We start from the raw sequence: 53,720 nt of genomic DNA on the forward strand, positions 1-53,720 counted from the left end.
ACTGCCGCAGACGAGCGTCGCCGTCGTCTCCGGCCGGGCGCTGCGCGACCTGGCCACACTCTCCCGGCTGCCCAGCGAGGTGCACCTCGTCGGCAGCCACGGCTCGGAGTTCGACATCGGCTTCGTCGAGCGGCTCACCCCCGAGCTGATCGCGGTCCGGCACCGGCTCCGTGAGGCGCTGCGCGAGATCGCCGCCGAGCATCCGGGCATCCGCCTGGAACGCAAGCCGGCCAGCGTGGCCGTGCATACCCGGGGCGTCGACCCGCACGTCGCCGCCCGGGCCGTCGAGGCGGTCCGCAACGGCCCCGCGACCTGGGAGGGCGTGACAGTCACCCAGGGCAAGGAGGTCATCGAGCTGTCGGTGGTCGTGACCAACAAGGGCACCGCTGTCGACCAGCTCCGCACCCAACTCGCCGCGAGCGCGGTGCTGTTCATCGGCGACGACGTCACCGACGAGAACGCCTTCGGCAACCTGACCGGGCCGGACGTCGGCATCAAGATCGGTCCCGGGGAGACCCGGGCCGACTACCGGGTGGCCGAGCCGATCGAGGCGGCCCGCGCGCTGGGGCTGCTGCTGGAGACGCGGCGGCACTGGCTGTTCGGCGAGCGGGCGGTGCCGATCGAGCGGCACTCGATGCTGGCGAACGGCCGTACCGTCGCGCTCGTCACGCCGGAAGCCAAGATCACCTGGCTGTGCCACCCGAAGCCGGACTCGGCGGCGATCTTCGCCGACCTGGTCGGCGGCAGCCCGGCCGGGCACTTCACGGTCGGCCCGGAGCGGGGCGGCATCCCGCTGGGCCAGCGCTACCGCAGCAACACGATGACCGTCGAGACCCGCTGGTCCGGCCTGACCGTGACCGACTGGCTCGACCTGCCGGTCCGCGAGACCACGCCGGACGACCCGGCCGTGGTCAGCGGCGACTCGACACTGGTCCGGGTGCTCAGCGGCACCGGTCGGGCCCGCGTCGAGTTCGCGCCGCGCCCCGAGTTCGGCCAGGTGGCGGTGCAGCTCCAGCCGCTCGACGACGGCCTGCTGGTGCTCGGCTCCAACGAGCCGGTCGCGCTGCACTCCCCCGGCGTCGAGTGGGAGGTCACCAACGACGCCGGGTACGAGACCGCGAAGGCGGTGGTCGACCTGTCCGCGGCCGGCGGCCAGGTGGTGCTGGAGCTGCGCTTCGGCACGCAGAGCCTGGAACCGCACCGGCTGCCGCTGCACGAGCGGCAGGCCGCCGCGGAACAGCCCTGGAAGGACTGGGTGGCCTCGCTGCGGCTGCCCGCGACCGCCCGGGACCTGGTCGCCCGCAGTGCGCTGACGCTGCGCGGCCTCTGCCACGAGCCGACCGGCTCGATCCTCGCCGCGGCCACCACGTCGCTGCCGGAGGAGCTGGGCGGTGTCCGCAACTGGGACTACCGCTACTGCTGGCTGCGGGACGCCGCGATGACCGCCCGCGCGCTGGTCGACCTCGGCTCGACCGAGGAGGCCGAAGGGCTGCTGCGCTGGATCGACGGCGTGGTCGAGCGCACCGGCGGGCACCCGGAGCGGCTGCACCCGCTCTACACGGTGGACGGCTTCGAGCTGGGCGCCGAGGCGGTCATCGACACGCTGCCCGGCTATGCCGGCTCCCGGCCGGTACGCGTCGGCAACCTCGCCAACCACCAGCTCCAGCTCGACGTCTTCGGCCCGGTCGCGGACCTGATCGCGGCGGTGGCCGACGCCCGGGGCTCGATCCGCGACGACGAGTGGCGGGTGCTGGAGAACATGGTCGAGGCGGTACGCCGCCGCTGGCACGAGCCCGACCACGGCATCTGGGAGGCCCGCCTTCCCCCGCGGCACCACGTCTTCTCCAAGGTCATGCTCTGGATGACAGTGGACCGGGCGCTGCACGTCGTACGCCGGCACGGCGGCGAGGACCGGCCCGAGTGGGTCGAGCTGCGCGACCGGATCGCTTCGAACGTGCTGGAGCACGGCTGGCACCCGGAGGCCGAGGCGTACAGCGTCGCCTACGGCTACGAGGAGATGGACGCCTCGTCGCTGTGGATCGGCATCTCCGGGCTGCTCGCCGGCGACGACCCGCGCTTCCTCTCCACCGTCCTCAAGATCGAGGCGGAGCTGCGCAGCGGGCCGGTCGTCTACCGGTACCACTGGGACGACGGCCTGCCCGGGCGGGAGGGCGGCTTCCACATCTGCACGTCGTGGCTGATCGAGGCGTACCTGCGCACCGGCCGCCGCAGCGATGCCGAGGAGCTGTTCACCCAGATGCTCGACACGGCCGGGCCGACCGGGTTGCTGCCGGAGCAGTACGACCCGCTGGCCGAGCGCGGGCTGGGCAACCACCCGCAGGCGTACAGCCACCTCGGTCTGATCCGCTGCGCCCTGCTGCTGGACAACATGCTCAAGCAGTGACCTGACCGAGCGCCCGGACGGCGGCGGGGACCCAACGGTCCCCGCCGCCGTCCCCGTCCCACCCAGCCCCGCCCCGTCCCACCCCGCCCTGGCCCGGCGATCTTGCACTTACTGCCCCGACAGAGGGGACATAACGGACCCCTGGCAGGCACCAAGTGCAAGATCGGCGCCGTCAGGCGCGCGCGTCAGGGCGTCAGGGCGTGGACCACGTCGCCTACGACCACGATCGCGGGTGGGCGCAGGGCGGCGGTCTCGACGTCTTGCGCGACCGTGCCCAGCGTGGAGCGCAGCGTGCGCTGGGCCGCCGTCGTGCCCTCCTGGATCACCGCGGCGGGGGTGCCCGCCGGCTTGCCGTGCGCGATCAGGGTCGCGGCGATGGCGGCGAGGTTCTTCAGGCCCATCAGGATCACGAGTGTGCCGCGCAGCCCCGCCAGGGCGTCCCAGCGTACGAGCGACGCGGGCGCGTCGGGCGCGAGGTGCCCGGACACCACTGTGAACTCGTGCGCCACGCCCCGGTGGGTCACCGGCACCCCGGCCACCTCCGGCACCGCGATCGCGCTGGTCACACCGGGCACCACAGTCACCGGCACGCCCGCCTCGGCGCAGGCCAGCAGCTCCTCGCCGCCGCGGCCGAAGACGTACGGGTCGCCGCCCTTGAGCCGCACCACCACCTTGCCGGCCCGGGCCCGGTCCACCAGGATCCGGTTGATCTCCTCCTGGGCACGCGACGGCCCGTACGGGATCTTGGAGGCGTCGACCAGTTCGACGTCCGGGCGCAGCTCGTCCAGGAGCAGGCCGGGCACGAGCCGGTCGGCGACGACCACCTCGGCCTCGGTGAGCAGCCGCCACCCCTTCACGGTGATCAGCTCCGGGTCGCCCGGTCCGGCGCCGACGAGCGCGACCCGTCCCCCGGCGGCGCCTTCCGCCTCGGGCGACGGCGCGAACCCGGGGCCGGTCCGCGCGCCCAGCAGGTCCCGCACGGCGTCGCGGACGCCCATCGCGCGGCGCGGGTCGCCGCCGCCGAGGACCGCCACGGTGACCGGGCCGTGCCGGGTCACCGCCGGCGTCCACGCGCTGGCCGCCGTGCGGTCGTCGGCGCGGACGCAGAAGATCCGCCGTTCGGCCGCGGCGGCGCTGACCGCGGCGGCGGCGGCCCGGTCGTCCACGGCCACCTGGACCAGCCAGGCGCCGTCCAGGTCGCCAGGGGCGAACCGGCGCGGCTCCCAGTGCAGCCGCCCGGCGTCGACGTGCGCGCGCAGCGCCGGGGTCAGTTCGGGCGACACCAGCAGCACGTCCGCGCCGGCGTCGAGCAGCGCGGGCACCCGCCGGGTGGCGACCGCTCCCCCGCCGACGACGACCACGCGCCGCCCGCCCAGCCGCAACCCCAGGGGGTACGGGCTCGGCGGCGTCGGCCCGGTCACTTCTCCGCCACCCCGGCGGAGTCGAACGTGGCCACCTCGTGCAGCACCCGGACCGCGCCGGTGACCACGGGCAGGGCGAGCAGCGCCCCGGTGCCCTCGCCGAGCCGCAGTCCCAGGTCGATCAGCGGCTCCAGGCCGAGGTGCCGCAGCGCCGCCGTGGCACCCGGCTCGGCGCTGCGGTGCCCGGCGACCATGGCGCCCACCGCGTCGGGCGCGAACGCGGCGGCGGCGAGCGCGGCGCTCACCGCGATCACGCCGTCGAGCAGCACCGGCACCCGTCGCGCGGCGGCGCCGAGGATCAGGCCGGTCAGCGCGGCGTGCTCCAGCCCGCCGACTGTGGCCAGCACGCCCAGCGGGTCGGCCGGGTCGGGCTCGTGCCGGGCCAGCGCGGCCCGCACGACCGCCACCTTGCGGGCGTACGTCTCGTCGTCGACCCCGGTGCCCCGCCCGGTGGCCGCCTCCGCGTCGACGCCGGAGAACGCGGCGATGAGCGTGGCGGACGGGGTGGTGTTGCCGATGCCCATGTCGCCGGTGAGCAGGATGCCCGCCCCGGCGTCGATCAGCTCACCGGCGACCCGGATGCCGGTCTCGACGGCCGCACGGGCCTCGTCCCGGGTCAGCGCGGCGGTGACCGTCATGTCCCGGGTGCCGGGGCGGACGTTCGCGGCCACCAGACGCGGCCCGGCCGGGTCGGCGGACTCGGCGCCGGGGATCGGGGTGGCGACGCCGACGTCCACCACCGTGACCGAGGCGCCGGCCTGGCGGGCGAACGCGTTGACCACCGCACCGCCGGCCAGGAAGTTGGCGATCATCTGGGCGGTGACCTCCTGCGGCCACGGGGTCACGCCCTGGGCGTGCACGCCGTGGTCACCGGCGAAGATCGCCACCGCGGCCGGCTCGGGCAGCGGCGGCGGGCAGGCGCCGGCCAGCCCGGCGAGGCGTACCGAGAGCGGCTCCAGGGCGCCGAGCGAGCCGGCGGGCTTGGTCAGCCGTCCCTGCAACTCGCGGGCCGCCGCCATGGCGGCCTCGTCGAGCGGCCGGATCGCCGCGACTGTGGACTCCAGCATCATGCCTCCAGGATCCGTGCCAGCGTCTCGATGAACGCGTCGGTGGTGCCCCGGTCGCGTACGGCGATCCGGAGCCAGTCCGGGCCGAGCCCGGGGAACGTGTCGCCCCGGCGTACCGCCCAGCCGTGCGCGCGCAGCCGCTCGCGTACGTCGGCGGCACCGGCCACGTGGATCAGGACGAAGGCGGCGGCCGGGCGCCCCGCCACGCGTACCCTCGGCAGGCCGGACAGGCGGGCCACCAGGTGGTCGCGGTCGGCGGCGAGTTCGGCGGCGATGGCGCGTTCGGCCGCGACGGCGGCCGGCGCGGCGCAGGCGGTGGCGGCGGCGAGCGCCGGGGTGGAGACCGCCCAGAGCGGCTGCGCGGCGGCGAACCGGGCCAGCAGCGCGGCGTCGCCGAGCAGGTAGCCGATCCGCAGCCCGGCCAGGCCCCAGGTCTTGGTGAGGCTGCGCACCACCACGAGGCCGGGCAGGTCGCGGCGGGCGGCGAGGGACTCGGGCTCGCCGTCGACGCCGGGCGCGGCGGTGGTGTCGGCGAACGCCTCGTCGACCACGAGCACCCGGCCGGGACGGGCCAGCGCGGCGATCGTGTCCGCCGGGTGCAGCACCGAGGTCGGGTTCGTGGGGTTGCCGATCATGACCAGGTCGGCGTCGTCCGGGACGCGGGCCGGGTCCAGGCGGAAGCCGTCGGCCGGGTCGAGCAGCACCCGGTCGACCCGGTGCCCGGCGGCGCGCAGCGCGGCCTCCGGCTCGGTGAACTGCGGGTGCACCACCACGGGGTGGCGGACGCCGGACAGCGCGCGGGCGATCAGGACGAATCCCTCGGCGGCGCCGGCGGTGAGGAGTACCTCCTCCGGGGGTCGCCCGTGCCGGTGAGCGACGGCGGCGCGGGCCGGCGCCGGGTCCGGGTACGCGGCCAGGTCGCCCAGCGCGGCGACGACCGGGTCGGCCAGCCAGTCCGGCATCGGGGCGCGGCGCACGTTCACCGCCAGGTCCACCAGGCCGGGCGTGGCCTCGGCGTCCCCGTGGTGGCCCAGGTCGGGCTCGTCGAGCGCGGCGGCGCTCCCGGTCGGTGCTGCGGGCATGTCCGCGATCCTGCCGGGTAGCCGCCGCCCGGGACAGCGCATCCCGGCGTGGGTCGCGTCACGGTCCGCCAGTTTATGAGTTCTTCTCATTTCCGAATCGGAAATGTCATAGCTTGACCCCGTGAGCAGTCGTCCCCTTGCTTCCGCTGGCCGTCTCGTTCCCCTTCTCCGCGCCGGGCTGATCGCCGGCATCGTGGTCGCCGCCGCCCTGTACCCGCTGGTCGCCGTCACCGGCATCGGGGCCAAGGCCACCGCGCACGCGATCGAACAGAAGACGAGCATCCTCAAGACCGCGCTGCCGGCCGAGACCTCGTACGTCTACGCGCCGGACGGCAAGACGGTGCTGACGATGTTCTACGAGGAGTACCGGCAGTACACCAAGATCGAGAGCATGTCGCCGAACATCCAGCAGGCGATCGTCGCCGCCGAGGACAACCGCTTCTACCAGCACCACGGCGTCGACCCGAAGGGCGTGGCGCGTGCCTTCGTCTCCAACGCCCGGTCCGGCGGCGTCTCCCAGGGCGCCTCGACGATCACCATGCAGTACGTGCGGATGGCGCTGCGGGACAGCGCGACCACGCCCGAGGAGGTCCAGGAGGCCACCCAGCAGACCAGCCTGCGCAAGGTCAAGGAGATGCGCATGGCGCTGGACATCGAGAAGCACCTGAGCAAGGAGCAGATCCTGGAGCGCTACCTCAACTCGGCCTACTTCGGCCACCGCGCGTACGGGATCTACGCCGCCTCGCAGATCTTCTTCTCCAAGACGCCGGCCACGCTCACCCCGGTCGAGGCGGCCACGCTGGCCGGGCTGGTGAAGTCACCGTCGGAGTACGACCCGATCACCTCGGACCAGAAGGACGCCACCGGCCGGCGCAACTACGTGCTGGACAACATGGCCCGCCTCGGCTACCTGTCACCCGATGCCGCCGCCGCGGCGAAGGGCCAGCCGATCAAGCTGAAGCTGACCGACCCGCCGAACGACTGCGCCGCGATCGACGGCGGGCACCGCAGCTGGGGCTTCTACTGCGACTACCTGAAGAACTGGTGGAGCTCCCAGCCCGCGTTCGGCGAGAACCGGCTGGAACGGATGGACAAGCTGCGCCGCGGCGGCTACCGGATCGTGCTCGCGCTCGACCCGAAGACCCAGGCGGCGGCGGAGAAGAACGTCGGGGCCAAGGACAACACCGGCAGCCCGTTCGCCAACGGAATCGTGGTCGCCGAGCCCGGCACCGGGCGGATCAAGGCGATGGCGGTGAACCGGAACTACTCGCTCGACCTGGCCGAGAACCCGAACAGCTCGAACCCGGAGGCCGGCCCGAAGGTCAAGGCGAACTACCCGAACACGGTGGCGCCGCTGCTCGGCGGCGGGACGCTACCGGGCTACCAGGCCGGGTCGACGTTCAAGATGTTCCCGATGCTCGCCGCGCTCAACGCCGGGATGCCGCTGTCGACCGCGTACGACTCGCCGTACACGTACAAGTCGGCCGTCTACGACGGGTGGGCACCGTCCAACGCCAGCGGCGCGATGACCGGCCGGCAGACCATGTGGTCCGGGTTCGGCAAGTCGGTGAACACCTACTTCGTCCAGCTGGAGGAGAAGATCGGCGCGGACGCCGGGGTGCGCCTGGCCGAGCAGCTGGGGCTGCGCTGGCGTACCGACGTGGACAAGGAGCAGGCGTCGCCGGGGAAGGCGAAGAAGTGGGGCGCGTTCACGCTCGGCGTCTCCGACGCCACCCCGCTGGAGATGGCGAACGCGTACGCCGCCATCGCCGCCGACGGACGCTACTGCGAGGCCATCCCGGTCAACGCGATCATGAACCGGGACGGCACGCCCGCCACGTACACGACGGCGGGCGGGGTGCAGCGGGAGGTCGCCAAGCCGCGGTGCCGGCAGGTGGTGAACGCCGACGCGGCCCGCGCCGCCACCGACGCGGCGCGCTGCCCGACCGGCGACACCCCGGCCAAGGGGAGCTGCGGCGGCTGGTCGACGGCCGACAGCGTGCGGGGTACGGTCGGCCGCCCGGTCGCCGGCAAGACGGGTACGACAGACAGCACCCGGTCGGCGTGGTTCGTCGGCTACACGCCGGAGCTGGCGGCGGCGAGCTTCATCGCCGACCCGGACAATCCGTTCAACGCGGTGGGCGACGGGCAGTCGCAGATCCCGGTGAACGCGGTGGCGCAGACCTTGCGGGACTCCCTGAAGGGCCAGCCCACCCGCCAGTTCACCCCACCCTCGGACCAGATAGTCGGCTGATCCCCTCTGTTCCGCCCGGGGGTGCGCCCGGGTAGTTGATCAAGGAGTTTGCGTCAGGGATCGAACGATCTCCAGACGCGAACTCCTTGATCGACGTTGAGAGAGGGGCGGTCAGCGGAGGTCGGCGGCCACGAAGGACCACAGCTCCAGGTCGACCCGGGCGCCCCTGACGAAACCGGCGTTGCGCAGCAGTCCCTCGTAGCTGAAGCCGGCCTTCTCGGCGACCCGCCGCGACGCCACGTTGCCGGCCGCCACCCGCAGCTCCACCCGCTGGAACCCGTGCTCCAGGATCAGCGCGATGGCCACCGCGTCCACCGCCTCGACCGCCAGGCCGTAGCCCCGGGCGTGCGGCGCGATCGCGTACGACAGCTCGGTGAGCCGGGCGCCCCAGTCGGTGCGGCGGGCCCAGAGCGAGCCGACCACCCGCTGGTCCTCCCGGCGGACCACCGCCCAGTGGTCGCCGTCGCCGCTGTCCCGCCGCTGCCGGGCCAGCTCGGTGCACCACGCCCGCCCGTCGATCTGCCCGGACGCCTCGGCCAGCGGCAGCCAGCGCTGCGTCTGCCGGTCGGCGAACACCTCGTCCACCGCCTCCGCGTCGGCGGCGACGAGGTGCCGCACCTCGATGCGCGGGGTGGAGACGGTGAGCGCCGGGAACCGGCGTACCGCCACCTGCCCGATCACGCCGACGCCCCCACCGGCGCCAGCGCGGCGGCCACCAGCCGGGCCGCGATGTCCGGGTGGGCGGCCCAGTGCGGCACGAGCTGCGAGGCGTGCACGGCCTGCCGGACGAAGCCCTCCGGGTTGCCGCCCTCCCAGCGCCAGGCCGGCCGCTCCCCGGCGCGCGGAGTGAGCACGGCGGCGTGCTGCTTGTGGCCGGTCACCGTGGCGCCGGCCGCAGCCACCACGCTGTCGGTGACCGCCGTGGCCGTGCGGTAGCCGACCACCAGGCCGTCCCGGACCGTGCCGACCGCGTCGAGCACCCCGCACATGGGCAGGCCGTCCAGCTCCCGGGCCAGCCAGAGCAGGCCGGCCCCCTCGGCGATCACCGGACGGCCGGAGCGGGCCAGCTCGGCCACCGCGATGCAGAGGCGGCGGTTGGCGGAGAGCTGCTCCGCGTACGTCTCGGGCAGCCCGCCGCCGACGACCAGCGCGCGGGCCCCGGCGGGCAGCGCCTCGTCGCGCAGCGGATCGAGCGTCACCACCTCGGCGCCCGCCGCACGCAGCAGCTCGGCGGTCTCGGGGTGGCTGTAGGTGCCGGCCGGCCCGCCGGCGAGCGCCACCACCGGCCGCTCCCCCGACGGCTGCGGGGCGTCGGCCGGCTCCGGCGACCACGGCTCGACGGTGAGCGCGGGGGCGGAGCGGGCCAGCGCCAGCAGCCGGTCGAGGTCGACGGTGGCGGCCACCGCCTCACCGAGCCGGCGTACGCCCCGTTCGGCGTCCGCGTCGGCGCGCACCACGGGCCCGGTGCCGAACCTGCGGGCGGGCAGCACCGGGGGCAGCTCGTGCCGGCGCAGCGCCCCGTAGACCGGCACGCCCACGTCGTCGAGCGCCTCGCGCAGCAGCGCCTCGTGCCGGGGCGAGGCCACCCGGTTGAGGATCACGCCGCCCAGCCACAACTCGTCGTCGTACGCCCGGAAGCCGTGCACCAGCGCGGCCACCGACTGGCCCATCGCGGCCACGTCCACCACGAGCACCACCGGACTGCGCAGCGCCGTGGCGACGGCCGCCGTGGACTCGCTCTCCGGTCGCCCGGCGACCGAGTCGTAGAGGCCCATCGTGCCCTGCACCAGCGCGAACCCGGCGCCGGCCGCGCCGTACGCGAAGAGGGGGGCGATGCGCTCCGGGCCGACCAGTCGCGGGTCCAGCGTGCGCCCGGCGCGCCCGGCGGCGAGCCCCAGATACGCCGCGTCCACCTGGTCCGGCCCGACCTTGAACCCGGCCACCGGGATCCCCCGGTCGGTGAGCGCCGCGAGCAGGCCGAGGGAGACGGCGCCGGTGCCGTGTCCCGAGGAGGGCGCACTCAGCACGACGCGCGGCACGTCGGTCATCATCGACTCCTGGTGTGGGTGGTTTCCGCCCGCGTGACCATACCCGTCCGGCCCGGCGCGCGAGGGCCACGCACTCCGCCGTTTTCTCCCTGGCCGCGGCGAGTGGCATCGCTCATACGGGTAGCCTTGGCCAACGTGTACCGGTTCCTGCTGACCCCGCGCTGGCTCGGCTACCTCGCGCTCACGCTCGTCGCCGCCACGGTGATGGTGTTCCTGGGCAACTGGCAGCTGGACCGCTACCGGGGCCGGACGGCGGTCAACGAACGGATCGACGCCGGGGCCACAATGACGCCCGCGCCGCTGCGCGACGCGCTCCCCGCGCCCAGCGGCGGCGACGTCGGTCCCGCGCCGTCCGAGGAACTCACCTGGAGCCGGGTCACCGCCACCGGCCGGTACGACAGCGCGAACACCGTCCTGATCCGCGGCCGGACCGTCGACCGGACGGTCGGCTTCGAGGTGCTCACCCCGCTGGTGCTGGCCGACGGCACCGCGGTGCTCGTCGACCGGGGCTGGATCCCGCCCGTGCCCGGCGCCGGCGCGACAGTCCAGCCGCAGGTGCCGGCGGCGCCGACCGGCGAGGTGACGGTCACCGGCCGGGTGGTCGGCAGCGAGAGCGGCGGCGGCGCGGTCAGCCGGCGCGACGGCAAGCTGGAGGCGCGGCGCATCGACATCCCGCGCCTGGCCCAGCAGCTCCCCTACCCGGTGACCGGCGGCTACGTGCTGCTCGACGGGCAGACGCCGGCCGCCGACCCGGCCTTCCAGGAGGTCCAGATCGGGCACACCAACAACTGGCAGAACTTCGGCTACGTCTGGCAGTGGTGGATCTTCGCGGTGATGAGCCTCTTCGGCTACGGCTGGGTGGCACGCCGGGAGGCCCGCCGCCGGGCCGGGCTGGACACCCCGGGTGAGCCGGTGGACCGCGCCGCCGAGCCGGCCGCCCCCACCTCCGCCTGAATCCGGCGCCGTCCCGGTGGGCACACCGGGCGGCGGGGACGTTGTAGGGTCCGCGGATGATCGTCAATCGTGGGGGTCGCGGTGACCTCTGACGCCACGACGCCCCCGGCCGCCGAGCCACCCGCGTACGACCCGTGGTCGGCCATGCCGCCGGCCGTCGCGCCGCCCACCGAGCAGTTCCCGGTGATCGCCGCGCCGGACGCACCCGTCGCCCCGGCGCCCACCGCGCAGTTCCCCGCCACGCCGGCGGCCCCGCCGCACTCCGCGCCGCCGTTCTCCGCCCCGCCGTTCTCCGCCCCACCGGCCACCGCGCAGTTCCCGGCCGCGTCGCAGTTCTCGGCACCGCCCGCACAGTTCTCCGCGCCACCCGCGCAGTTCTCCGCGCCGCCTGCCCAGTTCTCCGCGCCGCCGATGGCGCCCGCCGGGGCGGTCGCGCCGTTCCACGGGCCGGCGGGCGCGCCCGGGCCGTACCCGCCGGCCGGGCCGGTGCCGCCCGCGCAGTCCGCGGTGGCGGTGCAGATCGCCGAGATCATGGTGACGCCGCCGGTCATCCGTACCCCGGCCGGTGTCCTGCCGCTCGCCGGCGCCTCCTGGTACGTCACCGACCACTGGCAGAAGGAGGAGAAGATCGCCCCGTGGGCCGTCGTCGCCGCGATCCTCGGCTTCTTCTGCCTGACCGTGTTCAGCCTCCTGTTCCTGCTGATCAAGGAGACGCGGCACTACGGCACCGTGCAGGTGACGGTGAGCAGCGGCGGGCACCAGTACGTCGCGCGGATCCCGGTGACCGACCAGTTCCAGGTGCAGCAGCTCAACAACCAGGTCAACTACGCCCGGTCATTGTCGGCCGGCTGAGCCGTCAGCCGGTGACCCGGCCGGCGTGGATGGCGCGGACCGCGTCGATGGTGTCCGCCTCGGCGGCGGTCTTGTCGTCGCGGTAGCGCAGCACGCGAGCGAAGCGCAACGCCATGCCGCCCGGGTACCGGCTGCTGGTCTGCACCCCGTCGAACGCGATCTCGACCACCTGCTCCGGCCGTACCCGCACCACCCAGTCGCCCTTCTCCACGGCGAGCGACAGGAACCGCTCGGTCTGCCAGCGCAGCAGCTCGTCGGTGAGCCCCTTGAAGGTCTTGCCGAGCATGACGAACTCGCCGGTGCGCGGGTCGCGGGCGCCGAGGTGCAGGTTGGACAGCCAGCCCTCCCGCCGGCCGCTGCCCCACTCGACCGCGAGGACGACGAGGTCGAGCGTGTGCCGCGGCTTGACCTTGACCCAGGCCGAGCCGCGCCGGCCGGCATCGTAGGGCGCGGCCGGATCCTTGACCACCACGCCTTCCTGGCCGGCGTCGACAGCCGCGGCGAACGCCGTGGCCGCCTGGTCCACGTCGTCCACCTCGACCCGGTCGACGAGGAGCGAGGCGTCGACCGCGCCGGCCAGGGCCGCCCACCGCTCCCGCCCGGGCGCGTCGATCAGGTCGGTGCCGTCGAGGTGCAGCAGGTCGAAGAAGTACGGCGTGAGCACCGGTTCGCCGGTGCGCTCGGCGGCGGCCAGCACGGCGGGCGCGACCTGTGTCGGCCCGGTGGTGCTGGGCGTGGTGCGCCGGGCCGCGCGGCTGGACGTCTCCTGGAACGGCAGCGGACGGCCGGCGGCGTCCAGCCCGATCGCCTCACCGTCGAGCACCAGCTCGCGGGCGGGCAGCGCGCGGACGGCGGCCACCACCTGGGGCAGCCGGCCGGTGATCTCGTCGAGGCTGCGGGTGAAGACGGCGATGTCCGGGCCGGAGCGGTGCACCTGGATGCGGATGCCGTCGAGCTTGACGTCGACCACCGCCGGCACGCCGGTGGCGGTCAGCGCCTCGTCGACCGAGGGCGCGCTCTGCGCCAGCATCGGCGCGAGCGGCCGGCCCACCTGGAGCCCGAACCCGGCCAGCGCGGCGGCACCCCCGGTGAGCGCCGCGACCGCCACCGCCCGCAGGTCACCGGCGAGCAGCAGGGCCCGCCGGACGGCCGTGACCGGGACGTCGGCGGCGCGCGCGACCGCGTCCGCCAGCAGCCCGGCCTGCGCGCCCTGGCGCAGCTCACCCCGGAACAGGCCGGTCAGCAGGCGCTGCTCGTCGGCGGTGGCGGCGGCGAAGAGACGACCGACCAGTTCCCGCCGCCGGGCCTGCGAACCGGCCCCGGCGACGCGGGAGATCTCCTCGATCGCCGCGTCGACGGCGGCGACGGTGAGCGTCGGCTCGGCGGCCGGCGGGGGCAGATCACGCAGGCCCGCCCAGCCGACACCGGTCTGACGCTGGCGCAGCTCACCGGCGAGGTAGCCGGCGCCGGCCGGGATCTCGCCCGGCTCCAGCCCGCGGAGCGCGGCGGCCAGCAGCTCCACCTTGGCCCGTCGGCCACTGGTGGCCCCGACCGCGGCCGAGGTGGCCGCCAGCTCCGCGAAACGCACGACCACATCCTGCCAGCCGGCTGTGACATCGGGGCGGATCCGGCGGCCCGGCACACCGCACGGGTGCGCCGGGCCGACGGTCAGGCCGAGACGGGTTCCTCGATGCGCAGGCCGCGCCCGCGCACGCCCTCGGCGACCCGGGTGAGCAGCGCGTCGAGCGTGACCAGGGCGGCGGAGAGCTCGCCGATCTGTTCGTTGAGCGTGTCCTCGGACCACGCGGAGACGTCGACGTCCCCCAGAGCACGGACGGCGGCCTGAAGCCGCTCCATCTCGTCGTTCGTACGCATGTTCGAGAGGCTATAACACCCCGCCCGCCGACACACCACAAACTCCGACATCGGCCCCGAAGTTACGGTTTCGACACCTCAGGCGCGGTTTCCGGCCTCCGCCACCCGGGCCAGCAGCAGCGCCTCGGCCAGGCACACCCGGGCGAACTCGCCCAGGTGCAGGCTCTCGTTCGGCCCGTGCGCCCGCGCGTGCGGGTCCTCCACACCGGTCACCAGGATCGCGGCCTGCGGGAACATCTCCTGGAACGTGGCGATGAACGGGATCGACCCGCCGACCCCGATGTCGACCGGGTCGGTGCCGTCCCAGGCCGTCCGGAACGCCGACCGGGCCGCGTCGAACATCGGCCCCGAGGCGTCGATGACGCAGGGCGCGCCGTCGTGCTCGAACGTCACCGACACCTGCGCGCCCCACGGCGCGTGCCGCTCCAGGTGCGCGGTCAGGGCCGCGTACGCCTTCTTCGGGTCGTCGCCCGGGGCCAGCCGCACGCTCAGCTTCGCCTTCGCGGACGGCACCAGCGCGTTCGGGGCCTCGCCGGTGGCCGGCGCGTCCACGCCGAGGATCGCCAACGCCGGCTTGGTCCAGAGCCGGTCGGTGATCCGGCCGGTGCCGAACAGCTTCGCGCCGTCGACCAGGCCGGCCTCGGCCCGGAACCGGTCCTCCGGGTAGTCGACGCTGGCGCCCTCGCGGGCGGCCAGCCCGTCCACCGCGACGTCGCCGGCCTCGTCGTGCAGCGTGCCGAGCAGCTTCACCAGCGCGGTGAGCGCGTCCGGCACGGCGCCGCCGAACATGCCGCTGTGCACCGCGTGGTCGAGCGTGCGCACCTCCACGAAGCAGTTCACGATGCCGCGCAGCGAGGTGGTCAGCGCCGGCACGCCGACGTCCCAGTTGGTGGAGTCGGCGATCACGATGACGTCCGAGGTCAGGTCGTCGCGGTGTTCGGCGAGCAGCCGCTCCAGCGAGTCCGAGCCGTACTCCTCCTCGCCCTCGATGAACAGCACCACGCCGACCGGGAGCCGGTCGCCGAACGCGCGCAGCGCGGCGACGTGCGCCATGATGCCGGCCTTGTCGTCGGCGGCGCCGCGCCCGTACAGGCGGCCGTCGCGCTCCACCGGCTCGAACGGGTCCGACTCCCACAGCGACAGGTCGCCGACCGGCTGCACGTCGTGGTGGGCGTACATGAGCACGGTGGGAGCGCCGGGCGGGGCCGCCTTCGTGCCGATCACGGCCGGCTGGCCGCCGGACCGGACGATCCGCGTGTCGAGGCCGCAGCCGCGCAGCAGCTCCGCCACCGCCTCGGCGGAACGCTCCACGTGCGAGTGGTCGAAGCCCTCGAAGGCGATGCCCGGGATGCGGACGAGTCGCTCGAGGTCGGCACGGACGCCGGGCAGTTCCCGCTCGACGGCGGCCCGCACCTCGGACTCGGAGAGGATCGGAGTGGTCATGACCGGAATCGTATGCTGGCCTTACCCCGCCACGCCGCCCGAGCCCGATCGCCGCCCCACGCGCACGTAGTAGCGGTCGCCGTCGTGCGGCAGGTCCGGTGCGCCGTCGACGACCAGGTCCACCGCTGCCGCCGTACCGTCGGCGGCGAAGTGCGCCCGCTCCCCCGCGTGCCAGCGGCGCAGCTCCGGCAGGATCTGCTCCCCGTCGCGGGCCAGCGCCCGGCGCAACCGCAGCTCGGCCGGCGCGGTGACCAGCACCGACAGCGTCAGCTCGGGGCGTACCGCGGCGCGGGCGGCGCTCACCCCCTCGACGATCAGCACCGGTCCGGCCGGCACCGGCACCACCCGGTCCAGGAAGCGGCGGCGCACCCAGCTGTAGCGGCGGTACCCGCCCGCCCGGCCGGCGCGCAGCGGGCCGAGCACCTGCTCGTCCAACCGGGTCCAGAACGTGAGCTGGTCGTCCCAGCCGTCGAGCAGGTCGTCGGTGTGCACGAGCGGCGGCCGGGCGCCGCCCGCCAGCTCCGCGAGGGCGTCCGCGAGGCGCGTCGCGAACCGGCTCTTGCCCGCGCCGCTGGGCCCGTCGACGGCGACCAGGCGGGTACGCCCCAACCGCGCCGGGCCGGCCAGCACCCGACGGGCCAGCCCGGAGTACGCCTCGATCACTGCGACGTTCACCCGACCGACGCTAACGTTCCCCCGTCCGCTGGAAACTGCGACCCGGGCGGACCGTTTCGCCGAGCGGCGGCCCGGCGCGCTGGGCATCATCGGGGGGTGCTCCATGACGTGATGTGTCCGGGCGTCGACGCCCTCCTGGAACAGGCCCGCGCCGGTCTCCGCCGGCTCACCCCGCACGAGACCGTCGAGGCGGTCCGTGGCGGGGCGCTGCTGATCGACACGCGTACCGAGGCGCAGCGCCGCGAGGAGGGTGAGCTACCCGGCGCGATAGTCATCGACCGCACGGTGCTGGAGTGGCGACTCGACCCGGCCAGCGCGTGGCGCATACCGGAGGCCACCGGGTACGACCGCGAGGTCATCGTGGTGTGCCGGGAGGGGTACAGCTCCAGTCTGGCCGCCGCCAGCCTCCAGACGCTGGGGCTGCGGCAGGCCACCGACATGATCGGCGGGGTGCAGGGCTGGCGGGAGGCCGGGCTGCCGATGTCCGACCGCCCGGCCGACGTGCGCTACTGAGCCCTCGCGGCCGGCGCTGAGGCTCGCGGTCCGAGCCGGGGTCGCACGGCCGCCGAGTGCCGGTGGAGCGGCCTGCTACGCCGGTGGCGCGCCGGGCGGCACGAACGGCAGTCCCGCGGGTGGGCCGGACTCGATCAGCCGCCACAGCGCGTCCGTGTCGAGGTGTTCCTCCACCAGGTCGCCCAGCAGGTCCAGCGTCCGCTCCCGGGCCGCCGCGAAGGACGTGTCCGGCGCGACCTTGAAGCCGGTCCGCCCGGCCGTCTCCGCGACCTCGGTCAGGAACCGGCGGCGGAACGCGTCGGAGGAGAAGGCGCCGTGCCAGTGCGTGCCGTACACGCTGCCGAGGCGCGCGCCCTCGCCGGTGCCGTCGGCGTAGCGCAGCAGCGGCGCGAGGCCCGGGTCGGCGGCCGTGACCCGGCCGTGGTGGATCTCGTACCCGTGCACCGGCACGTCCCCGGCGGCGGTGCCCTCGGCCCGGCGGACCGTCTTGCGGGGCTCGAAGGTGATCTCGACGGGCAGCAGCCCGAGGCCGGGTACGGTGCCCCGGCGGCTCTCCACCGCGTCGTGGATCGCCCGGCCCAGCATCTGGAAGCCGCCGCAGATGCCGAGCAGCGGCCGTCCGGCGGCGGCGTGCGCCCGGACCGCGTCGGCCAGGCCGGTCTCCCGCAGCCAGGCCAGGTCGGCGACTGTCGACTTGGTGCCGGGGAGCACCACCAGGTCGGCGGCGGCCAGTTCGGCCGGCTCGACGGTGAGGCGGACCCGCACACCCGGCTCGGTCGCGAGGGCCTCCACGTCGGTGGCGTTGCTGATCCGGGGCAGCCGGACCACTGCGACGTCGAGCCAGTCGGTGCCCCGGGGCGCGGCCGGTCGGCCGAGCACCCGCCCGTACGCGAGCGAGTCCTCCGCGTCGAGCCACAGGTCCAGCGCCCACGGCACCACCCCGTACGTCGGGCGGCCGGTGACCCGGCGCAGCATGTCCAGCCCCGGCTGGAGCAGGCCGCGGTCGCCCCGGAACTTGTTCACCACGAACCCGGCCAGCAGCGCCTGGTCGGCCGCGTCGAGCAGGGCGACGGTGCCGAACATCGAGGCGAACACGCCGCCCCGGTCGATGTCGCCGACCACGATCGTGGGCAGCCCGGCCTGCCGCGCCAGGCCCATGTTGACGTAGTCGCCGTCGCGCAGGTTGATCTCGGCGGGGCTGCCCGCGCCCTCGCAGATCACCACGTCGTACTCGGCCCGCAGTTCGGCCAGCGCCGCGTACGCCGTGGTGGCGAGCCGGGACCGCACCTCGTGGTAGTTGCCGGCGGTGACCGTGTCGACCGCCTCGCCGAGCAGCACCACCTGGCTCGCATGGTCGCTGCCCGGCTTGAGCAGCACCGGATTGAAACGCAGGTCGGCTTCGAGCCCGCAGGCGGCGGCCTGCATCGCCTGGGCGCGGCCCAGCTCGCCGCCGCGCCCGTCCGGGCCGACCACCACGGCGGAGTTGTTCGACATGTTCTGCGCCTTGAACGGCGCGACCCGGACGCCCCGGCGGCGCAGCCAGCGGCAGATGCCGGCGGTGAGCACGCTCTTGCCGGCGTCGGAGGTGGTGCCGGCGACCAGCAGCCCGCCGCTCACCGCCCGCTCCCCCGGCGGGCTGCACGCGTGAGGACGCCCAACGCCGCCCGGCCGGTGGCGCCGACCAGGCGACCGACTGTCACCGGGTAGAGCGCGGCCAGGCCGAGCGCGGCCACACCCACCGCGCCGGAGATCCGGGCGGCACGCTTCAGGTGCCGCGCCTCGGGACGGGGGCCGTCACCGAGGAACGGCCGGGTCTCGGCGCGGCCGAAGTAGACGTTGCGCCCACCGAGCCGGACGCCGAGCGCGCCCGCCATCGCCGCCTCGCACTGACCGGCGTTCGGGCTCGGATGGTCGGCCCGGTCCCGCCGCCACACGTGCCAGGCGGCGGCGCGGTCCCCGTGCGCCACCGGCGCGACGGCCACCGTGAGCAGCCCGGTGAGCCGGGACGGCACGAGGTTCAGCGCGTCGTCCAGCCGGGCCGCCGGGGTGCCGAAGCGGGCGTACCGGGGCGAGCGGTGGCCGACCATCGCGTCGAGCGTGTTCGCCGCCCGGTAGCCGAGCAGGCCGGGCAGGCCCGCGACCGCGCCCCAGACCAGGGGGGCGACCACGGCGTCGGAGGTGTTCTCGGCGACCGACTCGACTGTGGCGCGGGCGAGTTCGGGCTCGTCGAGGGCCGACGGATCCCGCCCGCACAGGTTGCCGAGGCGGGCCCGGGCGGCGGGCAGGTCGGCCCGGCCCAGCGCCCGTGCCATCACCCGGGACTCGTGCCGCAACGTGCGCCCGCCGAGCACCGTCCAGGTGCCGGCGGCCACCAGCGCGGCCCGGGCCACCGGGTGGCGGCGGGTCGCCAGCGCGGCGGCTGCCCCGAGCAGGACCGGCGCGCCGACCGCGAGCGCCGTGAACGCGGCGCCGGCCGCCCGGTCGGGGCGGTAGACCCGCCGTTCCAGCGCACCGGCCGCGGTGCCGAAGCCGGCCACCGGATGCCACCGGCGGGGGTCGCCGAGCAGGGCGTCGAGCGCGTAGCCCGCCACCATCCCGGTCGCGTTCGCCATGGCGGTCGCCTGCCGCACCCGTCACCACCTCCGGCCGGCCAGCCTAGTCGTACCGCGGGGTGGTGACGCCGACGTCACCACCCCGCGCCCCCGTCGGACGAAGGGTCAGGCGGGCACCGGGGTACGCCGCCGGCCACGGCGCCCGGAGGTGGTCCCGGCGACGCCGCCGGGACTCGCGCCGCCCGGCTCGTCCTCACCCGGTCCACCGGCACCCGGTGCGGTGACCTCACCCAGCTCGTCGTCCCCGGCCGGGGCCGGCTCGTCGCCCTCCTCGGGGGACAGGTCGTCGCCCTCGGCCGGCAGGCCCGGGCCGGCGCCGGACGGACCGTCCGCCCGCACGCCCGACGGGCCGCCCGGCAGACCGCCGGACGGTCCGCCGAACCGGGCGTCCCCGCCGGGAACGGGCGCACCGGGCCGGTCGTCGAACGGGTCGGGCTCGCCCACCCGCTCGACGGTGCCGACGAGCCCGACCCGGCCGCCCCCGTACTCCGGTGGCGGGAAGTCGTCGTCGAAGGGCCGGTCGTCGAACGTCGCCGGGGCCTGCGCGTCCGGCACCGGCTCGGTCGCCTCGCCGTGCACCCGCTGCTCAGCCTCCGCGTCCTCGACGGCGCTGGTTGCCGCGCGGGGCTGGTTGCGCAGGAAGCGGGCGCGGCCCCGGGACAGGTCGTGCCCGACCGCGACCGCCTCCAACTCGTAGAGCGTGCGGTGGGTGCCCGCCTCGTCGGTCCAGTCCCGGGTGTAGAGGCGCCCGGCCACGATGACCGGATCACCGACCGCCACCGAGGCGGCCACCCCCTCGGCGAGGCGGCGCCAGCAGTTGACGCGTACCCGAAGGCTGTTGCCGTCGACCCAGCGGCCGCTGTCGCGGTCGAGCCGGCGGGCGGTCGAGGCGACCTTGAAGTTGGCCACCAGCGTTCCGCTCTGCGTGGTCCGGCGCCACTCCGGCGCGGTCAGCACGTTGCCGACGATCGTCACGTACGTATCGAACATCGCCCCTCCCAGGGATCGACTTGTCCCGGGAAGCGTCGGCCGACCGCCCCGCCCGGACCACCCGCCCGACCCGTGCCTGTGGATGACGGACCGCCCTGTGGACAACCCCCTGATCAAGGTCCCGATCTGCTAGGCCGACCGACCCTACGTGCCTGACCTGCGACGACGCATGATCGAAAGGAGCCGGCAGGCAGGCGTTCCGGAATCGCGCCGGTTGGGTAAGTACTTGATCAACCGAGAGAAAGGGAGCTTCCATGCTTCTCCGAGACGTCCGCGAGGCAGCGCGATGAGCGCCGTGGCGAACCCCGCGACCGTGGCCGAGTGCCTGCGGGTCGGCGCCGGGTTCTCCCAGGGCGACCGCAACTGGATCGCCGAGCAGTTCGCGACCCTGGACGCCCGGCTCGCCGGCTTCCACGCCGACGCCACCGAGCTCGAGGTGTCCGTCAAGGATCGCGAGGCCCGGGGCCAGAAGGTGACCCTGGAGTGCTGGGTCGCCGGGCGGCAGAAGATCGTCACCACCTCGACCGAGGAGGATCTGCACGCCGCGCTCAACGACGTCCGGGACGACCTGCGCCGCAAGCTCAACGACGCGAAGACCCGGCAGGAGCCGCGCCACAACAAGCACCTGCGCGCCGTCGACCAGCCCGATGGTGCCCCGTTGCAGGACGCCGAGCGCGAGGACGCCGAGACCGTCTGAGGCCCGTATGCCCCCGTCCGTCCGGTGCGGGCGGGCGGGGGCTACCGCCGGGTAGCCCGGCGGCGTACCGTCGCGGTCGTGGAACCGGACGTGCTGGGCGCCCCCTACGAGCGGCGGACGATCGACCTGGGCACCGACGACGAGGGGCCGGTGGTCGCGACCCTGGTGCGTCGGCGGGCCGACCGCCCGACCGGCCGCGCCGTGCTCTACGTGCACGGCTTCGTCGACTACTTCTTCCAGACCCACGTGGCCGACTTCTTCGCCGAGCGTGGCTGGGACTTCTATGCGCTCGACCTGCGCAAGTACGGCCGCAGCCTGCTCCCGCACCAGACCCCGAACTTCTGCCGCGACCTGAGCGACTACTTCCCCGAGCTGGACGCCGCCGCGGAGATCATCCGCGCCGAGGAGGGCCACGACACCCTGCTCGCCATGGGCCACTCGACCGGGGGCCTGATCATCTCGCTCTGGGCGCACGACCGCCGCGACGCCGGCCTGGTCGACGGCATCGTGCTCAACAGCCCCTTCTTCGACATCAACGCGCCCTGGATGGTCCGCCGGCCCCTCGCGGCCGCCGTCTCCCGCCTGGGCCGCAGGGCGCCGCAGCGTGTGCTGCCGTTCGGGCTGGGCACGGTGTACGGCGAGAGCCTGCACGCCGACCACCGGGGCGAGTGGCGGTACGACCTGGCCTGGAAGCCGCTCGCCGGGTTCCCGGTGCGGGCCGGCTGGATCAACGCGATCCGCGCCGGTCAGCGCCGGCTGCGGGCCGGACTGGACATCCCGGTGCCGGTGCTGCTCGCCTGCTCCACGCGCAGCTTCCGGGGCACGAAATGGCACGACAGCGCCACCGGCGCCGACGCCGTGCTCGACGTCGAGCACATGGTGCGCTGGGCGCCCCGCCTCGGCCGGCACGTCACTCTCGCCCGCTTCGACGGCGGGCTGCACGACCTCACGCTGTCCAGTCCCGGCGTACGCGAGAAGGTCTTCGCGGAGGTCGGACGGTGGGCGGAGGGATTCCTCCGCGCCGGGCCGACCGAGCCGGAGCCCACGACACCGCCGGCCCCGCGGCGGCCGGCCGACGCGGCCGCCGAGGGCTGAGGCCGGTCCGTCCCGCCGCCGGGACGCCCGGCCGAGTCGGCCGTCCCGGCGCCGGACGGCCGGTTCAGTCGGCGACGACCGCCGTGAGCGCGGCGCGGATCCGGTCGAAGGTGGCGATCGGATGGCCACCGGCCTGCGGCGGCAGCACCACGCCGAGGCAGCGCAACGCGGGCCCGCCGTCCGGTCCGGCCTCGACCGCGAACACCGGCGCGCCCACGTAGCCTGCGGGCAGCTCCGTGGTGACCCGCACCTCGCCGCCGTCCCGGGCGACCCGCTCGACCACCGCCTCCAACGGCCGCGACCCGCCGTCGCCGACGCCCAGGGCCAGCACGAACGCCGAGGCGGGCGCCGCGCCGATCCGGGCGACCGAGTCGGCCGGCGCGGCCACCGCCTCGGTGACATGCTGGGTACGCCAGCGCCAGCCCCGGTCGTCGGCCCAGCCGTGCAGACCGCCGGTCGGCATCGCGGCGAGCCCCAGTTCCGGCAGGTGCAGCCAGTGGTCGGCGAAACCGGGCAGGTCGATCGGCTCGTCCGCGCCCTCGGCCGGGTCGGTGACGCTCGGCCGCAACCCGATCTCGCCGTACGCCCGGTCGGTGAGCGCGTCGGCGGTGAGCAGCCACTCGTGCGCGACCTCGCCGTCGTCGGTGGCGCCGACCAGCTCGCTGTAGAAGAAGGCGGTGCCGAGGACGCCGGGCGGTGTGCCCGGGCCGTCCGAGCCGGTGAGGGGCAGGATGGCCCGTCCGAGGAGCTGACACAGCTCGAAGACGATCTCGTTCTCGGTTTCCTGGTCGAGCAGCATCCGACGAGGGTACGGATCGCGTCCCGCCCGGCCCGCGCCGGACCCGCCGCAACTGTGGTGCCGGTCCGGGCCCCGGCGTGGGACGCTGAGGGGCGGAACGGACGCGCCGACCCGTACCCCCGGGCACGCGGGGAGCGGCGGTACCCTCTTGGCGCGACGACCGTCGGCGCGCGCCCGTAGCTCAGCGGATAGAGCAGGGGACTTCTAATCCCAAGGCCGCAGGTTCGAATCCTGCCGGGCGCACCCTCACCACCCAGGTCAACGGGTTGTGGCTTCCGGTCGAGACGATCACCACGGCCCCGTACAGCGCTGCCACAGCAACGACCGTCAGTAGCAGTCTTCAGGTCTCGCCACGACAGTGCCTGAACCGCCGCCGGTAGCTCGAAGGACGATCTGCCGGGCTGCTTGGGCGGGCGTGAGGTGCGTGGTGTCGACGACCTCGGCCTCGGCATGCAGCCACGTGCGGGCCGCCTCGGCGTAGGGCTCGAGGTACTTGAGGCGGAACGGGGAGGGGACGGGATGTTCCCTCTCGATACGCCTGCGGAGGGTGTCCTGGTCAGCGTGGAGGACGAAATGCCTTACCGGTATGGCGTGTTGGGCAAGGCCCCCACTGATCTCGCGCCAGTACTGCTCCACCAGGACGGTCATGGGCATCACCAGCGTGCCGCCGGTGTAGTCGAGCACGCGGCGGGCGGTTTCGACGACGAGATGCCGCCACGGCGGCCAGTGCTGGAAGTTGTCCGTCGCGGGCAACCCCGGCGTGATGTCCATGAGTGCCTCGCCGACCTTCTCGGCGTCGAACACCCGTGAATCCGGGATCAGTTGTTGCACGAGCACACTGGTCGTCGTCTTGCCCGCGCCGTGGGTGCCGTTGAGCCATACGATCACGGGGCACGTTAACGCGGGCGAGCAACCGGGCGGCGTTGACGTGTCCCCCGGCTGAACGTCGGGTAAGTGGGCGCTTGGCGCAGGCCACTACGCTCCACACCAGAAGTGTGGGACTCGAATCTCCACCTCCCGGGCTCTGGAGGTAGTGGTGCCGGTCGTGCTTGGGCCATACCCGCTGTGTCTGACGTGCCAGAAGACGAACGGCGGCCTCATCGCCGCCAAGCACCGCCAGATTCACCTCCGGGCGCACGGCAGGGAGGCGTGTGTCGATGCGGGCCTTGCCGGACTCATGGCCAGCCTCTGGGCAGTCTGCGACACGCGTAGCTGTTGCGAGAACGACCGCGGGCGGGCGTACGTCGTACCGACCGCGGATACCTGCGACGCAGCGGAACACCTGCTGACCAGGCTCGGACTGCGCCCGACGAATCTCGACGGGATCATCTATTTCCACAAGCCCAGCTCATTTCGACTGGACGACGCCGGCCAGGTGCGACGCGTGCTCGAACAACCAGGCGGTGCCCACTCGCGCTGGCGGGTGAACGAGAACGGGGTGTTCGAACCCGTCCGCCCGGCAGACGAATCCGCCGGCCCTGACGCCGGTCCATGACGAGCGTCCCCTCAGCGACTACCGTGCCCTGATGGCCGTCTCGTCGTACGTGGCCCGGCTGCGGGCGGTGATCGGCCACGAGCTGATCCAGATGCCGTCGGTGTCGGTCGTCGTCGTCGACGACCGCGCACGGGTCCTGCTGGTACGTCATGCCGAGGACGGGAACGGGTGGGCGGTACCCGGCGGCGCGGTCGACATCGGAGAGTTCCCGGCCCAGGCGGCCGTGCGTGAGATCCGCGAGGAGATCGGCGTCCGGATCAGCCGGCCACGGCTGCTGGACGTGCTCGGCGGCCCCGACTACGAGGTGAGCTACCCGAACGGCGACCGCGTCGCCTATGTCACCGCGGTCTACCAGGCGACCATCGCCGACGGAGAGCCGGTCCCCGACCACGACGAGATCAGCGAGCTGGACTGGTTCACCCCACCGCAGCTAGCCGGTGCCGATCTCAACCGCTTCTCCCGGGCGCTGCTGCGGGCCACCGGTCACCTGGCCGGGTGACGGCGAAGGCCCCACGCAGCGACTCCGGCCGACGACGGCCGACGGCCCCCGTCGAAGGCGGCCAGGACCGGGAGGGTACAGCCGGGCCCGTACGCGAGTACGACCAGCGGACGGCCCGGCTGAACAACTCAGGCCGCCGTCAGCGCCGCCAGGGCGCGGTCCATCGCGGCGTTGAACTCCTCCGGCGTCAGCGTCAGCCGGGACTTGACGTCGCGGCTCCACTGGTCGGCGAGGACTTCGGCGGCACCCGCCTCGACGCCGTCGAGCGCCGCGTCGGCCAGGTCGGACGGCGCGATCTTGTCGACGGGCCACCCGGCGGACATGTCGGTGTCGGCCAGGCCGAGGTGCACCGCCGTCACGAGCGTGCCCTGGTCGGCGAGTTCCAGGCGTACGCCGTTCGTCATCGCCCACGCGGCGGCCTTGGTCAGGTGGTACGCGCCGGCGCCCCTGGTTCCGAACCACGACATGGCGGAGAGCACGTTCACGATCGCGCCCCCGCCGTTGTGGGCGAGCGCCGGCGCGAACGCCCGGATCATCTCCAGGTGGCCGAGCACGTTGGTGTCCACCTCGTGCCGCACCGCGTCCAGCGAACCGGCCACCAGGTCGGTGCCGGTCTGGATCCCGGCGTTGTTGACGAGCAGCGTGACGTCCGGGGCGGCAGCGGCGACGGCACGCACCGATGCGGGACTGGTGATGTCGAGCGGCAGCACCTCGACCCCGGGCAGGTCGACGGTCTCCGGCCGGCGTGCGGTCGCGTAGACCTTGCGGGCGCCCCGTTCGAGCAGGCGCTGGGCGAAGGCGCGGCCCAGGCCGCGGTTGGCTCCGGTGACGAGGGCTACCGAGTTGGTGATGTCCATGCCCGGTACGCTAAAACCTGACGTTGACGTCAGAGGCAAGTGCTGAGCGCCGAGACCGGGGTGAGAGGAGTCACGGTGCCCGAGCAGCTGATCCGCATCGGCGAGGTGGCGCGCGACGCCGGTGTCTCGGTGCGCGCGGTGCGCTACTACGAGGAACAGGGTCTTCTCTTCCCCAGGCGCAGCCCGTCCGGCCAGCGCCTCTACCGGCCGGACACGGTCACGCTGGTCCGCTTCATCCAGCAGATGTACGCGGCGGGCCTGACCAGCAGCCGGATCGCGGAACTCCTGCCGTGCTGGGACTCCGGGCACACCGACCCCGCGCAGCGGGCCATGCTGCGCGCCGAGCGCGAGCGCATCCAGGCCAAGGTCGACGACCTGCGGGCCGCGCTGGACCGCCTCGACGAGGTCATCGCGATCACCGACACCCACCCGTAGGCGCGGCCCGCCGGACGCCGCAGGTTCTCAGCGACCCTCGGTCTCGCGGTGGGCGCGCAGTGCGCCGACGACCGCCAGCCCCACGCCGCCGAGGGCGACAGCCATCTCCACGGCCGAGGAGACCTCGATGGCACCGGCCGCCGGAGCGCTCGTGCTCACCATGATCCCCGGTTGCAGGAAGGCGTCCTCGGCGGGCTCGACCAGGGTCCACCAGGTCGTCCATGCGGAGGCAAGATGCGAGCAGGCTCCCACGGCGACCAGCGCCAGCAGGATCATCCCGGTCGGGAGGAGCCCGCGCCGGTCGCTCCGCCATCCGGACGCCGCGAGCACCCCGGCGGTGACTAGCACGGCGAGCAACCCCGGCCACACGGCGGCGAACAGGTCGAGCAGCGGCGGTTCGCCGGGCGTCGACGCCACGCTCAGCCCGCACCAGACGAGCGCGGCCGGCGCCAGGAGCGTCGTCACCACACCGTGCCGCCCGCCGCGTGCCGGCAGCGCCGACACGGCGACGGCGAGCAGGAGTACGCCGAGAACGAGGCCCCACACGATGATCCGCTGCCGGTCCATGCCGTCCTGCCAGCGCTCCAGCAGGTACGCCCTCGCCGTCGCCTGGCCCCGTGCCAGGTCGCCCGCGTCCGTCCCCCATCCCCGATGCCAGAGCAGGTTCGCCGCTGCCACCAGGACGAACACCCCGGCGCCGGTGGCGACGCCCCACCGCACCCGGGCCGTTCCGGAGGCCGTGAGCGCGTGGCCGCACAGCGCCGCGAGCGTGACCACGGCCCACAGAAGCGACGCGTCCGGCATGGCGAGCAGCGCCGCTCCGACCGACAGCAGGCCGGCCACGACCGCGGCGACTCCCAGGCTCGGCGACAGACGCATGGCGCAGAGAGTGGCACAGGAATCCCGGTCGCGGTGACCCGCCGGTTTCGTCGGTGGTCTCGGGCATGATCGCGTGCGCCGCCGGACGACGAGGCGGGTGCCCCGAACGAGATCTCCTACTGGGGGTTCTCCGGGGACTAGCGTGCCGTGCCGGCGAGCAGCCATCGCCGGACGGGCACCTCCAGCAGCACCCGTTCACTGTCCGGTGTGACCGGCTGCCGGATGTCCCATCCGCCGTACTTCTCCGCGAACGCCGCCACGATCACGGGCGGGAAGTCGGCGCGGTGCACGCGAGCCTCGCCCTCCGCGACGACCGGGTGGACGCCGTCCTCCAGGGCGAGCGAGACGCGGGGGTCGGTCGCCACGTTGCGGGCCTTGACGCTGCGCCCCTCGCAGCCGATCCACCAGACGTCGTCGGCGTAGACGAACCACACCGGCGTGACGTGCGGAGAGCCGTCACGGCGCAGCGTGCAGAGCCAGACGTTGCGCTCGCGGGCGAGCCGGTCCTCGACGGCCGGCGGAAGCGGTGTGGCGGGAGATGAGGCCATGCGACAAGTGGATCAGGTGTCACGCGGCGACTGAAGAGGTTCACCTCCGGACGGGCGGGATCGCTCCCGGCGAGCCGCGTGCCACACCCGCATCCCCATGATGGTGAGCAGCGTCAACGTGAGCACGCCGACGGACTGCGCGGTCCGGTCGACGCGCTCGCTGATACACCTCCGGAATGCCAGGTCCAGGTAGATGTCCCTCTCCTCCGAGTAGGGCTGGTCGCGCCAGTGCCCGAGATCCATGGCGACCGCGTTGCCGCAGCTGGTGCCCGCCGTGTGGTCACCGAAGCCGATCCGGATCGGCATGAACAGCAACAACGCGATCACGACCGCGCCGAGCAGCACCACGAGGAAGGGGCCGGGCCGCAGGACCGGCGGGGACTCCGCAGTCATCCCGCGGAGTATGCCCGCCAGGCGCCCGCCAGGCCGCCCCGCGACCGGCTCACTCGCAGATCCGCCACTCGCCGTCTTCCTTGACCATCGGGAACGACTGGGTCACCTTCGTGCCGACTGACGGCGTGAAGCGGATGGTCGTCGACCCGCTCACCCGCCCGTTGTTGTTCGACACGTTCAGCCCGGTGATCTCGTAGCCGGTGAACTCCGGCTGGGAGGACTGCTGCCGGGTGAAGTCCGCCTCGCTGACCCGGTCGCGCACCGAGGAGCAGAACTGCCGGTACGCGGCGGGATAGTCGCGGTCGACGATCGCCTCGGCGTAGGTCTCCGCTGTGGACCGGGCCGGGCCGGTGGCTTCCTGCACGGCCCGGAAGAGGAAGAAGCCGGCGAGCACACCGCCGGAGCAACAGATCGCCAGCACCACGCCGAGCACGATGAACAAGGTTCGCTTGGACTTCTTCGGCGGCACCATGGCCGGCTGGTATGCCATACCCCGCAGGGTAGGAGACACCGGCAACCGTAAACCGGATGCTGCGGCTCCGCTTCTCGGCGACCATCGATCGATGCCCGCACACCGCCCGGCCGAACCGGACATCAGTCGCTACTACACCGAGGTCTACGCCGAGGCCGACCGGCTGGAAGGGTCACCGCAGGGCCGGCTGGAGGCACGGCGTACCCGCGATCTGCTCGCCCGGCTTCTGCCCGCCGCACCCGCGGACGTGCTGGACGTCGGCGGCGGTCCCGGTGCCTACGCGGGTCCGCTCGCCGCGGCCGGTTACCGGGTGCACCTGGTCGACCTGGTGCCCGCGCACGTGGCCGCCGCGCGGTCCGCGTACCCGCTGGTGACCGCGTCGGTGGGGGACGCCCGCGCGTTGCCGTCGCCCGACGCGGCGGCGGACGCGACGCTGCTGCTCGGCCCGCTCTACCACCTGCCGCGGCAGGCCGACCGGGTGGCGGCGCTGCGCGAGGCGGCGCGGGTGACCCGGCCGGGCGGGACGGTCGTGGCGGCGGCGATCAGCCGCCACGCCGCGCTGATCGACCTGAGCGCGCAGGGCCGCGTCGACGAGCACAACCGTCGGTTGCTGCGCGCCGAGTACGAGACCGGCGTCAACGATCCCCGCACCGGCTTCACCACCGCGTTCTTCCACCGGCCGGAGGAACTGGCCGCCGACTTCGTCGCGGCCGGACTGCCCGACCCCCAGGTGTACGGGGTGGAGGGTCCGCTGTGGCCGCTGCTGAACGCGCTCGGCACCGGGTCGCACGAGCGGTTGTTCGCCGACGCGCTGGCCTGCGCCGAGACGTTCGAGCGGGACGCGGCGATCCTCGGCGCCAGCGCCCACCTGCTCGCCGCCGTGCGCCGCTGACCGCCGGGCCGGACCGCCGTCTGCTTTACGCCGGAGCGAAACTCGTCAAGCACCAAGGGTAACCAGTTGCGACAAACCATGTTATTCTCCAGCGTCAATCTATGCCGCGCGGACCCGGCCGGGTCGCTGCCGGAAGGACATCCCCCCGATGCCGGTCGCTGCCGCCATGCCCCTGTCACGGGCCCCGCTGGCCCGTCCGGCGGGTGACGCGTTCAGCCGGATCTTCACCACCCTGCCGGCGCTGCTGCGGCTCACCTGCGGCCTGGTCGGCGCGGTGGTCGCGCTGTCGGTGCGCACGCCGCCGGTGCGGGTGGCGCTGCTGGTCCCCGCGGTGGTCGTGCTGACCGCCTGGTCGGTCTGGTACGCGTTCCGCGCGTTCCGGCACGGCATCGGCGGCGCGCTGGTCGCCGGTGACGTGGCGCTGACCACCGCCGCCGCGCTCGCCGTCCCGTGGCTCGTCGCGCCGGAGGTGCTGCCGGGCGAGGCCAGCTGGGTCGCGGTGCTGGCCAGCTCGACCGTCATCAACGCGCAGGCCACCGCCCCGGCCCGCTGGTCCGTGCCGGCCGGCCTGCTGGTCACCGCCGCGTACGTCACCGGCACCACGCTGGCCGGCAACCCGGTCGAGGCGCGGGCGCACGCCGGGACGCTGCTGGTGCAGACCGGCAGCGCGGCGGTGATGACAGCGGTGATGCGCCGCCGGATCGCCCGCGCCGACGCCGCGTTCGCCGACTACCAGCGGTTGTCCCACGAGGCGGTGGTGGCACGCGCCGCCCGCGAGGACGAACGGCGGCAGAACCGCGACCTGCACGACACCGTCCTGGGCACGCTCACCATGGTCGGCCTCGGCGCCGTACCCGACTCGGCGACGTTGCGCGAGCGGTGCGCGGACGATCTGCGTACCCTCACCGCCCTGGCGGGCGCGCGGACCGCGACCGCGCCCGGCGAGGCCGACCTGGACGAACGGCTGCGCGAGGTGCTGGCCGGGACGCCCGGGCTCGCGGTGACCGCGACGCTCGCGCCGTGCCGGCTGCCGGCGGAGGTCGCCACGGCGCTCGCCGACAGCGCCGCCGCCGCGCTGGCGAACGTGGCACGCCACGCGCCGGGCGCGGCCACGTCGCTGCGCCTGGCCCGCGAGGGCGGCACCGTCGTGGTCGAGGTGGTCGACGACGGTCCCGGTTTCGACCCGTCCACGGTCCCGGCCCACCGGTACGGGCTGCGCGAGTCGATCCACGGGAGGATGAGCACTGTGGGCGGTCGGGCGGTGGTGACTTCCGCCCCTGGCACCGGCACCCGGATTCGGCTGGAGTGGTCCGATGGCGAGTGAGTCGGGTACGGCCGTGGCGGCCGGCTCCGCGCTGCGCCCGCTGCCCCGGCCGCGGACTGCGACGCGCTCCGCAGCGGCCACGGCTCCGCCGGAGGCGCACGCGGTGGCCGACGCGTCCGACGGCGGCGCGCGGATCGCCGCGATCGTCATCGCGGCGGCCTGGCACCTGGCGGTGGCGCTGCCGGCCGTGTTGCGGGCCGGGCCGGGGATGGCCTTCCCGGCCGTGGTGGCGACGGGCTGGCTGGTGACCGCGCTGGTCGGGGTCGGGGCCGGCGCACGGCTGCTGCGCGGCGGGCTGCCGGCGGCCGGGCCGCTGGCCGCGGTGCTGCTGGTGGTCGACGCGGCGGTGGTCGCGGGTGCCGGCGACCGGTTCCTGTTCAGCACCGCCAACTGGGTGTGGGGCGGTCTGGCCTGGTTCTTCCTGCTGGTGCTCTGGCAGCGGCCGGTGCGCCGGCTGCTGGTCATGCTCGCCGCGCACGGCACGATCGCGCTGGCGGCGGTGATGCTGTACGGGGCGACCGCGCCGGCCGACCTGAGCCGGGCCGCGATGTACGTCTACGGCACCTCCACCCTGCCGGTGGCGGTCTTCGTCGGCGCGGCGGCGCTCACCGCGCAGGCCCGGAACCGGGCGGCCACCGCCGCGGCGACGCTCGCCGTGGCGGCGGAGCAGGAGGCGGCCGAGCGGGCCCGCACCGAACGGCAGGCACGGCTGGCGCTGGTCAGCGGCACCGCCGAGGAGGTACTGGCCGAGCTGGCGGAGGGCGACGCCGACCCGGCCGACCCGGCGGTACGGCGGCGCGCGGTGCTGGCGGCGGCCCGGCTGCGCCGGCTCATCGCCGAGTCGGACGACGTGCCGGACGCGCTGCTGCACGAACTGCGCGCGGCGGCCGACCTGGCCGAACGCAACGGACTGCCGATCGACCTGGTGTCGGTCGGCACGCCGCCGGAGTTGCCGGTGGAGATCCGGCGCGGGCTGGCCGACCCGCTCACCGCGGCGCTCGCCGCCGCCGAGGGTTGGGCCCGGCTCACAGTGGTAGCAGGCCAGGACGAGGTGGTGGTCAGCCTGGTGACACCGGATCAAGACGGCCCGGACGAGCCGGCGACCGGCGGGGACGGGCCGGTGGAACACCTGCACGAGCGGGACGGGGAGATCAGATGGACGCAGACCCGCTGGCGGCGGACGTGAACGCCGGAACCCCGATCGGGGTGGCGATCGTCGACGACCATCCGGTGGTGATCGACGGGGTGCGCGCCTGGCTGGCCCGCGAGCCCCGGTTGCGGGTGCTGGCCACCGGCGACGACCCGGACGAGGTGCTGCGGGCCGCGCCGGACGCCGAGGTGGTGCTGCTCGACCTGCGCCTGCACGGCCGGATGGCGCTGGACAAGCTGGCCGAGCTGAGCGCGGCCGGGCGCCGGGTGGTGGTCTACTCCGAGCACAGCGACCCGCAGACCATGCTCGCCGCGCTCGACGCCGGGGCGGTCGCGTTCCTGGCCAAGCACGAGGGGCGCGAGCACTGCGTGGCCACCGTGCTGGCGGCGGCGAGCGACCGGCCGTACGTGCCCCCGGCGCTGGCCGGCGCGATGGTCGGTGACGCCCGCCCGGATCGTCCGTCCCTGTCGGACAAGGAGCGCGAGGCGCTGCTGCTGTGGTTCCAGTCGATGTCGAAGGCGTCGGTGGCGCGCCGGATGCAGATCAGTGAGCACACCGTGAAGCAGTACGTCGACCGTGCGCGGATCAAGTACACCCGAGCGGGGCGTCCGGCCGCCACGAAGGCGGCACTGCTCGCCCGGGCGATCGAGGACGGACTCGTCCGACCGGAAGATATCGGCATCTACCGGTCGCAGGCGTCGGCCGACCGGCCGACCCCCTAACAGGCGTCATGACAGTCGCCCCAGGAATCGGGCAGGCTCACCGTTACCGCCAACCGTCATCGGGAGGTCGTACCGTGCCGGAGGACGCCACACCCTTCTTCGTCGGACCGCACCGGTTCGACGCCGACGACGACCCCACCCGTCCCGTGCTCGACCGGCGCTACGAGCTGGTGCCCGAGCCGGGCGAACGTCTGCTCGGTCAGCACTTCCTGCGCGTCGCCGGTCACCTGCTCGGCCCGAGCGAGGACGTCCGCTGCTGGTCGCTGCCCGCCCCGGCGACGATCACCGTGACCGACCGCCGCCTGGCGTACGTCTGCACCGGCTCCGAACTGTCGGTGGTGTCCGGGCGGGACAGCCGGGCAGGTGCCCGGCACCGGCGTCCGGCCCGACTGTCCCGCCTGGTCAGCAGCCAGATCCGCTGGCAGTGGCCGTCCCGGCTGGAGCTGGCCGAGGTGGGCGACGGCAACGCCGAGCTGCGCATCGTCTGCGACGCGCTACGCACCATCCGGCAGCCGGCGCTGGCGCTGACCGGGCCGGTCGGTCTGGTCGCCGGGCTGGCCCGGCAGGTACGCCGCTCGGTGGCCGGTTTCCGGCTCGCCAACGCCGACCTGGTGGACCTGTCCCCGCCGGAACGGGACGTCCTCGCCGTCCGGGTGGCCGCCTCCCCCGGCCCGACGCTGGGCACCGTGACGCTGCCGGGCTCGCTGCCGGTGGAGTTCCTGTCCCGCGACGACTACTACCGTCCGCCGGAGGCCGAGGCGTCGCCGTGGGCGTGGTCCGGCTTCCCCGCCCACGACCAGCCCGGCTCCGCCTGCTGACGCTCCCCCGCGGCGGAACCCGGCGTGGTCAGGAGGCGCTGCGGGTGCGGCGCTCGGACCGGTCCAGCTCGACCGCCTCCTCCGGGGTCGGCGCGCCGCCGCCCAGGTGGGCCGGCTGCCACCAGGTGTCGTCCGGGCCGGACGGCTTGTCCGGGTACTCCCGCTGGGCCCGGTCGACCAGCGCCGACAGGCGGGTACGCAGGTCGGCGGTCATGACGGTGGCGTCCGGGTAGGCGGACGGGTCCATCGGCTCGCCGACGATGATGGTGATCGGGGTGTGCCGGCGGGTCAGCGTGCGCGGGCGGCCCTTGGTCCACAGCCGCTGGGTGCCCCAGAGCGCGACCGGCAGCAGCGGCACGCCCGCCTCCTGCGACATCCGGGCCGCGCCGTTCTTCAGGTCCTTCACGGTGAAGGAGCGGCTGATCGTCGCTTCCGGGAAGACGCCGACCACCTCGCCCTGGCGCAGCGCGCTCACGGCGGCGGCGTACGAGCCGGCGCCGGCGGCCCGGTTGACCGGGATGTGCTTCATGCCGCGCATCAGCGGACCGGAAACGCGGTGCCGGAAGACGCTGTCCTTGGCCATGAACCGGACCAGCCGCTTGGCCGGATGCGCGCCGTAGCCGCAGAAGATGAAGTCGAGATAGCTCACGTGGTTGGACGCGAGCACGGCGCCGCCGGTCTGCGGCACGTGGTCGCTGCCGGACACGTCGAGGCGCAGGTCGAGAAGCCGGAACATCGTCTTCGCGGCGGTGATCACAGGGGGGTACACGAGTTCCGACATGTCGAAACTTTACCCCGAGTAGGTTACGCGACCGTAGGGCCGATCTGCCCTCGGCAGACCGGGGTCGCGCACCGGCCCGGGCTCGGCGACGATGGCGACATGACCGAACGCGCGGTGTTGCTCTGGATCTACGGCGGCGGCTGGCGGGCCCGCGCCGAGGAGGACGGGACGGCACTCGCGTCGCTCGGGCTGCGCGTGGTCCCGGCCACGTACCGGTTCTCGCACCAGGCGCGCTGGCCGGCGCAGCTCGACGACGTCCGCGCCGCGGCCCGGGTGGCCTGGGCCGGGGCGGGCGGCCTGCCGCTGCTGGTGGGCGGCGACTCGGCCGGCGGGATGCTGGCGCTTCAACTCGGCCTGCGCGGGGTGGACCGGCCCGGCGACGTGGCGGGGGTGCTCGCGTACTGGGCACCCGTCGACCCGCTCGACCCGGAGCAGCGGCGCCGGCGCGCTCCCGGCGACGACCCGTGGACCGACCTGCTGGGCCGTCCGCCGGCCGCGGACGATCCGGCCACCGTCGACGCGGCTGTCGCCACCCACCTCGGCTCCGGCGTACCGGTGCTGCTGGTGCAGGGGCGTGACGACGAAGCGGTGCCGGCCGCCCAGCCGGTCGAGCTGGCCGGCCGGCTGCTCGCCGCCGGGCACCCGACGCATCTCTGGCTCACGCACGGCGGTCACGCGCTCGACCTGGCCCGGCCCGACCTGCGCGCGGCCGCCGCCGCGTTCCTGGACAGCGTCCTGCCCGCCGCCGCGGGCGACTAGGTTCGAGGAATGCCCGACCTCGCCGCGATCGTCATCCACTGCCGCGACCCCTACCTGCTCGCACCGTTCTGGAGTGCGGTCACCGGGCTGCCGGTGGTCGAGGCGGACCGGGTGAAGCTCGCCGAGGGCACGCTCGCGCCGACCGAGGCGGTGCTGCTGCGCGACCCGCACGGGCGGCGTCCGGACCTGTGGATCAGCCCCGCCGACGTGCTTCCGGAGCCCGGCCGGATCCACCTCGACCTGGTCGGTGACGCCGAGGAGCGGGCCGCGGTGCTGGAGGCGGGCGCGACAGTCGTCCGCGAGCTGCCGCGCTGGACCGTGCTGGCCGACCCGGAGGGCAACGAGTTCTGCCTGCTTCCCCCGAACGAGGCACACACCGCGCCGCCGCCCGGGCACTGACCCGCCGCCCGGGCGCCGGCACTTGCCCCGGGCGCCGGCCCGCTCAGTCGGCCATCTCGTCGAGGTCGAGCCGGCCCCGGGCGAACGCGTCCACCCGGCCCCAGCGACCCGGGATGTCCAGCACCTCGATCCGTCCCATGCCCACCGGCAGCCGCGGGTCGACCGCCAGGTGCTTGTCGTGCGGCTCCAGCCCCAGCATGGTGCGCAGCAGCAGCAGCGGCGCCCCGGTCGACCAGGCCTGCGGGCTGCACGCCGTCGGGTACTCCACCGGGAACTTGGTCAGCTCGCGCTGGTAGCCGCCGAACGCCTCCGGCAGCCGGCCGTCGAAGTAGGTGGCCGCGTCGAGGATGCCGTTTGCCACTGTGGCGGCCTCCTCGGCGAAGCCGTACCGGCGCAGGCCCCAGGCGACGAACGAGTTGTCGAACGGCCAGATCGTGCCGTTGTGGTAGCCGATCGGGTTGTAGCGGACCTCGCCCTCGGCCAGCGTCCGCACCCCCCAGCCGGACCAGAGCCGGGGACCGACGAGATGCTCGGCGATCTTCGGCGCCCGCTCGTCGTCCACGATCCCGCTCCACAACAGGTGCCCGATGTTGGAGGTGAGCACGTCGCACTGGCGCCCGTCCGGGTCCAGCGCGAGCGCGTAGAAGCCGCGGTCGGCGACCCACCAGTCGTTGTTGAAGCGCCGCTTCAGCTCCGCCGCCTCGCGTTCCAGCTGATCGGCGTACGTGGGGTCGTCCCAGAACTCCCGGGCCATCCGGGCGGCCCGCATCTTCGCGTCGTACGCGTACCCCTGCACCTCGCAGGTCGCCCGCGGGAACGGCGGAAGCGTGCCGTCGGCGTACGAGATGGAGTCCCACGAGTCCTTCCAGCACTGGTTCTCCAGGCCGGTGTCGGTGTTGCGCCGCTCGTACCAGATGTAGCCGTTGCCGAGCAGGTCGGCGTAGTCGTCGATCCACTTCAGCGCGGCCCGGCACTCCCGTTCCAGCTCCTTGACCAGCGCGCCGTCGCCGCTCCACCGCTCGTACTCGTCGAGCAGCACCACGAACAGCGGCGTCGCGTCCACCGAGCCGTAGTACGGCGAGTGCGGCTGCTCCTCGAACGCGGCGGTCTCGCCGTACCGCATCTCGTGCAGGATCCGGCCCGGGTCCTCGTCCCGGAAGTCGTCGAACCGGGTGCCCTGGAGCGCGCCGAGGATGCGCAGCGTCGTCTTCGACATCTCCGGCGCGAACGGCAGCACCTGGAGGCAGGTGAGGATGCTGTCCCGGCCGAACATGGTCATGAACCAGGGCAGGCCGGCCGCGGGCAGCGTCTGCCCGCCGAGTGACAGCGGCGAGAAGCGCAGCGCCGCGAGGTCGACCAGGCTCCGCCGGTACGTCGCGGCGAGTTCCTCGTGCTCGCTGTTCAGCTTCGGGGCCCGGCTGATCCACTCCTCCAGGTCGTGCTGGAGCGCGATCCGCTCGGTGCCGTGCGCGCGCAGTCCCATCCGCAGGTCCCGGCCGCCGGGGCCGATCGCGAACGTCTGCACGTCGATGACGGCGTCCCACTGCTCGTTGGGTTCCAGCCGGACGCTCCAGGCGAAGCCGCGCTGGTCGTAGCGGGCCGGCTGGTCGGCGGAGACGAGCGTCTCGCGCCGGAAGTTGCCACGCCGGTAGCCCAGGCGCAGCCGGTCCGGCTCGGCCTCGGCGTAGTGTTCGCCCTTCTTGTTCAGGATCTCGTCCTTGACCTGGAACAGGTCGGCGAAGTCGGAGCCGGCGTCCATCCGGATCTCCAGGTCGACCGCCTTCTCGTCGTGGTTGAGGATGGTCAGCGTCTCCCGGAAGCTGCCGCCGACGGCCCGCTCCCGGATGACCGACAGCTTCGCGTCGATGTAGTGCGTGGCCATGCCGGGCACCAGGAAGAACCGGGCCTCGTAGTACTGGAGGTCGTCGTAGGAGAGCGCGTTGAGCCGCTCCCCGTTGACGGTGAGCACCCACTTCGACAGGTACCGCGTGTCGAGCGAGAACAGGCCGGTCGGCTCGCTCGGCGTGGCCTCGATGTCGCCGGTGTCCTCGCACACCACGAACGTGTTGCCGTCCAGGATCCGGACGGTGTTGCCGCCGGGCATCAGACACCCCTCCCGCTGAACGTGTGGTGCGGTCCGCGGGAGTCCGGCGGGCCGGGGAAGACCCGCTCGACCTGAAGCACGAGCCGCAGGTCGCCGACGACTGTCATGTCGCCGCGCAGCAGCGCCGCGATGGCGTTCTCCTCGCCGCCGACCAGCTCGGCGAACAGGCGCGGCTCGGTGCCCACCACCGTGTCCGCCTCGCCGTCCTCCTGCCGGACCCGCAGCTTGCCGTGATCGATCTCCAGCAGCCAGTGCGTGGTGTGCGGGCCCTCGTGCAGGTCGAAGCGGAGCGTTCCGGAGGTCTTGACCAGCAACGGCTCGAACCCCCGCCGGTCCAGGTCCTCGAAGAATCTCGTGGTCATGTCCACCATCCGGGCGACTCCTCCCGCGATCCGCGGTCTCCCTGTCCGAGGCTCCGTGTCCCCACCCGTTGCGCGGCCAACCTCGCCCGAACCGGGTGAGCGCGGCACCGTCGCGACGCGCGACGCCGGCCCCCGAACCGGGGGCCGGCGTCACCGCGGCGGACAGGTCTAGTTGTTGGGGTCGTCGGCGCTGATGTCCGCGAGCACCGACTGGGGTTCCCGCTCCACCGCCAGGTCACCCATGGAGATGAGGCCGACCAGCCGGCCGTCGTCGACCACCGGGAGGCGGCGGACCGCGTACGTGCGCATCAGGTCGGCGGCGGCCACGGCGTCGTCGTTCTGGCTGACGGTCACCACGTCCTTGCTGGTGATCTGGTTGAGCCGGGTGGCGGTGGGGTCCATGTTCTCGGCCACGCCCCGTACCGCGATGTCCCGGTCCGTCACGATCCCGACCACGTTGTCGCCGTCGGTCACCACCACGTCGCCGATGGCGCTGTCGCGCATCTCCTGCGCCGCGGCGATCAGCGTGTCGTTGCCGTCCATCGTCACCAACCGGGTCGTCATGAACTCTCCGACCGTTGTCATGGTGCTCCCCTCTCGGTGTCGGCACCGCCGTCTACCCGCCGCCACAGGCGGGGTAACGCGGGCGTCACCGCCGGTGGCGCAGGCGCCGGCGCAGGTCGTAGAAGCCGTTGCTGGACAACCCGTAGAAGAGCGGCAGCAGCAGGAGCACCACCAGCGCCGCCGGCACGCTCAGCAGCACGCCCACCAGACCGGCGATCGCGTACGCGAGGACGCCGAGCAGCGCCCGGACGCGTTCGGCCTCGAAGAACCGGGCGGGGACGTGCGGCTCCAGCAGCTCCCGGTGTCGGCTCAGGTAGTGGTAGAGCCACAACCAGGTGATCGACAGGATCACGCCGACCAGCGCGTACGCGGACACCGCGACCCGCTCGTCGAAGACGTCGCCCTCCTCCACGGCCCGGGAGACGAGCGCGGTGACGAACGGCAGCAGCGCCACGCTGAACAGCACGCCGAGGTTCGCCCAGTGCAGTCCCCGGTCGGCGCAGCGGACCCGGTGGAACGTCCCCTTGTGGTTCAGCCAGTTGACCGCCACGTACAGGTAGGACGTGACGTAGGCGAGGTAGACCGGCCACTGGTCGAGCAGCGCGCGCAGCATCCCGCCCGGCGCCGTCTCGGGCACCCGCAGGTCCAGCACCAGCAGCGTGATGACGATGGCGAAGACCGCGTCGCTGAACCCGATCGCCCGGCCCGTGTCCGAGCGCATACCGGCGTCCCCGGTGTCTCCTTCGGCCGTCATCGGCACCCCCGCCCCCGCCGGCGCGGGGCGGCCGGCGACGCGGAGGGCATACCCGCTGAGCGGGCGTCCGTGCCGGATGGCCCGGGCACGGACGCCCGCGGGGTCAGCGCTCGGCGGCGACCAGCTCGGCGAGCTGCACGGCGTTCAGCGCCGCGCCCTTGCGCAGGTTGTCGTTGGCGCAGAACAGCGCGAGCCCGTGCTCGACGGTCTCGTCGGCCCGGATCCGGCCGACGTACGTCGGGTCCTGGCCGGCCGCCTCCAGCGGCGTCGGCACGTCGCGCAGCGCCACGCCGGGCGCGCCGTCGAGCAGCTCGCGGGCCCGGGCCGGGTCGATCGGCCGGGCGAACCGGGCGTTGATCTGCAACGAGTGGCCGGTGAAGACCGGCACCCGCACGCACGTGCCGGAGACCTTCAGCCCGGGGATCTCCAGGATCTTGCGGCTCTCGTTGCGCAGCTTCTGCTCCTCGTCGGTCTCGTCGGAGCCGTCGTCGACGATCGAACCGGCCAGCGGGAGCACGTTGAAGGCGATCGGACGGGCGAACGAGCGCGGCGCCGGGAACTCCACCGCCCGGCCGTCGAAGGCGAGCCCGGCGGCGTCCTCGGCCACCTTGCGGACCTGCTCGTCCAGTTCCGCCACCCCGGCCAGGCCGGCGCCGGAGACCGCCTGGTAGGTGGCGACGACGAGGCTGACCAGCCCGGCCTCGTCGTGCAGCGGGCGCAGCACCGGCATGGCGGCCATCGTGGTGCAGTTCGGGTTGGCCACGATGCCCTTCGGGCGGTCCGCGATCGCGTGCGGGTTGACCTCGGCCACCACCAGCGGCACCTGCGGGTCCATCCGGAACGCCGAGGAGTTGTCGATCACCACGGCGCCAGCCTCGGCGACCCGGGGAGCCAGCTCCTTCGCGGTGCCCTTGCCCGCCGAGAAGAGCACGATGTCCAGGCCGCGGTAGTCCGCGGTGGCCGCGTCCTCCACGGTGACCTCGCCGCCGCGCCAGGGCAGCGTGCGCCCGGCCGACCGGGCCGAGGCGAACAGGCGCACCTGCTCCGCCGGGAACTCGCGCTCCGCCAGCACCTGCCGCATGACGCCACCGACCTGGCCGGTGGCTCCCACAATGCCGATCCTCATGCCCGCGAGGCTACCCAGCCGGGCGGTGCGGGTGGGAAACGTTTCCCACCGCGCGGATGCGGGGCGACGGGAATCACAGGCCCGCCGCCCCGTCCGGTCACGTGTGGTCGACCACCTCGCCGAGACCGCTGGCGACCAGCTCGTCCCGGATGACCGCCGCGTCCCCCTCGATCACCATCGTCAGCGACTCGGGGTGCAGGTAGGTCGCGGCCGCGGCGGAGACGTCCTCGACTGTCGCCGCGAGCAGTTGCTCCCGCAGCCGCGCGTGGTAGTCGTCCGGCAGGTCGTGCACGACCAGCGTGCTCAGGGCCGCGGCGATGGCCCGGGGGCTCTGCAACTCGACCGAGAGCTGCCCGGCCCGCCAGGAACGCGCCACCTCCAGCTCGTCCTCGCTGACGCCGGTGAGCTGGGTACGCGAGATCTCGCCCACCGACTCGACGAGCGCCGGCGCGGTCACCGCGGTCTGCACGCCGGAGCTGACCGCGAACCGGCCGAACCGCCGGGACGAGGCGAAGTCGCCCCGGATCCCGTACGTGTAGCCGCGCACCTCGCGGATCAGGTGGTTGAGCCGGGACGTGAACGCGCCGCCGAGCACGGTGCCGGCGAGCGTCATCGGCACGTGGTCGGGGTGGGCGCGGTGCGGGGACGGGTGGCCCAGCCGCAGCGTGGACTGCACCGAGCCGGGCCGGTCCACCAGGATGATCCGCCGCTGCCCGGCCAGCGGCACGTCGATCGGGCCGCCGCGTTCCACCGGGCCGCCGCCGGCCCCGGCGAACGCCGTCGCGGCGAGCGCGTCCAGGTCGATCCGCTCCAGGTCACCGGCGACGACGAGCGTGCCGGGGCGGATGAACCACTCGGAGTGGAAGACGGTGACGTCGTCCACCTCCAGCGCGGCCACGCTGTCCGGGTCGCCGTAGAGCGGGCGGCCCCACCGGTGCTGCGCGCCGAACAGCTCGGCCCGCAGCACCGCGTCGGCACGCGGGCCGGGGTTGGCCCAGTCCATCCGCAGCGCGGTGGCCTCGTCGTCGCGTACGCGCAGCACGTCGGCCGGGTCGAGCCGGGGCGTACGGACCGCCTCGGCCAGCAGCTCCACGGCGGCGGTCAGCCGGTCCACCGGCACCTGCACGCTCACCTGGAACGAGTCCCAGTCGAGCCCGGTCGCCAGCTCGGTGCCGAGCGCCTCGATGGCCAGCGCGTACGCGGTGGCGTCCCGCTGCGCGGTGCCCTCCTCCAGCGCCTTGGCCAGGACCGCGCCGAGCCCTTCCTTGCCGACCGGCTCCCGGCCCGCGCCGCCGTCGAGCAGCAGCAGCGCGACGGCGAGGTTCTGCCCGGGCAGGTGCGCGGCGACCACCTGGCCGCCGGCCGTCGTCCGCCGGACCACCTGCGGGAACCGGTAGGCGCGGGCGGCGCCGGGGCCGGGACGGGTGGCGATCAGCGACATCAGTTCTCCTCGGGCAGGTAGGTCAGGATCACCCGGTCGGCGGCGCCGAGCAGCTCGGCGGCCTGCTCGGCGATCTGCTCCGCGGTCACCGCGAGCCAGGCCGGCAGCCGGTCGGCCGCGCGGGCCGGGTCGCCGAACTGGGTGGCGTACCGGCCGAGCGTGTCGGCCCGCCCGTCGACAGTGGACATCTGCCGCCACCACATGGTGCTCAGCAGCGCCTTGGCGCGGTCCAGCTCGGCGGCGGTCACCGGCACTGTGGCCAGCTCGCCGACCACCTCGGCCAGCCCGTCGCGCAGCCGCTCGGCGCTCACCCCGGGGCGGGCCGTGGCGGTGGCGATCAGCGGGGCGGGCGCGTGCGCCAGGTCCACCCCGTACGCGCCGACCAGGTCCGGCTGGGCGATCCGCTCACCGTCGGCGAGCCGCTGGTAGAGGCGGCTGCCCCGGCCGCTGCCGAGCACGGTGCCCAGCACCGTCGTCACGTCGTACCCCTGGGTGCCGAACGGGTGGGTGCGGTGCGCGACGTAGACGCGGGGCGCGGGCACGTCGGCGGTGACCGTCTCCACCGCCGGGCGGCCGGTGGCCGGCACCGTGCGGCCGTCCGGCGCGGCCGGGATCTCGGCGCGCGCGGCGAGGCCGCCGAAGTACTTGTCGGCGAGCGCGAACACCTCCGCCGCTGCGGTGTCGCCGACCACCGTGAGGACCGCGTTGTTCGGCGCGTAGTAGGTGCTGTGGAACTCCTGGAAGGTGGCCAGGTCGGCGGCGTTCAGGTCGGCCATCGACCCGATCGTCGCGTGGTGGTACGGGTGGCCGGGCGGGTAGAGCAACGGCAGCAGGCGCAGCCACGCGTCGCCGTACGGCACGTTCTCGTAGCGCTGCCGCCGCTCGTTCTTCACCACCTCGCGCTGGTTGTCCAGCGTCTCCTGGGTCAGCGCCGGCACCAGCCCACCCATCCGGTCGGCCTCAAGCCAGAGCGCCAGTTCCAGATGCTCGGCCGGGACCGTCTCGAAGTAGTTGGTCCGGTCCGGGTTGGTGGTCGCGTTGAGCGAGCCGCCCGCGCCCTGGATCAGCTTCATGTGCTCGGTCTTCGCCACGTTCACCGAGCCCTCGAACATGAGGTGTTCGAAGAGGTGGGCGAAGCCGGTCTGTCCCGCCGGCTCGTGGCGTGAGCCCACGTCGTACCAGAGGTTGACCGCCACGGCCGGGGCGGTGCGGTCCTCGCTCACCACCACGCGCAGGCCGTTGTCCAGTCGGGTCGTCTCGATCGGCCAGGGGAAACCGCTGTCGGGCATGGGACGACGCTATCCGATCTCGGAGGCGGAAAGGTGACACGCGCGCCGGAGCATCGTCGCCGCGCGCCGGGGTACCCGTGCGGGCATGGCCGCCACCACACCCTCCGCCGTCGAGCGCGCCGCCGCCGCGCTGGCCCGGCTCCGGCACGCCCGGCTGCTGCACCCGGCCGGGCGCACGTTCGCCGGCGAGACCCGGATCTGGGGTACGCCGGGACCGCCGACCGGTGTGCCGCTGCTCGACCTGCCGGGCCGGTGGCCGGCCACGATCCGCCTGTCCAAGGGCGTGCCGACGCCGGGCGGCTGGCCGGACGTGCTGGGCGTGGCGGTACGGCTGCACCGCGACCCGGAGCCGCCGGTGGACCTGCTGTGGAGTTCCAGCGGCGCCGCGCCGGTGCTGCGGAACCTGCCGCTGCCCCGGCGGCGCTTCACCGGGACGTACACGTCGATCATGCCGTTCCGGGCCGGCGGGCGGCGGCTGTTCCTGGCCGTGCTGGCCGACCCGGAGTCACCCGACCTGGGTCGCGGCCTGGCCGAGGCGGGTGCGGCGGTCGCCGCCGACGAGCCCCGGCTGGTGCTGGCCGTGGCCTCGGCGGTGGGCCGGTGGCGGCCGTTCGGCGAGGTACGCCTCGACGACGAACGCGGCGCCGCCGAGGACGCCGCGCTCGCGTTCGACCCGATCGGCAACGTGCCGCCGGGGTTGCGCCTGACCGGCCCGCTGGCCCGGCTGCGGGACGACAGTTACCGGGGTTCCCGCCGGGCCCGGGGCGCCGCGCTCAGTCGGGCGGCTCGACGGGGGTGACGGTCTGCTCGGAGGTGCGGTGCTCCAGCACCGTGTCGGGGGCGGCGTTCTGGTCCGCCTCGCGGATGTCGGACTCGGCGAGGATCGCGTCGGCCTGGGCCTCCGCGTCGTCGCTGCCCGCCGCCGCCTCCTCCGGCAGCAGGTGCGCTCGGGACTCGATCCGTTCCTGGTCACTGGGGTCGTGGCTCGTGGTCATGACGATCACATACCCCGCGTTCCGCACTTCGGAACGACAGCGGGACTTCCGGCCCGCGTCGGGTACGCTGGCCGACGTGACGCGGTCGTATCGATGGTTTAGGCAGCCGGCTGGAGGAGCCGGTGACTCGACCATGAGCTGACGTCACCACCTCTTCGAGCCGGCCGGGCAGGGATTCTTTTCCCTGCCCTTTCGTATGCGAGCAGCCGGCTCGATCCCCCGGACCCGGCACGGGGGCACGGTCGGCGGAAGGAATCCCCACCGTGACCACGTCCCAGGACGCCCATCGGGTCATCGACCAGCGCATCGACCGTGTGGTGCCGCTGACCACCCCGGCCCTGCTGCACCACCACCTGCCGCTCGACACCCCGCTGGCCGAGGCCGTCGTGGCGGGCCGGCGTGCCGTCGGCCGGGTGCTGGACCGCGCCGACGACCGGTTGCTCGTCGTCGTCGGCCCCTGCTCCGTGCACGACCCGGCCGCCGCCCTGGAGTACGCGGGCCGGCTGCGCGAGGCCGCCGCCCGGGTCGCCGACGACCTGCTCGTGGTGATGCGTGTCTACTTCGAGAAGCCGCGCTCGACGGTGGGCTGGAAGGGCCTGATCAACGACCCGGCGCTGGACGGCTCCGGCGACGTGAACACGGGCCTGCGTACCGCGCGGGCGCTCCTGCTCGACGTGCTGCGGCTGGGCCTGCCGGTGGGCTGCGAGTTCCTCGACCCGATCACCCCGCAGTACATCGCCGACACGGTGGCCTGGGGCGCGATCGGCGCGCGGACGGTGGAGAGCCAGGTGCACCGGCAGCTCGCCTCCGGGCTGTCCATGCCGATCGGCATGAAGAACCGCCCGGACGGCAGCATCGCCACCGCCGTGGACGCGATCCGGGCCGCCGGGGTGCCGCACGTCTTCCCCGGCATCGACGTCTCGGGCACCCCGGCGATCATGCACACCCGGGGCAACGCGGACGGGCACCTGGTGCTGCGCGGCGGGGGCGGCCGGCCCAACTACGACGCGGAGTCGGTGGCCGGGGCGCTGGAGCTGCTGCGGGCGGCGGGCCTGCCGGAGCGGGTGGTGGTCGACGCCAGCCACGCCAACAGCGGCAAGGACCACCGCAACCAGCCGCTGGTCGCCGCAGACGTGGCCGCGCAGCTCGCGGCCGGTCAGCGCGGCATCGTCGGCATCATGCTGGAGAGCTTCCTGGTGCCGGGCCGGCAGGACCTGGACCCGACCCGGGAGCTGGCGTACGGCCAGTCGGTCACCGACGCCTGCATCGGCTGGGACAGCACCGCCGAGGTGCTGGAGCACCTGGCCCAGGCCGTCCGGGCCCGCCGGGCCACGCTCCCGGCGCCGGCCTGAGCGGGGTTGGGGCGAGTTTGACCGGTTCGGTGCCGGGTAGGTGGTCGGCGTGACCGATGACGCGCCCGTGACCGAGCAGCCCGACACCAGGCCGCTCGACGACCTGCTCGACGACATCTACCACGGCCAGGAGCGGATCACCCAGGCGGACATCTACCGCCGGGCGGTGGCCGCCGAACTCCCCGCGGAGCTGCTCACCCGGATCGCCGCGCTCCCCCAGGGCGAGTACGCGGCGGACGAGGCGGCCGATCTGCTGGGCGGCACGGTCGCCTGAGCCCCCGGAAGACCGAGAGGACGCGACATGACCGACCGCAACCCCGACCACGAGCACCTGGCGGCGCTCGGACAGCCCCCGGAGGGCGTCGACACGCTGCCGGAGCCGGACTTCGCCAACGAGCACGACCGCACCGCTGTGGACCGGGACGTCGTCACCGGGGAGGACGAGGACGAGCGGGAGCCGGAGGCGTCGCGCGGCTGGGCCGGCGAGGACCACGGCACCACCCCTACCTGACGGGTGGGAGACACGGGAAAGGGGGCCGGCTCACGCCGGCCCCCTTTCCGTGTCCACGGGTCACGACTCGTGGCGTGCGCCCTCGGCCGCCTGCTGGGCGACCGCGTACCCCATCTGGAGGAAGTCGGAGGCGGCCACGGCGGTCAGCGCGGTGGCGACCAGCCGGGTCAGCCGGGGCGCCAGCACCAGGCCGCCGGTGAGCCCGGTGGCCACCCAGACCGCAAGGCAGAACGGGCAGCTCACCAGCTCGCCGAGCGCGTGCCGGGTCGGGCTGCCCTCGTCGCGGACCTGCTCCATCACCTCGCCGCTGCCGATGGGGTGGTCGTAGCGGGTGAACGGCGCGCGCAGCGGGCTGGTGATCGCGTCCTTGGACAGCAGCCTGCTGAGCTTGTGCGTGGCGATCGAGAGCAGCACCACGTCCGCGGGCGTGGGCCGCTCGGGCACCGGCCGGCCGGTCGCCCGGACCAGGCCCACGAGCGCGGCTGTCACACCGGCGTACGTGCCCATCGCCTTCAGGTAGCCCTCCAGCGGCCGATGCTCGTGCGGCGCGTACGCCTGGCGCAGGCGCGCCACCTTCTGCTTCAGGCCACTCCCGGTCAACCCGGCCTCCTCGTGCTCGTCGTGCGGGCCGGGCTCAGCCGGCGGTCAGGTTGTCGGCCACCTCGCGGTCGAGGTTGGCCAGGATCTCGTCGGCCAGGTCGTGGTCCGGCCCGGCCAGGTCCAGCCGCACCCGGGCGCCGCCCGCGTCGGCCGGCTCCACGTCGATCTCGGCGGACCAGTCCGCGGCGCTCCACCGGGCCCGCATGTCGTCGGCGTCGACGACCTCCACCCGGCAGGCGCCGGAGCTGCGCAGCCGCTCGGGCAGCCAGGCCGACGAGCGGTCCGGGTCGGTCGCGGTGTTGAACACCACCTCCGGCGGCGCGGACATGCCGCGCTCGGCGTGGCTGGCCATCAGGCGTCCCGCAGCCGGCTCGGGTCGACCTCCCGGCCGGGGTGCCGGGCCAGGTACTCCGTCTCCAGTTCGGCGGTGCGCCGCAGGTGGTTGGCGAGCGCCGAGTCGGTGGCGTGCCGCAGCGTGTCCAGCCGGGTGCGGTGCAGGCTCTGCATCTCCCGGATCAGGTCCTCGTCGCCCAGCTCCGTGGGGTCCACCCCGAGCTGCTCGCCGTCGGCGTCGACGGTGCGGGCGTGGTCGCCGTCCCATTCCGCGACCCGCTGTTCCGGGCTCGCGTCCCGGCGTACCGATTCGGTCATCGTCGCCCCCTCGTCTCGTTCGGGTTGGCACCTGTTCGGATGCCCAGCGCGCGTGCCACCAAACCCCGCCCGTCCTACGACGCCGTGTCGGAGACGCCCAGGCGGCCCCGGTACTCTCGTGGGCATGGAACGGCTCTGGACACCGGCGTGGATCGTCCGCCACGTGGCCATGGTCGTGCTGGTGGCGGGTTGCCTCGGCATGGGCTGGTGGCAGGTCACCCGCGCCGCCGGGGGGAACGCGATCAGCTTCGGTTACGCGATCGAGTGGCCGGTGTTCGCCGCCTTCGTGGTCTTCGTCTGGTGGCGTGAGGTCCGCCAGACGCTGCGCGCCGCCGACCCGGCGCCGGCGGAGGACACCGCGCCGTCGGCCGGTCCCGCGCCGTCGGTGACCGCCGGCACCCCTGCGGTACGCCGGCCGGTGCGCGTCGTGCGGGTGCCGGCCGCGCCGGCCGACGGGGCGGACGACGCCGAGCTGGCCGCGTACAACCGCTACCTATCCTGGTTGAACGCCAATCCGGGCGCCCGGCCCGGCGACTATCCCGGCTGAGGCCGGTGCGGAAGGACGGACGACGGTGGGCGGAGCCTTTACCCGGTACCGCGTGATCGCCTGGATCGTGGGCGTGGCGCTCGTGGTGCTGGTCCTGATCGGCATGCCGCTGAAGTACGGCTTCGACAACCCGAGCGTGGTGGGCGTGGTCGGCGTGGCGCACGGCTGGCTGTACATGCTCTATCTGGCGCTCACGTTCGACCTGTCGCGCCGGGCGAACTGGCCGCTGAAGCGGATGCTGCTGGTGATGCTCGCCGGCACCGTGCCGTTCGTCTCGTTCTACGCCGAGCGGCGGGTGAGCCACTGGGTGGCCGCCGAGAGCCGCCCGCGTACGCCGGAGCCGGTCGCGGGCTGACCGCCGCTCACCGGGCCGGCCGCCACGGCTCGGCCGCCGGCGGGTCGGCCCAGCCGCCCAGGCGCGCCGCCTCCCGCGCCCGCGCCAGCGCGCGGGCGACCTGGCCGAACTGCCGCTCGTCGTCGCTGCTGAACAGCAGCACCTCGGTGCCCCGCACCCGTCCCCACAGCTCGTACGCCGGGGGCCGCACGCGGTCGCCGATCAGCACGAGCAGCAGCGGCACCACCCCGACCGCGCCGAGCATGAGGTACGCCCCGGCGGTCAGCCGGTGCAGGCCGCCGGTGAAGCCGAGCAGCAGGCCGACCGCGGCGATCATCGCGGCGGACACGGCGACCGCCCGGATCGCGAGCCGGTCGTGCGGTCCACGGTCGGTCCGGAGCTGGGTGATCTCGGCAACCGGCCAGGTGTTGCGGCCGACGGTGAAGCGCTCGGCGGTGACGACGATGCCGGGCCGGGCGTAGAGCAGCCTGGGTGCGGCCGGTCGCGGCGAGCGGGGCGGCTGGGTGGCGGAGCGGTCGGTCTGCACGGGGGCCTCCCGGGAGCAGGGATCCCGTGGTGGGATTTCCCGTCCGGGCTCCATTGTGTTGGCCTCGCGCCACCTGACCTCGGGGTTTCGGCTGTCGCAGGGTTGACCGGCCCGGCCCTGCCCGCCGGAAACAGAGAACGATTTCCGTCTTTGTCGTGACTTCGCCTGGCGTTCCTGGCGACATCCGTCCAGAACGACGAATCGGGCGAGTCGCCTCATCCACCCACCGGATCCCCCTCATCACTTTCCGCCACTTTGCCAACTTTCGCCCCTGCTTGAACTCCCGGCTACTGCGATCACGGGTTAGGTTGTCCAGGTCGGCCCGGTCGACAGCCGCCCACCCGGACGGCCCCGGGCCGGTGTCGCCGGGTCGCGAACGCGCCCGGCGACCGGTGGGAGAGGAGCTTTCCGCTCTTGTCGTCCTTACGGATGCTGCTCCGCTCGCTGGCGGTGGCCGGCCTCTCGGCCGCACTGCTCGCCCCGGCGCAGGTGGCCCGGGCCGAGCCCACACCCGCCGAGCTGACGAAGCAGATCGAGAAGTCCTCGACTGAGCTGGAGCGAATCGTCGAGTCCTACAACAAGCTCAACGAGGACATCAAGGCCAACAAGGCCACCGCGGCCAAGTTGGAGGCCCAGATCGGGCCGTTGCAGGAACAGGCCGAACGCAGCCGCGCCGACGTGGGCGTGCTGGCCGCGACGGCGTACAAGACCGGCGGCATGCGCACCGCGGCGGCCCTGCTGGACCCGGGCGGCCAGGCCACGCTGCCGGAGCGGCTGGGCACGCTCGACCAGCTCACCCGCCAGCGGCAGCGCACCATCAACAGCTTCACGGCCGACCAGCAGCGGCTGATCGACCAGAAGACCGCGCTGGACGTCACGCTCGCCCGGGAGGCGGCGCAGGCCAAGCAGCTCAAGTCCGCGAAGACGCGGATCGAGGCGGACCTGTCCGACCTCTACGAGATGCGGCGCAAGGCTTACGGGCGGGCCACCGAGGCGCCCGGCAGCCCCAGTTCGGCGGGCACTCCCCCGGCCGTCTCCGGCAAGGCCGGCGTGGCCGTGCGGTACGCATACGGCGCGGTCGGCAAGCCCTACGGCTACGGCAACGACGGCCCCGGCAGCTACGACTGCTCCGGCCTGACGCTCGCCGCCTGGCGGGCGGCCGGGAAGTCGCTGCCGCACAGCGCGGCGCAACAGTGGGGCGCCACCACCCGGATCAGCCGCAGCCAGCTGCAACCCGGTGACCTGGTGTTCTACTCCGGGCTCGGGCACGTGGCGCTCTACGTCGGCAACGGCCAGATCATCGACGCGCCCAGCGCCGGGCGCAACGTCAGCAAGCGCGGCATGAACATCATGTCGATCGCCGGCTACGGCCGGGTCTGAGCACCGCGAAGACGGCGAACGGCCGGCGTCCCCCTGTCGGACGCCGGCCGTTCGCCGTTCATTGTTACCAGGTCAGGCCGCCTGGAGCCCTTCCGCGCGAGCCAGCTCACGCAGCCGGCCCAGTGCCTGGATCTCCAGCTGGCGGATGCGCTCGCGGGACAGCGAGAACCGCGACGCGACCTCGGTCAGCGAGTGCTCCCGCCCGTCCTCCAGGCCGTAGCGGGCCCGCATGATGCCGGCGGAACGGTCGTCGAGGTGGTTGAGCAGACCCTCGATCCGCTGCCGCTCCAGGCCGGTGAGCACGATCTCCTCCGGCGACGGCGCGTCGCTGTCGGCGACCAGGTCGCCGAGGTTGGTGTCGCCGTCGTCGCCCACCGGGGTGTCCAGCGAGACGGTGTCCTGCGACCAGCGGACCAGCTCGTTGACCCGCTCGACGGTCACGCCGAGCGAGGCCGCGATCTGCTCCGGCTCCGGGTCGCCGCCCAGCTCACGGGTGAGCTGCCGGGCCACGTTGCGCATCCGGTTGACGTCCTCGACCAGGTGCACGGGAAGCCGTACGGTCCGCTCCTGCTGGGCGATCGCCCGGCTGATGGCCTGGCGGATCCACCAGGTCGCGTAGGTGGAGAACTTGAAGCCACGCTCGTAGTCGAACTTCTCGACCGCCCGGACCAGGCCGGTGTTGCCCTCCTGGATCAGGTCCAGCATGGGCATCCCGGAGCGCACGTAGCGCCGGGCGATCGACACGACCAGCCGCAGGTTCGCGCGGATGAACAGGTCCTTCGCGCGCTCACCCTCGACGACCAGCCGCTCCAGGTCCTCCCGGTCGACGCCGTCGGGGATCCGATCCTCGTCGAGCAGGTGCTCGGCGTAGAGGCCCGCCTCGATCGCCTTGGAGAGGTCGACCTCCCGGGCGGCGTCGAGCAGCGGCGTCCGGGAGATCTCGTGCAGGTAGACGCCGACCAGGTCCCGCTCCTCGGCGACCTCGTCGGTACGCATGCCGATGTTCTTGTCCACGATTGCCACGGTCCCCTCGCTCGCGCCGGTTGCCCGGTTCCTTGCCATCCCCACGTTCATCAGCCCTCCCCGTAACCTCCGCTGTGCCCGTAGGTGCTGACACCTACACAACAGATGTGACGCGTCGGGGATTCCATGTCGTGAGTCGAAACTGTCACGAATGCCTGAGTAGTAGCTGAGAGCCCGGTCCATGTTTCCTGTTAGCGGCCCGGTTCGGGCGCCTCGCGGGCGCCGTTTTCGGCGCACACCGGAGCTGCGAAATCGCCGTTCGCCCATGGAATGGCACCATTGCCTGTTCCATGAACACAGCGAGCCGCGTCACCGAGTCGTTGCGATCCTGGTCACTGCGAGATACGCGCCTGCGGACCGGTCGGTTCAGCCATGCTCAAGGATTACCCTCCGCCTCGTTGAACAATCCGTGCGGGAGGAGTCGTCCCCTCCCCGCACGTGATACGCGTCGCACCCGCCTGGCGGATGCGCCGGGCGGGTGGATCGGGCGGAACGGGACGGCCCGCGGCCGGGGCCGGAACCCTCAGGAGGCGAGCAGTTCGAGCGCGCCGCGTACCTGATGGGCGGAGCGGGCCAGCGCGGCCCGGGCGGCCGGCACCTCGGCGCCGGACACGAGCGCGACGAGTGCGGTCTTGAGGTCGCCGTCGGCCTCCCGCAGGGCGACCCGGCACACCTCCTCGGCGCAGCCGGTGGCCTCCATGAGAATAGAGATCATGCGGCCACGCAGTTTGGCGTTCGTGGCCACCATGTCGATCATCAGGTTCGAGTAGACCCGGCCCAGACGCACCATCACGGCCGTGGAGAACGTGTTGAGCACCAGCTTCTGCGCCGTGCCGGCCTTCATCCGGGTCGACCCGGTGACCACCTCCGGTCCGGTGTCCACCCCGATGAAGACGTCCACCGACGCGGCGGCCTCGGCCTCCGGATTCGCGCAGAGCAGCACCGTACCGGCCCCCTGCACCCGGGACGCGGCGAGCGCCCCGAGGACGTACGGGGTGCGCCCGCTGGCCGCCAGGCCCACCACGAGGTCGCCGGGGCGTACGCACTCGGTGGCGTCGGCGGCGCCGCCGCGCTCGTCGTCCTCGGCGTCCTCGACGGCGCGCCACATGGCGTCCGGGCCGCCCGCGAGGTGCGAGCAGAACCAGTGCCGGGGCGAGTTGAACGTGGGCGCCAGCTCGGCCGCGTCCAGCACGCCGAGGCGACCGGAGGTGCCGGCGCCGAAGTAGTGCACGCGGTGCCCGTCGCGCAGCGCGGCCACGGCCAGGTCGACCGTCTCGGCGATCTCGTCCAGCACGGCGGCTACCGCGGCCGGCACCCGCCGGTCCGCCTCGTTGATGACGGTGAGCACGTCCCGGGTGGACATCAGGTCGAGGTCGACGCTGTGCGGGTTGCGCCGCTCGGTCGGCGCGCCGACGCGCACCACCGGTCGCACCGCCGCCACGCCGTCGCGCTCCACCCGACCCGCCGTCATCCCCGCCTCCGCCCGGGGCCGACCCGGTGCGACTGGACCGCCTCGGCGGTGGCCTCCAGGGCCTTCTTGGTCCGGGCCCGGCTGCGGGCGGCCACCCCGACGAAGAGGCAGTCGACCACTGTGAGCTGGGCCAGCCGGCTGGCCGTCGCACCGGAGCGGTACGTCGTCTCCCGGGCGGCTGTGGTGAGCACGTGGTCCGCGACCTCGGTGATCGGCGAGCGCGGGAAGTTGGTCAGCGCCACGGTGGTGGCGCCGCGCGCCCGCGCCTGCTCCAGCACCTCGATGACGTCGGACGTGGTGCCGGTGTGCGAGATGCCGACGGCCACGTCGCCGCGGCCCAGCAGGGCGGCGGAGGTGAGCGCGGTGTGCACGTCCGGGAAGTAGAACGCGATGCGGCCGATGCGGTGCAGCTTCTGCTGGAAGTCGGAGGCGACGAAGCCGCTGGCGCCCGCGCCGTAGACGTCGATCCGGGCGGCCGCGCCGATCGCCTCGACGACCTGCTCGCAGACCGCCGGGTCGAGCTGCTCGGCGGTCTCCTCGACGGCCCGGGCGTCGTTGAACGCGATCGTGGCGATGATCTGGGCGAGGTCGGCGCCCGGCGGGATGTCGCCGCCGACCACGCGCGCGTCCGGCGGCTCGACCCGGCGGGCGGCCTCGGCGGCGAGCCGGATCCGCAACTGGGGATAGCCGTCCATGCCGACCGAGCGGCAGAAGCGGATCACTGTCGCCTCGGACGTCTCGGCGGCGGTGGCGAGGTCGGTGATCGTACGCCGGGCCGCGTCCGCCGGATCGGCGACGACCAGCCGGGCCACCCGCTGTTCGGCCGGGGACAGCGAGGGCAGCAGGCCGCTGATGTGGACGATCAGTCCACCGGGCTCGTGACTCGCAGAAATCTTCGAACTCTTCGCCACGGATGAAACTTACTTTCACGAGGCGTGAGCGTCAACCATGACACCGCGTATCGGGAAATTTACTGTCTTCCGTGCCCGCCCCGGGCCAAGGATCCCATTGTCGCAGCCCCACCGCCTCATCCGCTCCGGTCGACTCACTCCTGCCGCCCGACGTGCCGGTCCGCCGTCGCGCCGCAGGTCCTGCCCGGTCGGCCTCGACCCGGCGGGCCGGACGGCCCACCGGTCCGTCGCCAGGGCGGTTGGCTAGCGTGTGTCCATGACGGAACGCACGGTACTGGTGACCGGAGGCACGGGCGGGCTGGGCGGCGCGGTCACCGCCGCCTTCCTCGACGCCGGCTGGCGGGTGGTCGTACCCCAGCGGGAGCCCGGGACGGACGACGGCCCGGTCCGGGTCGTGGCCGACCTGCTGACCCCCGACGGGGCCGCGCGGGCGGTCGAGGCGGCGACCGCCGAGCCGGCCGCGCCGCTGCGCGCGGTGGTCAACCTCGTCGGCGGGTACGCGGCCGGCGGCCTGGTGCACGAGACCCCGGTCGACGACTTCGAGCGGATGCTGC

General features: G+C 74.0%; 60 protein-coding genes and 1 tRNA gene (2 of these 61 only partly in view). 26 read left to right on the top strand and 35 right to left on the bottom strand.

The window, feature by feature from the left end:
• Positions 1–2,404 carry the 3' portion of a trehalose-phosphatase gene (otsB, locus tag M8C11_RS16510; protein WP_120573565.1) on the top strand. Its footprint begins 197 nt before the window's first position, so the window shows 2,404 of its 2,601 coding nt (coding positions 198–2,601); its start codon lies beyond the left edge, outside the window; its stop codon occupies positions 2,402–2,404.
• A 185-nt stretch (positions 2,405–2,589) separates the two neighbouring features.
• Here otsB and cobA read toward each other — a convergent pair whose 3' ends face one another.
• From cobA to cobC, 3 genes are read right to left on the bottom strand one after another with little or no spacing between them, the layout of a single operon-like run.
• A complete protein-coding gene (gene cobA / locus M8C11_RS16515; protein ID WP_252450203.1) occupies positions 2,590–3,825 on the bottom strand; it encodes a uroporphyrinogen-III C-methyltransferase in 1,236 nt (411 codons plus the stop codon).
• Complete coding sequence (gene cobT, locus M8C11_RS16520) at positions 3,822–4,892, bottom strand: nicotinate-nucleotide--dimethylbenzimidazole phosphoribosyltransferase (RefSeq protein WP_252450570.1); 1,071 nt, start codon at positions 4,890–4,892, stop codon at positions 3,822–3,824. Before cobT ends, cobA begins: the two co-directional genes overlap by 4 nt.
• On the bottom strand, positions 4,892–5,974 hold the full coding sequence (gene cobC / locus M8C11_RS16525) for an Rv2231c family pyridoxal phosphate-dependent protein CobC (protein WP_252450204.1): 1,083 nt from the start codon (positions 5,972–5,974) through the stop codon (positions 4,892–4,894). The genes cobT and cobC overlap by 1 nt, the downstream gene beginning before the upstream one ends.
• A 121-nt stretch (positions 5,975–6,095) precedes the next feature.
• Between cobC and M8C11_RS16530 the strand changes: the two genes are divergently transcribed.
• A complete protein-coding gene (locus M8C11_RS16530; protein WP_252450205.1) occupies positions 6,096–8,228 on the top strand; it encodes a transglycosylase domain-containing protein in 2,133 nt (710 codons plus the stop codon).
• Positions 8,229–8,339: 111 nt separating this feature from the next.
• Here M8C11_RS16530 and M8C11_RS16535 read toward each other — a convergent pair whose 3' ends face one another.
• Together M8C11_RS16535 and M8C11_RS16540 are read right to left on the bottom strand one after the other, a co-directional pair.
• A complete protein-coding gene (locus M8C11_RS16535) occupies positions 8,340–8,909 on the bottom strand; it encodes a GNAT family N-acetyltransferase (RefSeq protein WP_091423050.1) in 570 nt (189 codons plus the stop codon).
• Positions 8,906–10,276, bottom strand: a complete 1,371-nt coding sequence (locus tag M8C11_RS16540) for a cobyrinate a,c-diamide synthase (protein WP_252450206.1) — start codon at positions 10,274–10,276, stop codon at positions 8,906–8,908. Before M8C11_RS16540 ends, M8C11_RS16535 begins: the two co-directional genes overlap by 4 nt.
• 135 nt (positions 10,277–10,411) lie before the next feature.
• On the opposite strand from M8C11_RS16540, the gene M8C11_RS16545 reads away from it, so the two are divergent.
• Entirely contained in the window at positions 10,412–11,230 is an 819-nt protein-coding gene (locus tag M8C11_RS16545; protein WP_252450207.1) for an SURF1 family protein, read from the top strand.
• An 81-nt stretch (positions 11,231–11,311) separates the two neighbouring features.
• Positions 11,312–12,082, top strand: coding sequence for a hypothetical protein (locus tag M8C11_RS16550; protein WP_252450208.1), 771 nt, complete (start codon positions 11,312–11,314; stop codon positions 12,080–12,082).
• A gap of 4 nt (positions 12,083–12,086) precedes the next feature.
• Here the strand turns inward: M8C11_RS16550 and M8C11_RS16555 are convergent, their stop codons facing one another.
• From M8C11_RS16555 to M8C11_RS16570, 4 genes are all read right to left on the bottom strand, one after another.
• The gene (locus M8C11_RS16555) at positions 12,087–13,670 is read right to left on the bottom strand and encodes an ATP-dependent DNA ligase (RefSeq protein WP_121684202.1); all 1,584 of its coding nucleotides are present in this window, start codon (positions 13,668–13,670) and stop codon (positions 12,087–12,089) included.
• Positions 13,671–13,750: 80 nt separating this feature from the next.
• On the bottom strand, positions 13,751–13,957 hold the full coding sequence (locus M8C11_RS16560; protein ID WP_030273275.1) for a hypothetical protein: 207 nt from the start codon (positions 13,955–13,957) through the stop codon (positions 13,751–13,753).
• A gap of 78 nt (positions 13,958–14,035) precedes the next feature.
• A complete protein-coding gene (locus M8C11_RS16565; protein WP_120573559.1) occupies positions 14,036–15,400 on the bottom strand; it encodes a dipeptidase in 1,365 nt (454 codons plus the stop codon).
• A 21-nt stretch (positions 15,401–15,421) separates the two neighbouring features.
• Positions 15,422–16,075: a uridine kinase gene (locus tag M8C11_RS16570; protein ID WP_374668435.1), complete on the bottom strand. Its 654-nt coding sequence runs from the start codon at positions 16,073–16,075 to the stop codon at positions 15,422–15,424.
• Positions 16,076–16,186: 111 nt separating this feature from the next.
• On the opposite strand from M8C11_RS16570, the gene M8C11_RS16575 reads away from it, so the two are divergent.
• A complete protein-coding gene (locus tag M8C11_RS16575) occupies positions 16,187–16,588 on the top strand; it encodes a rhodanese-like domain-containing protein (protein ID WP_120573558.1) in 402 nt (133 codons plus the stop codon).
• A 75-nt stretch (positions 16,589–16,663) separates the two neighbouring features.
• On the opposite strand, the gene M8C11_RS16580 is transcribed toward M8C11_RS16575, so the two are convergent.
• The 3 genes from M8C11_RS16580 to ssb form a co-directional block, all read right to left on the bottom strand.
• Positions 16,664–18,205, bottom strand: coding sequence for a cobyric acid synthase (locus M8C11_RS16580; protein WP_252450209.1), 1,542 nt, complete (start codon positions 18,203–18,205; stop codon positions 16,664–16,666).
• Positions 18,202–19,218: a cobalamin biosynthesis protein gene (locus tag M8C11_RS16585; protein ID WP_374668439.1), complete on the bottom strand. Its 1,017-nt coding sequence runs from the start codon at positions 19,216–19,218 to the stop codon at positions 18,202–18,204. The genes M8C11_RS16580 and M8C11_RS16585 overlap by 4 nt, the downstream gene beginning before the upstream one ends.
• Before the next feature lie 87 nt (positions 19,219–19,305).
• Complete coding sequence (gene ssb, locus M8C11_RS16590) at positions 19,306–20,190, bottom strand: single-stranded DNA-binding protein (RefSeq protein ID WP_252450210.1); 885 nt, start codon at positions 20,188–20,190, stop codon at positions 19,306–19,308.
• Positions 20,191–20,476: 286 nt separating this feature from the next.
• Here ssb and M8C11_RS16595 point away from each other — a divergent pair, with 286 nt between their 5' ends.
• Together M8C11_RS16595 and M8C11_RS16600 are read left to right on the top strand one after the other, a co-directional pair.
• Positions 20,477–20,887, top strand: a complete 411-nt coding sequence (locus M8C11_RS16595; protein WP_120573525.1) for an HPF/RaiA family ribosome-associated protein — start codon at positions 20,477–20,479, stop codon at positions 20,885–20,887.
• A 78-nt stretch (positions 20,888–20,965) separates the two neighbouring features.
• Positions 20,966–21,982 carry an alpha/beta hydrolase gene (locus M8C11_RS16600; protein ID WP_252450211.1) on the top strand — a complete coding sequence of 339 codons (1,017 nt, stop codon included), beginning with the start codon at positions 20,966–20,968 and terminating at the stop codon, positions 21,980–21,982.
• Positions 21,983–22,046: 64 nt separating this feature from the next.
• Here M8C11_RS16600 and M8C11_RS16605 read toward each other — a convergent pair whose 3' ends face one another.
• The gene (locus tag M8C11_RS16605) at positions 22,047–22,781 is read right to left on the bottom strand and encodes a hypothetical protein (protein WP_252450212.1); all 735 of its coding nucleotides are present in this window, start codon (positions 22,779–22,781) and stop codon (positions 22,047–22,049) included.
• Positions 22,782–22,951: 170 nt separating this feature from the next.
• Here M8C11_RS16605 and M8C11_RS16610 point away from each other — a divergent pair.
• Positions 22,952–23,024, top strand: a tRNA-Arg gene (locus M8C11_RS16610).
• A gap of 84 nt (positions 23,025–23,108) precedes the next feature.
• Here M8C11_RS16610 and M8C11_RS16615 read toward each other — a convergent pair.
• On the bottom strand, positions 23,109–23,669 hold the full coding sequence (locus M8C11_RS16615; RefSeq protein ID WP_252450213.1) for an AAA family ATPase: 561 nt from the start codon (positions 23,667–23,669) through the stop codon (positions 23,109–23,111).
• A gap of 148 nt (positions 23,670–23,817) precedes the next feature.
• On the opposite strand from M8C11_RS16615, the gene M8C11_RS16620 reads away from it, so the two are divergent.
• Together M8C11_RS16620 and M8C11_RS16625 are read left to right on the top strand one after the other, a co-directional pair.
• Positions 23,818–24,276, top strand: a complete 459-nt coding sequence (locus tag M8C11_RS16620) for a hypothetical protein (RefSeq protein WP_252450214.1) — start codon at positions 23,818–23,820, stop codon at positions 24,274–24,276.
• 31 nt (positions 24,277–24,307) lie between these two features.
• Positions 24,308–24,775, top strand: a complete 468-nt coding sequence (locus tag M8C11_RS16625) for an NUDIX domain-containing protein (RefSeq protein ID WP_252450229.1) — start codon at positions 24,308–24,310, stop codon at positions 24,773–24,775.
• A gap of 128 nt (positions 24,776–24,903) precedes the next feature.
• Here M8C11_RS16625 and M8C11_RS16630 read toward each other — a convergent pair whose 3' ends face one another.
• On the bottom strand, positions 24,904–25,632 hold the full coding sequence (locus tag M8C11_RS16630; RefSeq protein WP_252450231.1) for an SDR family oxidoreductase: 729 nt from the start codon (positions 25,630–25,632) through the stop codon (positions 24,904–24,906).
• A gap of 75 nt (positions 25,633–25,707) precedes the next feature.
• On the opposite strand from M8C11_RS16630, the gene M8C11_RS16635 reads away from it, so the two are divergent.
• Positions 25,708–26,067: a MerR family transcriptional regulator gene (locus M8C11_RS16635; RefSeq protein ID WP_252450241.1), complete on the top strand. Its 360-nt coding sequence runs from the start codon at positions 25,708–25,710 to the stop codon at positions 26,065–26,067.
• A gap of 27 nt (positions 26,068–26,094) precedes the next feature.
• Here the strand turns inward: M8C11_RS16635 and M8C11_RS16640 are convergent, their stop codons facing one another.
• The 4 genes from M8C11_RS16640 to M8C11_RS16655 form a co-directional block, all read right to left on the bottom strand.
• On the bottom strand, positions 26,095–26,946 hold the full coding sequence (locus M8C11_RS16640; protein ID WP_252450243.1) for an aminopeptidase: 852 nt from the start codon (positions 26,944–26,946) through the stop codon (positions 26,095–26,097).
• 137 nt (positions 26,947–27,083) lie between these two features.
• The gene (locus M8C11_RS16645) at positions 27,084–27,494 is read right to left on the bottom strand and encodes a pyridoxamine 5'-phosphate oxidase family protein (RefSeq protein ID WP_252450254.1); all 411 of its coding nucleotides are present in this window, start codon (positions 27,492–27,494) and stop codon (positions 27,084–27,086) included.
• Between the two features lie 12 nt (positions 27,495–27,506).
• Positions 27,507–27,887 carry a hypothetical protein gene (locus M8C11_RS16650; protein ID WP_252450256.1) on the bottom strand — a complete coding sequence of 127 codons (381 nt, stop codon included), beginning with the start codon at positions 27,885–27,887 and terminating at the stop codon, positions 27,507–27,509.
• A gap of 49 nt (positions 27,888–27,936) precedes the next feature.
• Positions 27,937–28,377, bottom strand: coding sequence for a hypothetical protein (locus M8C11_RS16655; protein WP_252450258.1), 441 nt, complete (start codon positions 28,375–28,377; stop codon positions 27,937–27,939).
• A gap of 73 nt (positions 28,378–28,450) precedes the next feature.
• Here M8C11_RS16655 and M8C11_RS16660 point away from each other — a divergent pair, with 73 nt between their 5' ends.
• The 5 genes from M8C11_RS16660 (at position 28,451) to M8C11_RS16680 (ending at position 33,265) form a co-directional block, all read left to right on the top strand.
• Positions 28,451–29,251 carry a class I SAM-dependent methyltransferase gene (locus M8C11_RS16660; protein ID WP_252450260.1) on the top strand — a complete coding sequence of 267 codons (801 nt, stop codon included), beginning with the start codon at positions 28,451–28,453 and terminating at the stop codon, positions 29,249–29,251.
• 148 nt (positions 29,252–29,399) lie between these two features.
• A complete protein-coding gene (locus M8C11_RS16665; protein ID WP_121684190.1) occupies positions 29,400–30,575 on the top strand; it encodes an ATP-binding protein in 1,176 nt (391 codons plus the stop codon).
• Positions 30,565–31,761, top strand: a complete 1,197-nt coding sequence (locus tag M8C11_RS16670; RefSeq protein ID WP_252450262.1) for a hypothetical protein — start codon at positions 30,565–30,567, stop codon at positions 31,759–31,761. The genes M8C11_RS16665 and M8C11_RS16670 overlap by 11 nt, the downstream gene beginning before the upstream one ends.
• Positions 31,731–32,447, top strand: a complete 717-nt coding sequence (locus M8C11_RS16675; protein ID WP_252450264.1) for a response regulator transcription factor — start codon at positions 31,731–31,733, stop codon at positions 32,445–32,447. The genes M8C11_RS16670 and M8C11_RS16675 overlap by 31 nt, the downstream gene beginning before the upstream one ends.
• Positions 32,448–32,521: 74 nt before the next feature.
• Positions 32,522–33,265 (top strand): hypothetical protein, encoded by a 744-nt coding sequence (locus tag M8C11_RS16680; protein ID WP_252450266.1) that lies wholly within the window; start codon positions 32,522–32,524, stop codon positions 33,263–33,265.
• 28 nt (positions 33,266–33,293) lie between these two features.
• On the opposite strand, the gene M8C11_RS16685 is transcribed toward M8C11_RS16680, so the two are convergent.
• Complete coding sequence (locus M8C11_RS16685) at positions 33,294–34,046, bottom strand: 1-acyl-sn-glycerol-3-phosphate acyltransferase (protein ID WP_252450268.1); 753 nt, start codon at positions 34,044–34,046, stop codon at positions 33,294–33,296.
• 99 nt (positions 34,047–34,145) lie between these two features.
• On the opposite strand from M8C11_RS16685, the gene M8C11_RS16690 reads away from it, so the two are divergent.
• Positions 34,146–34,805 (top strand): alpha/beta hydrolase, encoded by a 660-nt coding sequence (locus M8C11_RS16690; protein WP_252450270.1) that lies wholly within the window; start codon positions 34,146–34,148, stop codon positions 34,803–34,805.
• Positions 34,806–34,814: 9 nt separating this feature from the next.
• Positions 34,815–35,204: a VOC family protein gene (locus M8C11_RS16695; protein WP_047890580.1), complete on the top strand. Its 390-nt coding sequence runs from the start codon at positions 34,815–34,817 to the stop codon at positions 35,202–35,204.
• Positions 35,205–35,247: 43 nt separating this feature from the next.
• On the opposite strand, the gene M8C11_RS16700 is transcribed toward M8C11_RS16695, so the two are convergent.
• The 7 genes from M8C11_RS16700 to M8C11_RS16730 form a co-directional block, all read right to left on the bottom strand.
• Positions 35,248–37,308, bottom strand: coding sequence for a glycogen debranching N-terminal domain-containing protein (locus M8C11_RS16700; RefSeq protein WP_252450272.1), 2,061 nt, complete (start codon positions 37,306–37,308; stop codon positions 35,248–35,250).
• On the bottom strand, positions 37,308–37,679 hold the full coding sequence (locus M8C11_RS16705) for an SCP2 sterol-binding domain-containing protein (protein WP_252450274.1): 372 nt from the start codon (positions 37,677–37,679) through the stop codon (positions 37,308–37,310). The genes M8C11_RS16700 and M8C11_RS16705 overlap by 1 nt, the downstream gene beginning before the upstream one ends.
• A gap of 159 nt (positions 37,680–37,838) precedes the next feature.
• A complete protein-coding gene (locus M8C11_RS16710) occupies positions 37,839–38,255 on the bottom strand; it encodes a CBS domain-containing protein (RefSeq protein ID WP_013475429.1) in 417 nt (138 codons plus the stop codon).
• Positions 38,256–38,319: 64 nt separating this feature from the next.
• On the bottom strand, positions 38,320–38,955 hold the full coding sequence (locus M8C11_RS16715; RefSeq protein ID WP_252450290.1) for a TMEM175 family protein: 636 nt from the start codon (positions 38,953–38,955) through the stop codon (positions 38,320–38,322).
• A 136-nt stretch (positions 38,956–39,091) separates the two neighbouring features.
• Positions 39,092–40,114, bottom strand: a complete 1,023-nt coding sequence (locus tag M8C11_RS16720; RefSeq protein ID WP_252450301.1) for an aspartate-semialdehyde dehydrogenase — start codon at positions 40,112–40,114, stop codon at positions 39,092–39,094.
• Between the two features lie 97 nt (positions 40,115–40,211).
• Positions 40,212–41,555: a pitrilysin family protein gene (locus M8C11_RS16725; protein WP_252450303.1), complete on the bottom strand. Its 1,344-nt coding sequence runs from the start codon at positions 41,553–41,555 to the stop codon at positions 40,212–40,214.
• Positions 41,555–42,844 (bottom strand): pitrilysin family protein, encoded by a 1,290-nt coding sequence (locus tag M8C11_RS16730; protein WP_252450305.1) that lies wholly within the window; start codon positions 42,842–42,844, stop codon positions 41,555–41,557. Before M8C11_RS16730 ends, M8C11_RS16725 begins: the two co-directional genes overlap by 1 nt.
• An 85-nt stretch (positions 42,845–42,929) precedes the next feature.
• Here M8C11_RS16730 and M8C11_RS16735 point away from each other — a divergent pair, with 85 nt between their 5' ends.
• Positions 42,930–43,643, top strand: a complete 714-nt coding sequence (locus M8C11_RS16735) for a phosphodiesterase (RefSeq protein WP_252450307.1) — start codon at positions 42,930–42,932, stop codon at positions 43,641–43,643.
• Here M8C11_RS16735 and M8C11_RS16740 read toward each other — a convergent pair.
• Positions 43,618–43,839: a hypothetical protein gene (locus M8C11_RS16740; protein ID WP_128138638.1), complete on the bottom strand. Its 222-nt coding sequence runs from the start codon at positions 43,837–43,839 to the stop codon at positions 43,618–43,620. The genes M8C11_RS16735 and M8C11_RS16740 overlap by 26 nt on opposite strands.
• Positions 43,840–44,093: 254 nt before the next feature.
• On the opposite strand from M8C11_RS16740, the gene M8C11_RS16745 reads away from it, so the two are divergent.
• Genes M8C11_RS16745 through M8C11_RS16755 form a run of 3 tightly spaced genes read left to right on the top strand, consistent with a single transcriptional unit; the run spans position 44,094 to position 45,702 of the window.
• The gene (locus tag M8C11_RS16745; protein ID WP_121684196.1) at positions 44,094–45,191 is read left to right on the top strand and encodes a 3-deoxy-7-phosphoheptulonate synthase; all 1,098 of its coding nucleotides are present in this window, start codon (positions 44,094–44,096) and stop codon (positions 45,189–45,191) included.
• Positions 45,192–45,231: 40 nt separating this feature from the next.
• Positions 45,232–45,465 (top strand): hypothetical protein, encoded by a 234-nt coding sequence (locus M8C11_RS16750; protein ID WP_018786980.1) that lies wholly within the window; start codon positions 45,232–45,234, stop codon positions 45,463–45,465.
• 27 nt (positions 45,466–45,492) lie between these two features.
• Positions 45,493–45,702 (top strand): hypothetical protein, encoded by a 210-nt coding sequence (locus tag M8C11_RS16755; protein WP_030502248.1) that lies wholly within the window; start codon positions 45,493–45,495, stop codon positions 45,700–45,702.
• 60 nt (positions 45,703–45,762) lie between these two features.
• On the opposite strand, the gene M8C11_RS16760 is transcribed toward M8C11_RS16755, so the two are convergent.
• The 3 genes from M8C11_RS16760 to M8C11_RS16770 are packed head-to-tail and all read right to left on the bottom strand — an operon-like array spanning position 45,763 to position 46,953.
• Positions 45,763–46,302 (bottom strand): DUF1360 domain-containing protein, encoded by a 540-nt coding sequence (locus M8C11_RS16760; protein WP_252450309.1) that lies wholly within the window; start codon positions 46,300–46,302, stop codon positions 45,763–45,765.
• Between the two features lie 34 nt (positions 46,303–46,336).
• Positions 46,337–46,654, bottom strand: coding sequence for a hypothetical protein (locus M8C11_RS16765; RefSeq protein ID WP_120573496.1), 318 nt, complete (start codon positions 46,652–46,654; stop codon positions 46,337–46,339).
• Positions 46,654–46,953, bottom strand: a complete 300-nt coding sequence (locus tag M8C11_RS16770; protein ID WP_047890574.1) for a DUF6158 family protein — start codon at positions 46,951–46,953, stop codon at positions 46,654–46,656. The genes M8C11_RS16765 and M8C11_RS16770 overlap by 1 nt, the downstream gene beginning before the upstream one ends.
• Before the next feature lie 124 nt (positions 46,954–47,077).
• On the opposite strand from M8C11_RS16770, the gene M8C11_RS16775 reads away from it, so the two are divergent.
• Positions 47,078–47,500 carry a hypothetical protein gene (locus M8C11_RS16775; protein ID WP_120573495.1) on the top strand — a complete coding sequence of 141 codons (423 nt, stop codon included), beginning with the start codon at positions 47,078–47,080 and terminating at the stop codon, positions 47,498–47,500.
• 25 nt (positions 47,501–47,525) lie between these two features.
• Positions 47,526–47,855 (top strand): DUF3817 domain-containing protein, encoded by a 330-nt coding sequence (locus M8C11_RS16780; protein ID WP_252450311.1) that lies wholly within the window; start codon positions 47,526–47,528, stop codon positions 47,853–47,855.
• Between the two features lie 7 nt (positions 47,856–47,862).
• Here the strand turns inward: M8C11_RS16780 and M8C11_RS16785 are convergent, their stop codons facing one another.
• Entirely contained in the window at positions 47,863–48,381 is a 519-nt protein-coding gene (locus tag M8C11_RS16785) for a DUF6232 family protein (RefSeq protein WP_252450313.1), read from the bottom strand.
• A 414-nt stretch (positions 48,382–48,795) separates the two neighbouring features.
• Here M8C11_RS16785 and M8C11_RS16790 point away from each other — a divergent pair, with 414 nt between their 5' ends.
• Complete coding sequence (locus M8C11_RS16790) at positions 48,796–49,761, top strand: C40 family peptidase (protein WP_252450315.1); 966 nt, start codon at positions 48,796–48,798, stop codon at positions 49,759–49,761.
• A 72-nt stretch (positions 49,762–49,833) separates the two neighbouring features.
• On the opposite strand, the gene M8C11_RS16795 is transcribed toward M8C11_RS16790, so the two are convergent.
• The 3 genes from M8C11_RS16795 to M8C11_RS16805 all read right to left on the bottom strand — a co-directional run bounded on the left by M8C11_RS16795 (position 49,834) and on the right by M8C11_RS16805 (position 53,166).
• A complete protein-coding gene (locus M8C11_RS16795; RefSeq protein WP_252450591.1) occupies positions 49,834–50,823 on the bottom strand; it encodes an RNA polymerase sigma factor RpoD/SigA in 990 nt (329 codons plus the stop codon).
• Positions 50,824–51,307: 484 nt separating this feature from the next.
• Positions 51,308–52,255, bottom strand: a complete 948-nt coding sequence (gene murQ, locus M8C11_RS16800) for an N-acetylmuramic acid 6-phosphate etherase (RefSeq protein WP_252450324.1) — start codon at positions 52,253–52,255, stop codon at positions 51,308–51,310.
• On the bottom strand, positions 52,252–53,166 hold the full coding sequence (locus tag M8C11_RS16805) for a MurR/RpiR family transcriptional regulator (protein ID WP_120573490.1): 915 nt from the start codon (positions 53,164–53,166) through the stop codon (positions 52,252–52,254). Before M8C11_RS16805 ends, murQ begins: the two co-directional genes overlap by 4 nt.
• Positions 53,167–53,422: 256 nt before the next feature.
• Here M8C11_RS16805 and M8C11_RS16810 point away from each other — a divergent pair, with 256 nt between their 5' ends.
• Positions 53,423–53,720 carry the beginning of an SDR family NAD(P)-dependent oxidoreductase gene (locus M8C11_RS16810; RefSeq protein ID WP_252450333.1) on the top strand. 380 nt of this gene lie beyond the right edge of the window, so the window shows 298 of its 678 coding nt (coding positions 1–298); its start codon is at positions 53,423–53,425; its stop codon lies beyond the right edge, outside the window.

The sequence above is a fragment of the Micromonospora sp. CPM1 genome (assembly GCF_023896895.1).
Lineage (GTDB): Bacteria > Actinomycetota > Actinomycetes > Mycobacteriales > Micromonosporaceae > Micromonospora > Micromonospora tulbaghiae.

Excerpts from the sequence above, each read along its gene's own strand:
- cobT (WP_252450570.1), bottom strand. The coding sequence starts at position 4,892 with ATGCTGGAGTCCACAGTCGCGGCGATCCGGCCGCTCGACGAGGCCGCC.
- cobC (WP_252450204.1), bottom strand. The coding sequence starts at position 5,974 with ATGCCCGCAGCACCGACCGGGAGCGCCGCCGCGCTCGACGAGCCCGAC.
- M8C11_RS16540 (WP_252450206.1), bottom strand. The coding sequence starts at position 10,276 with ATGACCGACGTGCCGCGCGTCGTGCTGAGTGCGCCCTCCTCGGGACAC.
- M8C11_RS16560 (WP_030273275.1), bottom strand. The coding sequence starts at position 13,957 with ATGCGTACGAACGACGAGATGGAGCGGCTTCAGGCCGCCGTCCGTGCT.
- M8C11_RS16565 (WP_120573559.1), bottom strand. The coding sequence starts at position 15,400 with ATGACCACTCCGATCCTCTCCGAGTCCGAGGTGCGGGCCGCCGTCGAG.
- M8C11_RS16575 (WP_120573558.1), top strand. The coding sequence starts at position 16,187 with ATGTGTCCGGGCGTCGACGCCCTCCTGGAACAGGCCCGCGCCGGTCTC.
- ssb (WP_252450210.1), bottom strand. The coding sequence starts at position 20,190 with ATGTTCGATACGTACGTGACGATCGTCGGCAACGTGCTGACCGCGCCG.
- M8C11_RS16595 (WP_120573525.1), top strand. The coding sequence starts at position 20,477 with ATGAGCGCCGTGGCGAACCCCGCGACCGTGGCCGAGTGCCTGCGGGTC.
- M8C11_RS16605 (WP_252450212.1), bottom strand. The coding sequence starts at position 22,781 with ATGCTGCTCGACCAGGAAACCGAGAACGAGATCGTCTTCGAGCTGTGT.
- M8C11_RS16625 (WP_252450229.1), top strand. The coding sequence starts at position 24,308 with ATGGCCGTCTCGTCGTACGTGGCCCGGCTGCGGGCGGTGATCGGCCAC.
- M8C11_RS16630 (WP_252450231.1), bottom strand. The coding sequence starts at position 25,632 with ATGGACATCACCAACTCGGTAGCCCTCGTCACCGGAGCCAACCGCGGC.
- M8C11_RS16640 (WP_252450243.1), bottom strand. The coding sequence starts at position 26,946 with ATGCGTCTGTCGCCGAGCCTGGGAGTCGCCGCGGTCGTGGCCGGCCTG.
- M8C11_RS16645 (WP_252450254.1), bottom strand. The coding sequence starts at position 27,494 with ATGGCCTCATCTCCCGCCACACCGCTTCCGCCGGCCGTCGAGGACCGG.
- M8C11_RS16650 (WP_252450256.1), bottom strand. The coding sequence starts at position 27,887 with ATGACTGCGGAGTCCCCGCCGGTCCTGCGGCCCGGCCCCTTCCTCGTG.
- M8C11_RS16655 (WP_252450258.1), bottom strand. The coding sequence starts at position 28,377 with ATGGCATACCAGCCGGCCATGGTGCCGCCGAAGAAGTCCAAGCGAACC.
- M8C11_RS16660 (WP_252450260.1), top strand. The coding sequence starts at position 28,451 with ATGCCCGCACACCGCCCGGCCGAACCGGACATCAGTCGCTACTACACC.
- M8C11_RS16665 (WP_121684190.1), top strand. The coding sequence starts at position 29,400 with ATGCCGGTCGCTGCCGCCATGCCCCTGTCACGGGCCCCGCTGGCCCGT.
- M8C11_RS16670 (WP_252450262.1), top strand. The coding sequence starts at position 30,565 with ATGGCGAGTGAGTCGGGTACGGCCGTGGCGGCCGGCTCCGCGCTGCGC.
- M8C11_RS16675 (WP_252450264.1), top strand. The coding sequence starts at position 31,731 with ATGGACGCAGACCCGCTGGCGGCGGACGTGAACGCCGGAACCCCGATC.
- M8C11_RS16685 (WP_252450268.1), bottom strand. The coding sequence starts at position 34,046 with ATGTCGGAACTCGTGTACCCCCCTGTGATCACCGCCGCGAAGACGATG.
- M8C11_RS16690 (WP_252450270.1), top strand. The coding sequence starts at position 34,146 with ATGACCGAACGCGCGGTGTTGCTCTGGATCTACGGCGGCGGCTGGCGG.
- M8C11_RS16695 (WP_047890580.1), top strand. The coding sequence starts at position 34,815 with ATGCCCGACCTCGCCGCGATCGTCATCCACTGCCGCGACCCCTACCTG.
- M8C11_RS16700 (WP_252450272.1), bottom strand. The coding sequence starts at position 37,308 with ATGCCCGGCGGCAACACCGTCCGGATCCTGGACGGCAACACGTTCGTG.
- M8C11_RS16705 (WP_252450274.1), bottom strand. The coding sequence starts at position 37,679 with ATGGTGGACATGACCACGAGATTCTTCGAGGACCTGGACCGGCGGGGG.
- M8C11_RS16710 (WP_013475429.1), bottom strand. The coding sequence starts at position 38,255 with ATGACAACGGTCGGAGAGTTCATGACGACCCGGTTGGTGACGATGGAC.
- M8C11_RS16715 (WP_252450290.1), bottom strand. The coding sequence starts at position 38,955 with ATGCGCTCGGACACGGGCCGGGCGATCGGGTTCAGCGACGCGGTCTTC.
- M8C11_RS16720 (WP_252450301.1), bottom strand. The coding sequence starts at position 40,114 with ATGAGGATCGGCATTGTGGGAGCCACCGGCCAGGTCGGTGGCGTCATG.
- M8C11_RS16725 (WP_252450303.1), bottom strand. The coding sequence starts at position 41,555 with ATGTCGCTGATCGCCACCCGTCCCGGCCCCGGCGCCGCCCGCGCCTAC.
- M8C11_RS16730 (WP_252450305.1), bottom strand. The coding sequence starts at position 42,844 with ATGCCCGACAGCGGTTTCCCCTGGCCGATCGAGACGACCCGACTGGAC.
- M8C11_RS16735 (WP_252450307.1), top strand. The coding sequence starts at position 42,930 with ATGGCCGCCACCACACCCTCCGCCGTCGAGCGCGCCGCCGCCGCGCTG.
- M8C11_RS16740 (WP_128138638.1), bottom strand. The coding sequence starts at position 43,839 with ATGACCACGAGCCACGACCCCAGTGACCAGGAACGGATCGAGTCCCGA.
- M8C11_RS16755 (WP_030502248.1), top strand. The coding sequence starts at position 45,493 with ATGACCGACCGCAACCCCGACCACGAGCACCTGGCGGCGCTCGGACAG.
- M8C11_RS16765 (WP_120573496.1), bottom strand. The coding sequence starts at position 46,654 with ATGGCCAGCCACGCCGAGCGCGGCATGTCCGCGCCGCCGGAGGTGGTG.
- M8C11_RS16770 (WP_047890574.1), bottom strand. The coding sequence starts at position 46,953 with ATGACCGAATCGGTACGCCGGGACGCGAGCCCGGAACAGCGGGTCGCG.
- M8C11_RS16775 (WP_120573495.1), top strand. The coding sequence starts at position 47,078 with ATGGAACGGCTCTGGACACCGGCGTGGATCGTCCGCCACGTGGCCATG.
- M8C11_RS16795 (WP_252450591.1), bottom strand. The coding sequence starts at position 50,823 with ATGGCAAGGAACCGGGCAACCGGCGCGAGCGAGGGGACCGTGGCAATC.
- murQ (WP_252450324.1), bottom strand. The coding sequence starts at position 52,255 with ATGACGGCGGGTCGGGTGGAGCGCGACGGCGTGGCGGCGGTGCGACCG.